53 protein-coding genes, 1 tRNA gene and 2 pseudogenes (2 of these 56 running past the window's edge) are annotated in these 56,816 nt (G+C 70.4%); 10 read left to right on the top strand and 46 right to left on the bottom strand.

Going from position 1 to position 56,816, the window contains the following annotated elements; translation table 11 throughout:
- The 9 genes from ACIP5M_RS18505 to ACIP5M_RS18465 form a co-directional block, all read right to left on the bottom strand.
- Positions 1-575, bottom strand: the 5' portion of a protein-coding gene (locus ACIP5M_RS18505; RefSeq protein ID WP_401198233.1) for an AAA family ATPase. The gene continues 25 nt to the left of window position 1, outside the view; only the first 575 of its 600 coding nucleotides appear in the window; its start codon is at positions 573-575; its stop codon lies off the left edge, out of view.
- Positions 572-1,315 carry an HAD family hydrolase gene (locus tag ACIP5M_RS18500; protein WP_401198231.1) on the bottom strand — a complete coding sequence of 248 codons (744 nt, stop codon included), beginning with the start codon at positions 1,313-1,315 and terminating at the stop codon, positions 572-574. Before ACIP5M_RS18500 ends, ACIP5M_RS18505 begins: the two co-directional genes overlap by 4 nt.
- Before the next feature lie 101 nt (positions 1,316-1,416).
- Positions 1,417-1,689: an acyl carrier protein gene (locus ACIP5M_RS18495; RefSeq protein ID WP_401198229.1), complete on the bottom strand. Its 273-nt coding sequence runs from the start codon at positions 1,687-1,689 to the stop codon at positions 1,417-1,419.
- Positions 1,690-1,739: 50 nt separating this feature from the next.
- A complete protein-coding gene (locus tag ACIP5M_RS18490) occupies positions 1,740-2,750 on the bottom strand; it encodes a beta-ketoacyl-ACP synthase III (protein WP_401198227.1) in 1,011 nt (336 codons plus the stop codon).
- A gap of 138 nt (positions 2,751-2,888) precedes the next feature.
- Positions 2,889-3,584 (bottom strand): AAA family ATPase, encoded by a 696-nt coding sequence (locus ACIP5M_RS18485; protein ID WP_401198225.1) that lies wholly within the window; start codon positions 3,582-3,584, stop codon positions 2,889-2,891.
- 87 nt (positions 3,585-3,671) lie between these two features.
- Complete coding sequence (locus ACIP5M_RS18480) at positions 3,672-4,712, bottom strand: AvrD family protein (protein WP_401198223.1); 1,041 nt, start codon at positions 4,710-4,712, stop codon at positions 3,672-3,674.
- A gap of 58 nt (positions 4,713-4,770) precedes the next feature.
- A complete protein-coding gene (locus ACIP5M_RS18475; RefSeq protein WP_401198221.1) occupies positions 4,771-6,270 on the bottom strand; it encodes an MFS transporter in 1,500 nt (499 codons plus the stop codon).
- 188 nt (positions 6,271-6,458) lie between these two features.
- Entirely contained in the window at positions 6,459-7,319 is an 861-nt protein-coding gene (locus ACIP5M_RS18470; RefSeq protein WP_401198219.1) for an MBL fold metallo-hydrolase, read from the bottom strand.
- A gap of 17 nt (positions 7,320-7,336) precedes the next feature.
- Positions 7,337-8,185 (bottom strand): helix-turn-helix domain-containing protein, encoded by an 849-nt coding sequence (locus tag ACIP5M_RS18465; RefSeq protein ID WP_401198216.1) that lies wholly within the window; start codon positions 8,183-8,185, stop codon positions 7,337-7,339.
- Between the two features lie 196 nt (positions 8,186-8,381).
- Between ACIP5M_RS18465 and ACIP5M_RS18460 the strand changes: the two genes are divergently transcribed.
- Positions 8,382-10,295, top strand: a complete 1,914-nt coding sequence (locus ACIP5M_RS18460) for a glycosyl hydrolase family 18 protein (RefSeq protein WP_401198537.1) — start codon at positions 8,382-8,384, stop codon at positions 10,293-10,295.
- A 62-nt stretch (positions 10,296-10,357) separates the two neighbouring features.
- Here the strand turns inward: ACIP5M_RS18460 and ACIP5M_RS18455 are convergent, their stop codons facing one another.
- From ACIP5M_RS18455 to ACIP5M_RS18335, 25 genes are all read right to left on the bottom strand, one after another.
- Complete coding sequence (locus tag ACIP5M_RS18455; protein ID WP_401198213.1) at positions 10,358-10,804, bottom strand: DUF2550 domain-containing protein; 447 nt, start codon at positions 10,802-10,804, stop codon at positions 10,358-10,360.
- A gap of 124 nt (positions 10,805-10,928) precedes the next feature.
- Positions 10,929-11,303, bottom strand: a complete 375-nt coding sequence (locus ACIP5M_RS18450) for a F0F1 ATP synthase subunit epsilon (protein ID WP_401198211.1) — start codon at positions 11,301-11,303, stop codon at positions 10,929-10,931.
- A gap of 164 nt (positions 11,304-11,467) precedes the next feature.
- Positions 11,468-12,910, bottom strand: coding sequence for a F0F1 ATP synthase subunit beta (gene atpD, locus ACIP5M_RS18445; RefSeq protein WP_136224964.1), 1,443 nt, complete (start codon positions 12,908-12,910; stop codon positions 11,468-11,470).
- Positions 12,910-13,827, bottom strand: coding sequence for a F0F1 ATP synthase subunit gamma (locus tag ACIP5M_RS18440; protein ID WP_401198208.1), 918 nt, complete (start codon positions 13,825-13,827; stop codon positions 12,910-12,912). The genes atpD and ACIP5M_RS18440 overlap by 1 nt, the downstream gene beginning before the upstream one ends.
- Before the next feature lie 20 nt (positions 13,828-13,847).
- Positions 13,848-15,443 (bottom strand): F0F1 ATP synthase subunit alpha, encoded by a 1,596-nt coding sequence (gene atpA, locus ACIP5M_RS18435; protein ID WP_401198205.1) that lies wholly within the window; start codon positions 15,441-15,443, stop codon positions 13,848-13,850.
- A 129-nt stretch (positions 15,444-15,572) separates the two neighbouring features.
- Positions 15,573-16,388 carry a F0F1 ATP synthase subunit delta gene (locus ACIP5M_RS18430; protein ID WP_401198203.1) on the bottom strand — a complete coding sequence of 272 codons (816 nt, stop codon included), beginning with the start codon at positions 16,386-16,388 and terminating at the stop codon, positions 15,573-15,575.
- Positions 16,385-16,930: a F0F1 ATP synthase subunit B gene (locus ACIP5M_RS18425; RefSeq protein ID WP_401198200.1), complete on the bottom strand. Its 546-nt coding sequence runs from the start codon at positions 16,928-16,930 to the stop codon at positions 16,385-16,387. The genes ACIP5M_RS18430 and ACIP5M_RS18425 overlap by 4 nt, the downstream gene beginning before the upstream one ends.
- A 36-nt stretch (positions 16,931-16,966) precedes the next feature.
- A complete protein-coding gene (gene atpE, locus ACIP5M_RS18420; protein ID WP_328968503.1) occupies positions 16,967-17,197 on the bottom strand; it encodes an ATP synthase F0 subunit C in 231 nt (76 codons plus the stop codon).
- Positions 17,198-17,275: 78 nt separating this feature from the next.
- Positions 17,276-18,046, bottom strand: a complete 771-nt coding sequence (gene atpB / locus ACIP5M_RS18415) for a F0F1 ATP synthase subunit A (protein WP_401198535.1) — start codon at positions 18,044-18,046, stop codon at positions 17,276-17,278.
- 270 nt (positions 18,047-18,316) lie between these two features.
- The gene (locus ACIP5M_RS18410) at positions 18,317-18,754 is read right to left on the bottom strand and encodes a hypothetical protein (RefSeq protein ID WP_401198198.1); all 438 of its coding nucleotides are present in this window, start codon (positions 18,752-18,754) and stop codon (positions 18,317-18,319) included.
- Positions 18,755-19,028: 274 nt separating this feature from the next.
- The gene (locus ACIP5M_RS18405; protein ID WP_401198533.1) at positions 19,029-20,375 is read right to left on the bottom strand and encodes an MraY family glycosyltransferase; all 1,347 of its coding nucleotides are present in this window, start codon (positions 20,373-20,375) and stop codon (positions 19,029-19,031) included.
- A 104-nt stretch (positions 20,376-20,479) separates the two neighbouring features.
- On the bottom strand, positions 20,480-21,709 hold the full coding sequence (gene glyA / locus ACIP5M_RS18400; protein WP_401198196.1) for a serine hydroxymethyltransferase: 1,230 nt from the start codon (positions 21,707-21,709) through the stop codon (positions 20,480-20,482).
- 283 nt (positions 21,710-21,992) lie between these two features.
- The gene (locus tag ACIP5M_RS18395) at positions 21,993-22,625 is read right to left on the bottom strand and encodes a protein-tyrosine-phosphatase (protein WP_401198193.1); all 633 of its coding nucleotides are present in this window, start codon (positions 22,623-22,625) and stop codon (positions 21,993-21,995) included.
- Entirely contained in the window at positions 22,622-23,269 is a 648-nt protein-coding gene (locus ACIP5M_RS18390; protein WP_401198190.1) for an L-threonylcarbamoyladenylate synthase, read from the bottom strand. Before ACIP5M_RS18390 ends, ACIP5M_RS18395 begins: the two co-directional genes overlap by 4 nt.
- Before the next feature lie 49 nt (positions 23,270-23,318).
- Entirely contained in the window at positions 23,319-24,164 is an 846-nt protein-coding gene (gene prmC / locus ACIP5M_RS18385) for a peptide chain release factor N(5)-glutamine methyltransferase (RefSeq protein ID WP_401198187.1), read from the bottom strand.
- Positions 24,165-24,216: 52 nt separating this feature from the next.
- Positions 24,217-25,296, bottom strand: a complete 1,080-nt coding sequence (prfA, locus tag ACIP5M_RS18380; protein ID WP_401198184.1) for a peptide chain release factor 1 — start codon at positions 25,294-25,296, stop codon at positions 24,217-24,219.
- A gap of 126 nt (positions 25,297-25,422) precedes the next feature.
- A complete protein-coding gene (gene rpmE / locus ACIP5M_RS18375; RefSeq protein ID WP_362584353.1) occupies positions 25,423-25,641 on the bottom strand; it encodes a 50S ribosomal protein L31 in 219 nt (72 codons plus the stop codon).
- Between the two features lie 161 nt (positions 25,642-25,802).
- Positions 25,803-26,903 carry an LCP family protein gene (locus ACIP5M_RS18370; RefSeq protein ID WP_401198181.1) on the bottom strand — a complete coding sequence of 367 codons (1,101 nt, stop codon included), beginning with the start codon at positions 26,901-26,903 and terminating at the stop codon, positions 25,803-25,805.
- Positions 26,904-27,213: 310 nt separating this feature from the next.
- Entirely contained in the window at positions 27,214-29,328 is a 2,115-nt protein-coding gene (rho, locus tag ACIP5M_RS18365) for a transcription termination factor Rho (RefSeq protein WP_401198178.1), read from the bottom strand.
- Positions 29,329-29,753: 425 nt separating this feature from the next.
- Entirely contained in the window at positions 29,754-30,680 is a 927-nt protein-coding gene (thrB, locus tag ACIP5M_RS18360; RefSeq protein ID WP_401198176.1) for a homoserine kinase, read from the bottom strand.
- A 309-nt stretch (positions 30,681-30,989) separates the two neighbouring features.
- Entirely contained in the window at positions 30,990-32,060 is a 1,071-nt protein-coding gene (gene thrC / locus ACIP5M_RS18355) for a threonine synthase (protein WP_401198174.1), read from the bottom strand.
- Between the two features lie 6 nt (positions 32,061-32,066).
- The gene (locus tag ACIP5M_RS18350) at positions 32,067-33,356 is read right to left on the bottom strand and encodes a homoserine dehydrogenase (RefSeq protein WP_401198531.1); all 1,290 of its coding nucleotides are present in this window, start codon (positions 33,354-33,356) and stop codon (positions 32,067-32,069) included.
- Positions 33,357-33,515: 159 nt separating this feature from the next.
- Positions 33,516-34,907, bottom strand: a complete 1,392-nt coding sequence (gene lysA / locus ACIP5M_RS18345) for a diaminopimelate decarboxylase (protein WP_401198172.1) — start codon at positions 34,905-34,907, stop codon at positions 33,516-33,518.
- Between the two features lie 19 nt (positions 34,908-34,926).
- Positions 34,927-35,925, bottom strand: coding sequence for an ArgS-related anticodon-binding protein NrtL (gene nrtL / locus ACIP5M_RS18340; protein ID WP_401198170.1), 999 nt, complete (start codon positions 35,923-35,925; stop codon positions 34,927-34,929).
- Positions 35,926-36,108: 183 nt separating this feature from the next.
- On the bottom strand, positions 36,109-36,588 hold the full coding sequence (locus ACIP5M_RS18335; RefSeq protein WP_401198529.1) for a response regulator: 480 nt from the start codon (positions 36,586-36,588) through the stop codon (positions 36,109-36,111).
- Positions 36,589-36,688: 100 nt separating this feature from the next.
- Between ACIP5M_RS18335 and ACIP5M_RS18330 the strand changes: the two genes are divergently transcribed.
- Positions 36,689-36,760 (top strand) — tRNA-Arg (locus ACIP5M_RS18330).
- A gap of 166 nt (positions 36,761-36,926) precedes the next feature.
- Here the strand turns inward: ACIP5M_RS18330 and ACIP5M_RS18325 are convergent.
- From ACIP5M_RS18325 to ACIP5M_RS18315, 3 genes and pseudogenes are all read right to left on the bottom strand, one after another.
- Positions 36,927-37,682 (bottom strand): annotated as a pseudogene (locus tag ACIP5M_RS18325) (tyrosine-type recombinase/integrase); the annotation flags it as partial.
- Positions 37,683-37,821: 139 nt separating this feature from the next.
- Positions 37,822-39,507, bottom strand: coding sequence for a hypothetical protein (locus ACIP5M_RS18320; protein WP_401198167.1), 1,686 nt, complete (start codon positions 39,505-39,507; stop codon positions 37,822-37,824).
- A gap of 1,084 nt (positions 39,508-40,591) precedes the next feature.
- Positions 40,592-40,804 (bottom strand): annotated as a pseudogene (locus ACIP5M_RS18315) (site-specific integrase); the annotation flags it as partial.
- A gap of 310 nt (positions 40,805-41,114) precedes the next feature.
- Between ACIP5M_RS18315 and ACIP5M_RS18310 the strand changes: the two are divergent.
- The 3 genes from ACIP5M_RS18310 (at position 41,115) to ACIP5M_RS18300 (ending at position 43,966) form a co-directional block, all read left to right on the top strand.
- Complete coding sequence (locus ACIP5M_RS18310) at positions 41,115-42,137, top strand: XdhC family protein (protein WP_401198164.1); 1,023 nt, start codon at positions 41,115-41,117, stop codon at positions 42,135-42,137.
- A gap of 126 nt (positions 42,138-42,263) precedes the next feature.
- The gene (locus ACIP5M_RS18305; RefSeq protein ID WP_401198161.1) at positions 42,264-43,430 is read left to right on the top strand and encodes a DUF6745 domain-containing protein; all 1,167 of its coding nucleotides are present in this window, start codon (positions 42,264-42,266) and stop codon (positions 43,428-43,430) included.
- A 20-nt stretch (positions 43,431-43,450) separates the two neighbouring features.
- Complete coding sequence (locus tag ACIP5M_RS18300; protein ID WP_401198159.1) at positions 43,451-43,966, top strand: hypothetical protein; 516 nt, start codon at positions 43,451-43,453, stop codon at positions 43,964-43,966.
- A 13-nt stretch (positions 43,967-43,979) separates the two neighbouring features.
- Here the strand turns inward: ACIP5M_RS18300 and ACIP5M_RS18295 are convergent, their stop codons facing one another.
- Positions 43,980-44,315 (bottom strand): plasmid stabilization protein, encoded by a 336-nt coding sequence (locus ACIP5M_RS18295; protein ID WP_401198157.1) that lies wholly within the window; start codon positions 44,313-44,315, stop codon positions 43,980-43,982.
- 121 nt (positions 44,316-44,436) lie between these two features.
- Between ACIP5M_RS18295 and ACIP5M_RS18290 the strand changes: the two genes are divergently transcribed.
- A complete protein-coding gene (locus ACIP5M_RS18290) occupies positions 44,437-44,832 on the top strand; it encodes a DUF6479 family protein (RefSeq protein WP_401198155.1) in 396 nt (131 codons plus the stop codon).
- Positions 44,833-44,946: 114 nt separating this feature from the next.
- On the opposite strand, the gene ACIP5M_RS18285 is transcribed toward ACIP5M_RS18290, so the two are convergent.
- On the bottom strand, positions 44,947-45,852 hold the full coding sequence (locus ACIP5M_RS18285) for an ATP-dependent DNA ligase (protein ID WP_401198527.1): 906 nt from the start codon (positions 45,850-45,852) through the stop codon (positions 44,947-44,949).
- Positions 45,852-46,757: a non-homologous end-joining DNA ligase gene (gene ligD / locus ACIP5M_RS18280; protein WP_401198152.1), complete on the bottom strand. Its 906-nt coding sequence runs from the start codon at positions 46,755-46,757 to the stop codon at positions 45,852-45,854. Before ligD ends, ACIP5M_RS18285 begins: the two co-directional genes overlap by 1 nt.
- A 31-nt stretch (positions 46,758-46,788) precedes the next feature.
- Between ligD and ACIP5M_RS18275 the strand changes: the two genes are divergently transcribed.
- A complete protein-coding gene (locus ACIP5M_RS18275) occupies positions 46,789-47,898 on the top strand; it encodes a Ku protein (protein ID WP_401198149.1) in 1,110 nt (369 codons plus the stop codon).
- A 153-nt stretch (positions 47,899-48,051) separates the two neighbouring features.
- Here the strand turns inward: ACIP5M_RS18275 and ACIP5M_RS18270 are convergent, their stop codons facing one another.
- A complete protein-coding gene (locus ACIP5M_RS18270) occupies positions 48,052-48,852 on the bottom strand; it encodes a nuclease-related domain-containing protein (RefSeq protein WP_401198147.1) in 801 nt (266 codons plus the stop codon).
- Positions 48,853-49,040: 188 nt separating this feature from the next.
- Between ACIP5M_RS18270 and ACIP5M_RS18265 the strand changes: the two genes are divergently transcribed.
- Entirely contained in the window at positions 49,041-49,679 is a 639-nt protein-coding gene (locus tag ACIP5M_RS18265; RefSeq protein ID WP_401198145.1) for a hypothetical protein, read from the top strand.
- Between the two features lie 32 nt (positions 49,680-49,711).
- Here ACIP5M_RS18265 and ACIP5M_RS18260 read toward each other — a convergent pair whose 3' ends face one another.
- The 3 genes from ACIP5M_RS18260 to ACIP5M_RS18250 form a co-directional block, all read right to left on the bottom strand.
- A complete protein-coding gene (locus ACIP5M_RS18260) occupies positions 49,712-49,981 on the bottom strand; it encodes a hypothetical protein (protein WP_401198143.1) in 270 nt (89 codons plus the stop codon).
- A gap of 10 nt (positions 49,982-49,991) precedes the next feature.
- Positions 49,992-50,705 (bottom strand): TetR/AcrR family transcriptional regulator, encoded by a 714-nt coding sequence (locus ACIP5M_RS18255; protein WP_401198140.1) that lies wholly within the window; start codon positions 50,703-50,705, stop codon positions 49,992-49,994.
- A gap of 86 nt (positions 50,706-50,791) precedes the next feature.
- Complete coding sequence (locus ACIP5M_RS18250) at positions 50,792-51,721, bottom strand: diiron oxygenase (RefSeq protein WP_401198138.1); 930 nt, start codon at positions 51,719-51,721, stop codon at positions 50,792-50,794.
- 177 nt (positions 51,722-51,898) lie between these two features.
- Between ACIP5M_RS18250 and ACIP5M_RS18245 the strand changes: the two genes are divergently transcribed.
- Positions 51,899-53,005 carry a ferritin-like domain-containing protein gene (locus tag ACIP5M_RS18245; RefSeq protein WP_401198135.1) on the top strand — a complete coding sequence of 369 codons (1,107 nt, stop codon included), beginning with the start codon at positions 51,899-51,901 and terminating at the stop codon, positions 53,003-53,005.
- Positions 53,006-53,568: 563 nt separating this feature from the next.
- Here ACIP5M_RS18245 and ACIP5M_RS18240 read toward each other — a convergent pair.
- Positions 53,569-55,029: a penicillin-binding transpeptidase domain-containing protein gene (locus tag ACIP5M_RS18240; RefSeq protein ID WP_401198133.1), complete on the bottom strand. Its 1,461-nt coding sequence runs from the start codon at positions 55,027-55,029 to the stop codon at positions 53,569-53,571.
- Entirely contained in the window at positions 55,026-56,399 is a 1,374-nt protein-coding gene (locus ACIP5M_RS18235; RefSeq protein WP_401198131.1) for an FtsW/RodA/SpoVE family cell cycle protein, read from the bottom strand. The genes ACIP5M_RS18240 and ACIP5M_RS18235 overlap by 4 nt, the downstream gene beginning before the upstream one ends.
- 96 nt (positions 56,400-56,495) lie before the next feature.
- On the opposite strand from ACIP5M_RS18235, the gene ACIP5M_RS18230 reads away from it, so the two are divergent.
- Positions 56,496-56,816, top strand: the 5' portion of a protein-coding gene (locus tag ACIP5M_RS18230) for a DUF6325 family protein (RefSeq protein WP_401198128.1). It continues 87 nt past the right edge of the window; 321 of the gene's 408 nt are visible here — the first part of the coding sequence; it begins with the start codon at positions 56,496-56,498; its stop codon lies off the right edge, out of view.

The following is a 56,816-nucleotide window of genomic DNA, read 5'->3' as shown; positions in this document are numbered from 1 at the left end:
GCGGCGAGCCGCTCGTCCAGGGGGCCGGTGACCGTGTGGACGGTGACTCCGGCCTGCTCCAGGGTGTCCAGCAGCAGCCGGTCGGACAGCCGGCGGAAGGTCTCGCTGATGGGCGGGACCGCGTCGCCGAGCGGGAACTCGACGGGCAGGTGCACGAAGGTGTCGTAGCCGGCCAGCGCGCGGAGCAGGATCTCCCGGCCCAGGTGCGCGAGTACCTCCTGGTACGGGCCTTCGGCCGCGCCGACGGCCTCGTACGGGACCTCCGGGCCCGGGTGCAGGCCGACCGCGAGCCGGACGGTGGCGTAGACCCACTCGTGCAGCAGGGAGCCGTCGGAGAGGAACGAGCCGGGCTTGGCGGCCTCGGCCAGCACCCGCTCGGTGAGGCGGCGGACGACGAGCTGGACGAGTTCGGGTTCGGTGGCTTCCTCGAGGGGCTTCGGCACGCTGCCCGCGGGGTCCCGCATCGGCGTGCCGTGGGCTGACGGCAGCCCGGTGGCGGTGCCGGCCGCGCGGATCAGGGTCGTCTTGCCCGCGCCGTAGGCGCCGACGACGGCGATTCTCAGGGGACGCGTCACGGGACGAGCCTTTCGGGAGTACGGACGCCGCCGGCCGGGACGGGCAGCGGCAGCGGGTGCGGATCGGGGGCGCCCGGCAGGTAGCCCCAGCCGGAGCGGGCGCCGAGCTGACGCAGGGTCGGGTCGCAGCCGACCCGCACGGCCCGGCCGGTGGTTTCCAGCAGCGGGACGTCGGAGATGTGGTCGCCGTACGCGGTGGAGGCCGCCAGGTCGACGCGGTGGGCGGCGGCGAACAGGCGTACCGCGTCGGCCTTGGCCCGGCCGATCATCGGCTGGTGGGGGCTGCGGACCAGTCGGCCGGTGTAGGTGTCCGTCACGGGGTCGGTCTCCGGCTCGGAGCACAGGATGTGGTGGGCTCCGAGGTGGTCGGCCAGCGGTTCGAGCAGCGCCGGGAACGAGCCGGAGACCAGGACGATCAGGTCCCCCGCGGCCCGGTGCTCCCGCAGGGCGGCCAGGACCGGCTCGTTGAAGTGGCCGCCGGCCGTCAGCTCGGCGCGGAACCAGTCCCGCGCGAGCCGGTCGATCTCGAGCCGGTCGGCTCCGGTGTAGAGGCCGAAGTAGGCGCGGTTGGTCTCTTCCCTGCGGATGCCCGCGGCCGTCATGGCCTTGAACCGCTGCCGTTCGCGCACGTAGTGGTGGGGCGGGCGGCCGGTGGCGGCGTACCAGTACGAGAGGAACCGGAAGAGGCCCACCGAGGTGGTGAGGGTGTGGTCGACGTCGAAGAACGCGGCGCGGGTCATGTGGACCTCCCGGGGGTGGTGGGTGGTGCGGCTGCGGGGCCACGGCGGGGGACGTCACGGTCCCGCGGCCGCACCGGTCGGAGGGGTTGCCGGGGTGGCGCTCAGGCGCGTACGCCCCGGGCGGCCAGCACCCGGGCGGCTTCCGCGACGGATCCGGCCTGGTGGAGCTCGTCGTCCGTGATCTCGGTGCCGAAGCGGCGGGAGAGGTCCACGGCGACCTCGACCAGGACGAGGGAGTCGTAGCCGAGCCGCTCGAAGTTGGTGTCGGGGGTGGTACCGGCGGGCGCCTCGTACTTGGTGACCAGCACGTCGAGGATGACCTCGGTGAGGGCGGTGACCGGGTGGGCGGCGGTGAGGGTGGCGGTGGGGGTCATGAGAGGTCTCCTTGGTGGGACTCGGATGGGTGTCAGAGGGGCCTGGGCGGTCAGCAGGCGGTGATGTCCGGCCAGGTGAGGGCTGCGGAGCCCCAGGTGAGGCCGCCTCCGAAGGCGGTGAGCAGCACCCGGTCGCCGGCGGCGACGGTGCCCGCGGTCGAGGCCTCGGCGAGGGCGAGCGGGATGGAGGCGGCGGAGGTGTTGCCGACCCGGTCGATGTTGATCACCGCGCGGTCGGCCTCGATGCCGATCTGGTCGGCGACGGCCCGCAGGATGCGCACGTTGGCCTGGTGGCCGACCAGGTGGTCGACGCTTTCGACGGGCCAGCCGACGCGGTCCAGCAGTGCGGCGGAGGACTCGCTCATCCGGCGGACGGCGCTGGCGAACACCTTCTTGCCCTGCATGGTGAAGTAGCGGCCGTCGTCGTCATCGGGTTCCTGATGGGTGGCCCGCTGGCGGGAGCCGCCGTCGGGGATGCAGATCAGGTCCTTGTCCGCACCGTCGGAACCGAGGTCGAATCCGGCGAACGCACCGGGCTCGTCCGCTTCTCCTCGTCTCAGTACGGCGGCCCCCGCGCCGTCGCCGAAGATGACGGAGGTGGAACGGTCCCTCGGGTTCAGGATGGTGGAGTAGGTCTCGGCGCCGATGACCAGAGCGGTCTGGACCCGCCCGGCCAGCAGGGCGTTGGACGCCACTTCGAGGGCGTAGACGAAGCCGGAGCACACCGCGGAGATGTCGTAGGCGGCGGCCCGGGTGAGCCCGAGCCGGGCGGCCACGTCGGGCGCGGTGGCGGGGCACGGGTGGTCGGGCGTGGTGGTGGCCAGCACGACCAGACCGATGTCGGCTCCGATGTCCAGGCCGGCCGACTTCAGTGCGCGGTGGCCCGCCTCGGTGGCGAGGTCTCCGGTGGACTGGCCGGTGTCGGCCCATCGCCGCTGCCGGATCCCGGTCCGGGTGCGGATCCACTCGTCGGACGTGTCGAAGCGGTCGGCGAGCTCTTCGTTGGACACCCGACGAGGCGGAAGGTAGCTGCCAAGTCCTCCGAGAACGGCCGCAGGCATGGGGATCCTCCAGTAGGTGTGGGTGGGAGCGGACGGGGCCGGGCGGCCGAGCGGCCGGGCATCCGGCCCCGTCCGCCGCTCGTGTGTGCTCCGGGGGTGTCCGGCCGGGCGGCCGGGCACCCCCTGCGGGCCGCCGGCTCAGGCCGCGATGCGGTCCACTTCGTTGGTGGTGTCGAGCTGGGCGTATTCCTCCTGGGCCCGCTCGATGGCCTCGTCGATGCTGATGACGGGGCGGATGCCGTAGATGTCGATGATCTTCTGGAGGCGCTCCGGGATGGTCCCGCCGACGCTGTGGTACGGGATGTGCAGCTCGTCGAGGGTCTTGAGCATCAGCTCGTCGGCGAGCGAGCGGAACCGCTCGTTGACGGGCCGGTGGCCGTCCGCGACCAGCGGGAACTCGATGGGCAGGTGCACGAAGGAGTCGTACGCCGCCTTGGCGTGCTGCTTGGCCGGTACGGCCATCTGCTCCAGCACCTTGCCGTAGAACCGCACCTCTTCGCTGACCTCGACCGTCTCCAGGTTCACGGACTCGTTCGGGTTGATGCCGACCAGGACGCGGACGGTGCCGTAGGCCCACTCGTGCAGCGAGGAGCCGTCGGAGACGAAACCGTGCGGCAGGTGCGACTCGTTGACCGCGCGCTCCTGGTTGCGGCGCATGATCAGCATGATCAGCTCGGCGGGGGTGCACTCCTCCAGCGTCTTGCCGGGGATGGAGATGGGCAGCAGCTCCCGCATGGTCTTCGCGGAGGACCGCGGCAGGCCCGTCAGGTGGGCGACGGCCATCGTGGTGAGGGTCTTGCCGACGGAGTAGGTGCCGGCGATGGCGAGCTTCATGAGTGTTCCTCGTATGTGTAGGGGTGCGCGGTGATGCGGTGAACGGATGAGCGAAGAAAGGGGGTGCCGCGGGCCGGGTCGGGCCGGTCAGGCGGGCAGGCGGTGCGCCACCGAGCAGATGACGCTGACACCCGCGAGTTCCGCGGCGATGTCGGCCCGGCGCCAGGTGTCGCCGTGGCGGGTGGTGAGCCGGGTGGCGTCCCGCAGTTCCGCGGTGACCGGGTGGCGTCCGCCGTCCGGCGCGGTCAGCGGGCGCTGCGGGGAGGAGGCCTCCAGCAGGGTGGAGCGCATCCAGAGGGTGTCGGAGTCGGCCCGGCTGACCCCGTCCAGCTCGTAGAGCAGGACCTGGCCGAGCTGGAGGGCGACGACGAAGGCGTCGATCAGACCGGCGGACGGCTGGTAACCGCCCTCGGTCCCGGAGCCCGGCGCCGCGGCCGGCTCCCACGCGGTCAGCCGTACCAGCGCCGTGGCGCGGTCCCGGCCGGGAGCGACGTACACGTCCTCGACGCTCTGCCGGCGCTGCCGGTAGGCGTCGCCGAAGGGGCGGTCGGGCCCGGTGGTGGCGTGCGGGCGTCCGGGGGTGCGGCGTACGTCCGGGTGATCGAGCTCCACCCGGATCGTCAGCGCGCCGACGGTGGCGTCCACGACGGAGACGGTGCGTCCCGCGTCGGGTGAGGGCTCCTCGGTGCCGAGCCTGGCCGCCACGGGGACGGCCGCGAGGTCGTCCTCGACCGGGGTGGCGCCGGCCTTGATGCGGACGCGGCGCAGCCAGGAGCCGCGGAAGTCCTCTTCGGTGAGGCCCCGGTGCCGGGAGAGCAGCGCTTCGGTGAGCTGCACTCCCAGCAGCAGGACGTCGATCGTGGAGAGGTGGGGCTTCTGGTCGACGGTGCCCTTGCGGGACCAGTCGGCCGGATAGGTGACGGCTGCGGTGCCGGTCACGGTGGGGGTGGCGGCGGTGTCCCCGATGGCGGCCTCCTGACCGGAGGTGATGCCGGACAGGCGGTGCCCGGCGCGCTTGTAGCCTTCGCCGAAGAACCGGCGCTCGGGAGCACCGAGGTAGTCCGAAACGTTCTCGAGGTGCAGGGGGTCACGGGTCGCACGGCTCTCGACTGCGGCCAGGATCGCCATCGGGGTCCTTCCTTCCTGTGTGCGGTGTGGTGTGCGTCTGTCGCGGGGGCTGCTCGGGTTACTTGGCGTCGACGAGCACGCGCTCCCCGGCCGGCGCCGTGGCCGCCTCGGCCGGCTGCCGGGAGCTCTGGGCCGCCGCGGGCTTGTCGGCGCGCAGGAAGAGGGCGACGAGCAGGGCTCCGCCGAGGACGATCAGGCCGTCGACGAACATTCCGAAGGTGGTGCCCGTCAGGACGCCGGCCACCGACGCGACTCCGTCGGTGAGTTCGCCGTACTGCGAGGCGGCGATGGCGGACATGACCGGGATGCCGAGGGTGAAGCCGATCTGCTGGGTCATGGTGGCCAGACCGGTGGCCAGGCCCTGCTCGCTGTCGTCGATGCCGGAGGTGGCGGTGACGGAGTAGGCGACGATGGCGATGACGTGGCCGAAGCCGCCGATGAAGGTGGTGACCAGGATGGCGACGATGCCGGCGGTCTTGTTGTCACCGAGCCAGAAGAGGACACCGGTCATGACGGCCTGGATGACCAGGCCCAGGACCAGGCCGCCCTTGGCGCCGGTACGGGCCAGGATCTTGGACGCGAAGGTGCCGCCGAGGAAGGCGCCGAGACCGAGGAAGCCGAACATCAAGCCGGTCTGGAAGGCGGTGAGTTCGAGGACCTGCTGCATGTAGAGGGTGAGCAGGAAGGAGAGGGCGGACTCCATGGAGAAGGTCAGCAGGCCGCCCAGGTTGCCCCACTTGACGGAGTTGGACTTGAGGATGGCCACCGGGGCCAGCGGCGCGGCGGACTTCAGCTCGATGAGGTAGAAGGCGACCAGCAGGACGGCGGCGAGCAGCAGGGTGCCCCAGGTCTGCGGCGCGGCCCAGCCGTTGCGCTCGATGCCGGTGATTCCGAAGACGAAGGCGAGCAGGCCGGCGGTCACCGTGATCGCGCCGGGAACGTCGAGCTTGGGACGCGAGTCGGAAACCGACTCGGAGATCACCGCGATACCGGCGAAGAACAGCACGATGCCGACCGGGACGTTGATGAAGAAGTCCCAGCGCCAGGACAGCAGATCGGTGAGTACACCGCCGAGAATCGCTCCGGAGGCGAATCCGAGGGACAGCAGGGCGCCGTTGAGGCCGAGCGCCTTCGTGCGCAGCGGGCCTTCCTCGAAACTCGTGGTGATGAGCGCCATTCCGGACGGCGTGACGATCGCGGTGGCCAGACCCTGGGCGATTCGGGCGGCCAGCATGATCTCGGGGCTGGTGGCGAGTCCGCCGATCAGGGAGGAGACGGTCAGGAGTGCCATTCCGGCGAGGAAGAGCTTCTTCCGGCCGACGATGTCACCGATGCGGCCGAAGAGAAGCATGAAGCCGGCGGCTGTGAGTGCGAAAGCGGATACGACCCACTGGAGGCTGTCGATTCCGAATCCGAGGTCGTCGCCGATCTTCGGAAGGGCGACGGTCAGAATCGAGAAGTCGACCGCGAACATGAACTGGGCTCCGAGCAGAACGAGGAGGATCGTCTTCTGCTTGCCCGTCATACGGAGGGTTTCCGGGGAGGAGGTCTTGGACATGTGAAGAGCTTCGTGCGTTGCAAGAAGATCAACCAGTGCGCGAGCAACATAGTGCCAGGGCCAACAGGATGTCCCGGGCGAAGTGGGGCGACAGCGCCCGGAACCGCCGACGGCGGGCCTCCGGAAAGGCAGTTGGTGCCGTTCCGGAGGCCCGCCGTCGGGCGGGAGGGGCGCCTGGCGCCGCGGGGTCAGGGCAGCGGGTCCCAGAGGTGACCGCCCCCGTCCGCGCGGACGCGGCCGAAGACGACATCGGCGAAGTGGCCGGCGTAGACCACGGTGCCGGGGGTGGCGGCGTCCCGGAGGAACGCGGTGCGGGTGCGTACGGCGGTGTCCGCGTCGGAGTCGAAGAACACCGGCCACTCGGGGTGGGCGACCTGGAGCGGGGAGTGCATCACGTCTCCGGCGACGACCAGCCGGTCGCCGCCGTCGCCCGTGAGGACGTATGCGGCGTGCCCCCCGGTGTGCCCGGGGCTCTCCCGCAGGGTGACTCCGGGGAAGACCTCCTGCCCGTCGCCGGCCGGCCGGACCCGGTCGTGCAGCGCCGCGGGGATCTGCCCGTACCCGCCGCCCCGCCATTCGGCGGTGGACAGGACGAAGGAGGCCGCGGAGAACAGCGGCCCCCGCTCGCTGCCGAGGAAGGCCCAGCCGACGTGGTCGTCGTGGAGGTGGGTGAAGGCGACGGTGTCGATCTCCCCGGGCGCCACGCCCGCCTCGGCGAGCGAGTCGAGGAGCCCGCCGCCCCCCAGGGCGCCGAGTGCGGGATGCGTACGGTCGGCCGCGAGCCGGCGCGGCCCGTAGCCCGTGTCGATGAGCAGGGCCCGGTCCCGGTACCGGACGAGCAGCCCGCCGATGGCCGCGACCAGGCAGCCCTCGGCGTCGAGGTGGTCGGCGAACCCGGCCGCGTCCGCCGCGGTCAGGCCGGGGAACCAGCCGGTCGGGTTGAGCTGGACGAGACCGTCCGGAAGGTGGGTCAGGCGGTACTCGCCGAAGGTGTGGGTGCGCAGCGGGGAGGGCCGGGTGAGTCGCTGCGCGATGGGCGCCGGATGCATGGGGCGTGCTCCTACCTCTACGCGGCCGACCGGCGGCGCGCGCTCGATCGGGGTTCGGCGGCGAGCTTCTCGATCGACTCCTGGCCGCTCGTACCGGGGACGGGGAAGAAGACGGTCAGCCGCACCCCCATGCGCACGGTGAAGTCCAGCGTGGTGCGCTTGAGGGAGACCGGCCCGGTGAGGGGGTGCTGGAGGATGTCGACCCCGCAGGAGTCCTCCTGGACGTCCAGGGCCACCCAGTGGTCGGCGAATTCCGGGCTCTCGGCGCACAGCCGGTCGATTTCTGCGGCGAGCAGCGGATCCGCGGAGTAATTGGCCGCGTGGGAGCGGAATCTGGCGACCATGGCGGGCGCCTCCTGTTCCCAGGAGGGATAGGCGTTCCTGGTTTCCGGGCGGGTGAAGAAGTCCCGGAGGATATTGCCGGTACCGCCGTCCATCGCGAGGAGTTCACGGGCCGACCGGTTCGCGACCGTGATGTCCCAGACCCGGTCCGTGATGTACGCCGGATTGGGCAGCCAGTTGTCGACATAGGGCTGCAGGGCCGATGCGTCCGGTTTGCTCGGGGCCGCACTCTGGTCGGGCCGGAGACCTGCCAGCCGCCAGATGTACTGGCGTTGTGTGTAATCCAGATTGAGAACTCGGGAAATCGCGCCCAGCACCTCGGCGGAGACGTTCTCCGCGCGGCCCTGTTCGATCCACGTGTACCAGGAGACACCGACTCCGGCGAGCAGGGCGACCTCCTCCCGGCGCAGTCCCGGCGTCCTTCTGAAACCGACCACCGGGAGACCCACTTCGGCCGGTGTGATCTCGCCGCGGCGTGCGATGAGGAACTTGCCCAGTTCTTTCAGTTGCTGCGATTGGGTCATGATCGACGGAATTCCCCCAGGATTGAGATCGATGCGATCACGCTAACGACCCCGAGATCTCCTCCACCCGCCGCGCGGGTCACTCTGTCAGGTCTGAACCTCTTGACGGTTGGTCCAGACCTTTCTAACCTCACCGCAACACTGTGGTGAGCGTGCCATGACAAGCGTGCTCACGGGCGGCGCAGGTCCCACCCCCATGTGGCAGTCGGCCCCACGACTGCCGCGGACCTACGGAGGAGCACCCTTGAGCACAGCATCCCCACCCCGTACCGGGCGCACCCGGCGCGCCCGGTTCTTCACCCGGGTCGCGGCGATCGTGGCCTCCCTCGCCGTGCCCGTCACCGGGCTCGTCGCACTGGCCGGCCCCGCGCAGGCCGCGACCTCCGCGACCGCGACGTACACCAAGGTCTCCGACTGGGGCACCGGCTTCGAGGGCAAGTGGACGGTGAAGAACACCGGCACCACCACCCTCACCAGCTGGACCGTGGAGTGGGACTACCCGGCCGGCACCACCGTCACCTCGGCCTGGGACGCCACCGTCACCAGCTCCGGCACCCACTGGACCGGCAAGAACGTCGGCTGGAACGGCACCCTCTCCCCCGGCGCCACCATCAGCTTCGGCTTCAACGGCGCCGGCCCCGGCTCCCCCACCGGGTGCAAGGTCAACGGCGGCCCCTGCGACGGCACCTCCCAGCCCGGCGACAACCCGCCCTCCGCCCCCGGCACCCCCACGGCCAGTGGCGTCACGGACACCGGACTGACCCTGGGCTGGTCGGCGGCCACCGACGACAAGGGCGTCAAGAACTACGACGTGTACCGCGGCGGCGCCAAGATCGCGACGGTCACCGGCACCACCTACACGGACTCCGGCCTGACCAAGGGCACGACGTACGCCTACACCGTCACCGCGCGCGACACCATCGACCAGACCGGCCCCTCCTCCGGCACCCTGTCGGTGACCACCACGGGCGGCGGCACCATTCCCCCGGACCCGGGCGGCAAGGTCAAGCTGGGCTACTTCACCGAGTGGGGCGTCTACGGCCGCAACTACCACGTGAAGAACCTGGTCACCTCCGGCTCCGCCGCGAAGATCACCCACATCAACTACGCCTTCGGCAACGTCCAGAACGGCCAGTGCACGATCGGTGACGCCTACGCCGACTACGACAAGGCCTACACCGCCGACCAGAGCGTCGACGGCGTCGCCGACACCTGGGACCAGCCGCTGCGCGGCAACTTCAACCAGCTGCGCAAGCTGAAGGCCAAGTACCCGAACATCAAGATCCTGTGGTCCTTCGGCGGCTGGACCTGGTCCGGGGGCTTCGGCCAGGCCGCGGCCAACCCGGCCGCCTTCGCCCAGTCCTGCTACAACCTGGTCGAGGATCCGCGCTGGGCCGACGTCTTCGACGGCATCGACATCGACTGGGAGTACCCGAACGCCTGCGGTCTGTCCTGCGACACCAGCGGCGCGGCCGCCTTCAAGAACCTGATGTCGGCGCTGCGCACCAAGTTCGGCGGCTCCAACCTGGTCACCGCCGCGATCTCCGCCGACGGCTCCAACGGCGGCAAGCTCGACCTCGCCGACTACGCGGGCGCCGCGCAGTACGCCGACTTCTACAACGTCATGACCTACGACTTCTTCGGCGCCTGGGACGCCAAGGGCCCCACCGCCCCGCACTCCCCGCTCACCTCGTACACCGGCATCCCGATCGCCGGCTTCAACTCCGAGGCCGCCATCACCAAGCTCAAGGGCAAGGGCATCCCCGGCTCCAAGCTCAACCTCGGCATCGGCTTCTACGGCCGCGGCTGGACCGGAGTCACCCAGGCCGCCCCCGGCGGCACCGCCACGGGACCGGCGCAGGGCACCTACGAGCAGGGCATCGAGGACTACAAGGTCCTCAAGGGCAGCTGCCCGGCCACCGGCACCGTCGCCGGCACCGCCTACGCCAAGTGCGGCAGCAACTGGTGGAGCTACGACACCCCCGCCACCATCGCCGGGAAGATGACCTGGGCCAGGCAGCAGGGCCTCAAGGGAGCCTTCTTCTGGGAGTTCAGCGGCGACACCACGAACGGTGAGCTCGCGAACGCGATCCACACCGGGCTCCAGTAAAGACCGAAGCCGGGGAGACGGGTCCGCCCCCGTCTCCCCGGCTTCCTCATGTCAGGGACCGACTACGCCACGTTCACACGCTGCCCCGGAGGCGCCGCCTCCAGCCAGGCCAGGAACCCGGTCAGCGCGTCCTCGCTCATCGCCAGCTCCAGGCGCGTCCCCTGGTGAACGCAGCCGAGCACCACGGCGTCGGAGAGCAGGGCCAGCTCCTCCTCGCCCTCGGGGGCGCGGCGGGCGACGACCTCGATGGAGGACCGCTCCAGCAGCCGGCGCGGGCGGGGCGAGTAGCTGAAGACGCGGAACCAGTCGATGCGGTCACCGCTGTAGCGCGCGACCCCGTACACCCAGCCCTTGCCGGAGACGTCGGGCTCCTCGGCCACACCCCAGCGCATGCTGCAGTCGAAGGTGCCGCCGGAGCGCTGGATCAGTCTGCGGCGCAGCCCGAAGACAAACAGCCCGATCACCACCAGGGCTACGACCAGGCCGCTCACAAGCAGAGCGAGGAGCATCTTCACCGACCTCCTCGCTCATCGAATACAGACGAAAAACGGACCTGCATCGCCTCAGCCGCGACCCGCTCCGGAAAATTCCGGAACGGACCGCGGCTGAGGTCTCACACGTTTCGTACGGCGCTCAGCGCCCCGCGACCGCGCGCAGACGGACTTCGGCGCGACGCTCGGAGGCCGCGTCGGTCTCCGACTTGGCGCGCTCCAGTGCCCGCTCCGCACGCTGGACGTCAATCTCGTCGGCGAGCTCGGCGATCTCGGCCAGCAGGGACAGCTTGTTGTCCGCGAACGAGATGAAACCGCCGTGCACCGCGGCGACGACAGTGTTGCCCTCGCTGGTACGGATGGTCACAGGGCCCGATTCCAGCACACCGAGAAGCGGCTGGTGACCGGGCATGACGCCGATGTCGCCGGACGTGGTGCGGGCGACAACAAGGGTGGCCTCGCCGGACCAGACATTGCGGTCCGCCGCGACCAGCTCGACGTGCAGCTCAGCAGCCAAGGTGGCTCCTCGGGTCACCACCCGGCGGGTCAGCCGGGTGTTGGGTCAAATTCTAATGGGCGTGAGGAGAGGGACGGGACATACCCGCCCCTCTCCGTCGAGGCACCTGCCGGCGAAGCCGGGGGGCCTGCGAACCGGATGCGCTCCTCGCGGAGCGCGCCGGATCAGGAGACGCCCAGCTCCTTGGCGTTGGCCTTCAGGTCCTCGATGCCACCGCACATGAAGAACGCCTGCTCGGGGAAGTGGTCGTAGTCACCGTCGCAGATCGCGTTGAACGCGGTGATCGACTCGTCGAGCGGGACGTCCGAACCGTCCACGCCGGTGAACTGCTTCGCCACGTGGGTGTTCTGCGACAGGAAGCGCTCGACGCGACGGGCACGGTGGACAACGAGCTTGTCCTCCTCGCCCAGCTCGTCGATACCGAGGATCGCGATGATGTCCTGGAGGTCCTTGTACTTCTGCAGGATCCCCTTGACACGCATGGCGGCCGCGTAGTGGTCCGCCGCGATGTACCGCGGGTCGAGGATGCGGGACGTCGAGTCCAGCGGGTCCACGGCCGGGTAGATGCCCTTCTCGGAGATCGGACGGGAAAGAACCGTCGTCGCGTCGAGGTGGGCGAAGGTGGTCGCCGGCGCCGGGTCGGTCAGGTCGTCCGCGGGGACGTAGATCGCCTGCATCGAGGTGATCGAGTGACCACGGGTCGAGGTGATGCGCTCCTGGAGGAGACCCATCTCGTCGGCCAGGTTCGGCTGGTAACCCACCGCGGAGGGCATGCGGCCGAGCAGGGTCGACACCTCGGAACCCGCCTGGGTGTACCGGAAGATGTTGTCGATGAAGAACAGCACGTCCTGCTTCTGAACATCGCGGAAGTACTCCGCCATGGTCAGACCGGCGAGGGCGACGCGCAGACGGGTGCCCGGGGGCTCGTCCATCTGGCCGAAGACAAGGGCGGTCTTGTCGATGACGCCCGAGTCGCCCATCTCCTCGATGAGGTCGTTGCCCTCACGGGTACGCTCACCGACGCCCGCGAAGACCGACACACCGTCGTGGTTGTTGGCGACGCGGTAGATCATTTCCTGGATCAGAACGGTCTTGCCGACACCGGCACCACCGAACAGACCGATCTTTCCACCCTTGACGTACGGGGTGAGAAGGTCGATGACCTTGACGCCGGTCTCGAACATCTCCGTCTTGGACTCGAGCTCGTCGAAGCTCGGGGCCTTGCGGTGGATGGGCCAGCGCTCGGTGACCTCGGCGTTCGCCTCGGGGTAGTTGAGCACCTCACCCAGGGTGTTGAAGACCTTGCCCTTGGTGAAGTCACCGACGGGGACGGTGATGCCCTCGCCCGTGTCGGTCACCGGGGCCTGGCGGACCAGGCCGTCGGTCGGCTGCATCGAGATGGTACGGACGAGGCCGTCACCCAGGTGCTGCGCGACCTCGAGGGTCAGGGTCTTGAGCTTGCCGTCCTCGGCCGGGTCGGCGACCTGGACCTTGAGGGCGTTGTAGATCTCGGGCATGGCGTCGACGGGGAACTCCACGTCGACGACCGGGCCGATGACCCGGGCGACGCGGCCCGTGGCGGCGGCCGTCTCAACAGTGGTCGTCATTACTTGTCACTCCCCGCGGTCGCGTCAGCCATGGCGCTCGCGCCACCGACGATCTCGCTGATTTCCTGGGTGATTTCGGCCTGGCGGGCCGCGTTGGCAAGCCGGGAGAGGCTCTTGATGAGGTCCCCGGCGTTGTCGGTGGCCGACTTCATCGCGCGGCGGCGGGCGGCGTGCTCGGAAGCGGCCGACTGCAGCAGTGCGTTGTAGATACGGCTCTCGACGTAGCGCGGCAGCAGGGCGTCGAGGACGTCCTCCGCCGACGGCTCGAAGTCGAACAGCGGAAGGATCTCGCCCTTCGTACCGGTCTCCTCCGCGGCCTGGTCGAGGCTGAGCGGCAGCATCCGGCCGTCCACCGCGTTCTGCGTCATCATCGACACGAATTCCGTGTAGACGATGTGCAGCTCGTCGACGCCGCCCTCGGCCGTGTCCGTCTGGATGGCCTCGATCAGCGGCGCCGCGACGCGCTTGGCGTCGGCGTAGGCCGGGCTGTCGGTGAATCCGGTCCACGACTCCGCGACCTTGCGCTCACGGAAGCCGTAGTAGGCGACACCCTTGCGGCCGACGATGTAGCTGTCGACCTCCTTGCCCTCAGCGCGCAGCCGCTCGGTGAGCCGGTCCGCCTGCTTGATGGCGTTCGAGGAGTAGCCGCCGGCCAGACCGCGGTCGCTCGTGATGAGCAGGACCGCGGCGCGGGTCGGCGCCTCGACCTCGGTGGTCAGGGCGTGCTTCGTGTTCGAACCGGTCGCCACCGCGGTCACCGCACGGGTGAGCTCGGTCGCGTACGGCATCGATGCCGCCACCTTGCGCTGCGCCTTGACGATGCGCGAGGCGGCGATCATCTCCATCGCCTTGGTGATCTTCTTGGTCGCCGTGACGGCACGGATGCGACGCTTGTAGACCCGGAGCTGCGCTCCCATGAGTCAGGTCCCTTCCGTCGTCACTTGGAGACGTTGACGGCCGGCGCGTCCTCGCCCAGGAGCTTGCCGTCCGAGGTCTCGAACTGGCGCTTGAAGCCGGCGATGGCGTCAGCGATCGACGTCAGGGTGTCGTCCGACATCTTGCCGCCCTCGGCGATGGAGGTGAGGAGGTCCTTGCGCTCGCGGCGCAGGTGCTCCAGCAGCTCCGACTCGAAGCGACGGATGTCGTTGACCGGGACGTCGTCCATCTTGCCGGTGGTGCCGGCCCAGACGGAGACGACCTGCTCCTCGACGGGCATCGGCTGGTACTGGCCCTGCTTCAGCAGCTCGACCATGCGCTTGCCGCGCTCCAGCGAGGCCTTCGACGCGGCGTCCAGGTCGGAACCGAAGGCGGCGAACGCCTCCAGCTCGCGGTACTGGGCGAGGTCCACGCGCAGACGGCCGGAAACCTGCTTCATGGCCTTGTGCTGGGCGGAGCCACCGACGCGGGAGACCGAGATACCGACGTTCAGCGCCGGGCGCTGGCCCGCGTTGAACAGGTCGGACTCCAGGAAGCACTGGCCGTCGGTGATGGAGATGACGTTGGTCGGGATGAACGCCGAGACGTCGTTGGCCTTGGTCTCGACGATCGGCAGACCGGTCATCGAACCGGCACCCATCTCGTCGGAGAGCTTGGCGCAACGCTCCAGCAGACGCGAGTGCAGGTAGAAGACGTCACCCGGGTAGGCCTCACGGCCCGGCGGGCGGCGCAGCAGCAGCGACACGGCGCGGTAGGCGTCGGCCTGCTTCGACAGGTCGTCGAAGATGATCAGGACGTGCTTGCCGGCGTACATCCAGTGCTGGCCGATGGCGGAACCGGTGTACGGCGCCAGGTACTTGAAGCCGGCCGGGTCGGACGCCGGGGCGGCGACGATCGTCGTGTACTCGAGCGCGCCGGCCTCTTCCAGGGCGCCGCGAACGGACGCGATGGTCGAGCCCTTCTGGCCGATGGCGACGTAGATGCAGCGGACCTGCTTGTTCACGTCGCCGGAGCGCCAGTTGTCGCGCTGGTTGATGATCGTGTCGACGGCCAGAGCGGTCTTACCCGTCTGACGGTCGCCGATGATCAGCTGACGCTGGCCGCGGCCGATCGGCACCATCGCGTCGACGGCCTTGTAGCCGGTCTGCATGGGCTCGTGCACCGACTTGCGGACCATGACGCCCGGGGCCTGCAGCTCGAGGGCGCGGCGGCCCTCGGTCGCGATCTCGCCGAGGCCGTCGATCGGGTTGCCGAGCGGGTCGACAACGCGGCCGAGGTAGCCCTCGCCGACACCTACGGAGAGAACCTCACCGGTGCGCTGCACCGGCTGGCCCTCCTCGATACCGCTGAACTCGCCGAGGACGATCGCACCGATCTCGCGCTCCTCGAGGTTGAGGGCGAGACCGAGGGTGCCGTCCTCGAACTTCAGCAGCTCGTTCGCCATGGCGGAGGGCAGACCCTCCACCTTCGCGATGCCGTCGCCGGCAACGCTGACCGTTCCGACCTCCTCGCGCGAGGCCGCGTCCGGCTGGTACGACTGGACAAAGTTCTCCAGTGCGTCCCGGATCTCCTCCGGCCGGATCGTGAGCTCCGCCATCTGGGTTCCCTGCTCTCCTTGTTGGGCCTGAAGCTTCTTAGGGGTCTGGGGGCGACCCCCAGGAATCTTCTGCAAGTTCTGCACGGCCCAACCGGGCCGCTAGGAATGCGTTGTTCTATTGGTGGCTGGTCAGCCGGCCATGCGGCGGGACGCCTCGGCGAGGCGGTCCGCGATGGTGCCGTCGATGACCTCGTCGCCGACACGCACCGAGATCCCGCCGAGGACCTCGGGGTCCACGTCGAGGTTCAGGTGCATCTGGCGGCCGTACAGCTTGGCCAGCACAGCGCCGAGACGCGCCTTCTGCACGTCGCTGAGCGGAACCGCGCTGGTCACGTTGGCGACCATGCGGTCACGGCGCTCGGCGGCGAGCTTGGAGAGGGACTCGAGTCCCGCTTCCAGGCTACGTCCACGCGGGTGCGTGACAAGACGCGTCACCAGGCGCTCGGTGACGGCGTTCACCTTGCCGCCGAGCAGGCCGCGCAGCAGCTCGCTCTTGGCGGAGGTGGTGGCCGCCCGCTCGGTCAGCGCGGCGCGCAGCTCGGTGCTCGAGGACACGATCCGGCCGAACCGGAACACCTCGTCCTCGACGTTGTCGAGCGCGTCGCCCTGCTGGGCCGCCGTGAGGTCGGCGGTGGCCGCCAGCTCCTCCAGCGAGTCCACCAGGTCACGGGACTGCGACCAGCGGGACCGGGCCATGCCGGACACCAGGTCGAGGGTCTCCCCGCCCACCTGGCCGGACAGCAGCCGGCCCACCAGCTCGGCCTTGGCCTCACCGGACTGCGCCGGGTCCGTGATGACCCGACGCAGCGAGACCTCACGGTCGAGCAGCGCGGTGACGGCTGCCAGCTCACCGGCGAGCTTCGCCGCGTCGACGGACGTGTTGTCCGTCAGCGCGTCGAGACGCTCGCGCGCGGAGGCCAGCGCCTCGCGGCTCGCTCCGTTCATCGGGCGGCCTCGGCCTTCTCCTCGAGCTCGCTGAGGAAGCGGTCGATCGTGCGGCTCTGCCGGGCGTGGTCCTCAAGGGACTCGCCGACGAGCTTTCCGGCCAGGTCGGTGGCGAGCTTGCCCACGTCCTGACGCAGCGCCTGAGAGGCGGCCTTGCGGTCCGCCGCAATCTGGGCGTGGCCGGCAGCGATGATCTCCTCACGCTGCCGCTGGCCCTCTGCGCGCAGTTCTTCCTTGAGCGCAGTGCCCTGCTCCAGCGCTTCCTGGCGCAGGCGCGCGGCCTCGTGCCGGGCCTCGGCGAGCTGGGCCTTGTACTGCTCCAGCACGCTCTGAGCCTCGGTCTGAGCGGCTTCCGCCTTCTCGATACCGCCTTCGATGGCCTCGCGACGCTCGTCCAGAACCTTGTTGATGTTCGGGAGGAGCTTCTTCGCGAAGAAGAAGAAGACGATGGCGAAGGCGATGGCGCCGACAAGAAGTTCAGGGCCCGGCGGAATGAGCGGGTTCTGCTCTTCCGCGGCCGCCAGAACCAGGTTGGCGATCACATCAATGCCTTTCGTCGATGGTCAGGTAAGAAGTGATTACTTACCGAACACGAACGGCATAACGATGCCGATGAGGGCGAGCGCCTCACAGAAGGCGAAGCCGAGGATCTGGTTGGCGCGGATCAGGCCCGCAGCCTCGGGCTGACGCGCGAGGGCCTGGGTGCCGTTACCGAAGATGATGCCGACGCCGACGCCGGGGCCGATGGCGGCGAGACCGTAGCCGATGGAGCCGAGGGAACCGCTGACGGCTGCAAGGGTCTGAGACATGCCGGATCTTCCTTCTCTTTCACGGACCGGTGGGGGTTGGCCACCGGACGACTGTGTGGTTTGCGGGGCGGGAAAGGCTCAGTGGTGCTCTGCGAGAGCGCCCTGAATGTAGGAGCAGGCAAGGAGCACGAACACGTACGCCTGAACCGCCTGCACGAAAAGCTCGAAGAGGATCATGACCATGGTCATGACGAAGGAGACGCCGGCCGCGGGGATCAGCGCGCCGTTCAGCAGGTACCACGAGGCAACCGTGAACATGACCAGCATCAGGTGACCGGCGAACATGTTCGCGAACAGTCGCACCGCGTGGGTGAAGGGCCGCACGAGCAGGTTCGAGAAGAACTCGATGACCATCACGAGCGGGAGCACCGGGCCGAGCGACTTGTCGTATCCCGTGACGTTCTTGAAGAAGCCGACGAAACCGTGCTTCTTGAAGGTCAGGCCCACCCAGAGCACATAGACGAGCAGAGCGAGGACCATCGGGTACGCGATGATCGACGAGACCGGGAACTGCGCCAGCGGGATCACGGACCAGATGTTCATGATCCAGATGAAGAAGAACAGCGAGACCATGAGGGGGACGTACTTCTCGCCCTCACGCTTGCCGAGCGTCTCGTAGACGATGCCGCGGCGTACGAAGTCGTATCCGGCCTCGCCGACCATCTGGAGCTTTCCGGGGACCACCTTCGCCTTGCCGAACGCCGCCCAGAAGAAGGCGACGACGAGGACGGAAGTGATCAGGGCCAGCAGCATCACCTTGTTGAATTCGAACCCGCCGATCGTCCCGATCGGCTGGAACAGGAAGGAGTGCAGCCCCGGAGCGGGAAAGCCACAGCCGTTGTCGGACAGGATGCGGCAGCTCCAGTCAAAGGCCAGAGTCTGGTCAGCACTCACCGCGGGCTCCTTCAGCGTGGCGCATAGGTACGGCAACCTCGTTGTGTCGGCGCGGCGGACAGCCGCGGTTCGGCACTGGACTGGTGTTACGGATGATGGGGCGGCGATCAGGCATCGAGCCTCGCGATGGAACAGGCGTCAGCTCAGATGCCCGCGCCCGCAATGCCGCAGTTGGCATCGGACGATAGCAGCATCCCGAACGCGACCTTATCCCGCCCCTACCCTTCACGGCTTCGATCCCGGGTCGTGGGGCTTTTCGCCCTGCACCGAGTCCGGTTCGACGTAAAGGATTTTCGCCTTCATGTGAGCACGCGCCTGAGCGCCGATCCACACCAGGGTGGAAACGATCAGGGAGGCCGCGAAGGCCTTGGGGTTGAACAGCGTCGTGTCTTTGAACACGGCGACGAAGACAAGCAACAGCAGCAGCTGAGCGGTGTAGAGCATGAGCCCCATCGCCTGGAACAACTGCGGCAGGGACTTGGCGGTGCGCTGCAGGACGACGAGACCGATTCCCATGAAGAGGACCACGATCAGCGTTCCGACAACGGCTCCGAGCGCCCCCTTGCCGCCGGCGACCACAGCACTGATCGCGGCGACTACAGCGCCGGCGGCAGCGGTGGGTACGGCGGTTTGCAGGAGGGATCGGACGTCATCTGACCGCATGGCGGTTTGCTCCGCGTGGTGGTGGGGGCACTGGACTCGTACGGGACGAGCGTAAGCCCGGTCCGAGAGGGAACCTCGGGCCAAGGGACCGTCGCACTACGGTCCTTCGGCTCTGTCGCCGGGTTTAGTGAACGGTATCACAAACTATTTGATGAGAGCTTTACCTGCCGGGTGTGCTGACTGTCACACATGAGAGGGACCCTGCGCGTGTGTGCGCGACAGCGAGTCGACTTGTCTGGTAAAGGGCGTTCATTTCCGACATGGACCCCCGCCGTCAGCGGGTCGAACCGGCCTTACGCCGGTCGGGGAAGCGCGAACGGGGGCCTACGGCGGTCGCCCCGTTGACGCCGGACACACCCGCCGCGATCGGCCTGACGGGCTCCGGCTCGGTGCCCGAGGCGTCCCGGGCGGCCGCCTCCGCCGCGGCCTCGGCGGCCCGTACGGCGTGCCGGTAGCGCGGCGGCACCAGTCCGTGGGCCCAGCGCGGAGCGCGCGGGGTGAAGCGGGGCAGGAGCAGCAGGGTCAGGCCCACCGCGCTCAGCGCGGCGATCGCGAGCACGATCCACATCGAGGCGGAATGCACCGAATAGGCCACCGTGCCGAAGGCGATCAGCCCTGACCAGAAATACATGATGAGGACCGCGCGGCTGTGGGAATGCCCGAGTTCCAGCAGCCGGTGGTGCAGGTGTCCGCGGTCCGCGGCGAAGGGGGACTGACCCTTCCAGGTGCGCCGCACGATGGCGAGGATCAGGTCCGCCATCGGGATCGCGATGACCGTCAGCGGCAGGATCAGCGGGATGTAGGCGGGGAGCATCGCGTGCGTCGCGTTGCGCTCACCGCCCGCGAAGAGCGCCAGGGCGTCCGGGTCCACCTGTCCGGTGAGGGAGATGGCGGAGGCGGCCAGCACCAGGCCGATGAGCATCGAGCCGGAATCGCCCATGAAGATCCGGGCGGGGTGCATGTTGTGCGGCAGGAAGCCCAGGCACATGCCCATCAGGATCGCGGCGAAGAGGGTCGCGGGCGCGGCCGACTCGATGCCGTATCCGAACCAGATCCGGTACGCGTAGAGGAAGAGCGCGGTGGCGGCGATGCAGACCATGCCGGCGGCCAGGCCGTCCAGTCCGTCCACGAAGTTCACGGCGTTGATGGTGATCACGACGAGGGCCACGGTGAGCAGGTTGCCCTGCCACTGGGTAAGCGGGACCGTGCCGATGCCGGGGACGGGGATCCACAGGATGGTCAGACCCTGCATGACCATCACGCCGGCGGAGATCATCTGCGCGCCGAGCTTGATCAGGGCGTCGAGCTCGAACTTGTCGTCGAGTACGCCGACCAGCCAGATCAGGGCCGCACCGGAGAGCAGCGCGCGCGGTTCGTTCGACAGCTCGAAGACGCCGTTGAGGTTCCGCAGGTGGTCGGCGACCAGCAGGCCGGCGCACAGTCCGCCGAACATCGCGATGCCGCCGAGCCGCGGCGTGGGCTCGCGGTGCACGTCGCGGGCGCGGATCTCCGGCATGGCCCCGGCCGCGATCGCGAACTTCCGCACGGGCCCGGTCAGCAGGTAGGTCACCGCGACCGTGACGCAAAGCGTCAGCAGATATTCACGCACGGGCTGCCCCAGATGTATCGCCGGCCATCTCAGCCCCACACATTAGCTGCGATGTCCCCTCCTCCTAGGACGCGAGGGGGCCGGATACCGGTTGCAGTACGCCCCGCTTGTCCCGATTACTCCCCGTAAGGGGGAAATCCCTGCGTGAGCTCGTTGACCTCCGTACGTGTCTTCGCGGCGTCCCCCTGCAGTGCGGCGGCGAACAGCCCCGCGATGCGGTGCATCTCCGCCTCCCCCATCCCCTGGGTGGTCACGGCCGCGGTGCCCAGGCGGATGCCGCGCTGGTCCCCGTACGGCAGGGCGCAGGTGTCGAGGACGATCCCGGCGGCGGCGAGCCGGCCGCGGGCGGTCGGTCCGTCGACGCCGAGGGGCGCCGGATCGGCGGTGATCAGGTGCGTGTCGGTCCCGCCGGTGGTGATGGTGAAGCCGTACCCCTCCAGCGCCTCGGCGAGCGCCCGCGCGTGGGCGACGACCCGGTGGGCGTAGGTGGTGAAGGCCGGCCCGGCGGCCTCCCCGAAGGCCACGGCCTTGGCCGCGATGGTGTGCATCTGGGCGCCGCCCTGGGTGAAGGGGAACACCGCCCGGTCGATCCGCTCGGCGAACTCGGCGCCGCACAGGATCATCCCGCCGCGCGGTCCTCGCAGCACCTTGTGGGTGGTGGCGCAGACGACGTCGGCGTACGGGACGGGGCTGGGCGCGGCGCCGCCCGCGACCAGGCCGATCGGGTGCGCGGCGTCGGCGATGAGGTACGCCCCCACCTCGTCGGCGATCTCCCGGAAGGCCGAGTACTCGGGGTGCCGGGGATAGGAGATGGACCCGCAGACGATGGCCTTGGGCCGGTGCGTGCGGGCCAGTTGCTGCACCTGGTGGTAGTCGATGAGCCCCGTCCCGGGGTCGACCCCGTACCCGACGAAGTCGAACCACCGGCCGGAGAAGTTGGTGGGCGAGCCGTGCGTGAGGTGGCCGCCGTACGGGAGCCCCATCGCCAGGACGGTGTCCCCGGGCCGCAGCAGCGCCGCGTACGCGGCCAGTACGGCGGAGGACCCGGAGTGCGGCTGCACGTTGGCGTGCTCGGCCCCGAACAGTGCCTTCGCCCGCTCGACGGCGAGCTGCTCGGCCGCGTCCACGTACTCGCAGCCGCCGTGGTAGCGGGCGCCGGGGTATCCCTCGGCGTACTTGTTGGACAGGCAGGAGCCGAGCGCGGCGCGCACGGCGGGCGAGGTGAAGTTCTCGGCGGCGATCAGCTGCAGTGTGGCCGCCTGCCGCTGCCGCTCCCCTTCGAGGACGTCGGCCATCTGCGGGTCCTGCTGCCGCAGGGCATCCGCGGCCTGGGTGATGACGCTCATGGCGCGACTCCCGCCCTGGGGGTACCGGTAGCAGCCACTGTAGGCCGCCGAGCCCCATCCCGCCTCGCGGCTGCGCCGTGCCCCGCCAAGGATCCGGGGCTCCGCCCGCACCCGCGCCTGACGGACGGCAGTGGCCGAATCCAGCCTCGCCGGCGTTTGAGGCGCCGCCGGAGGCACAGCGAGCCGCGCCGGCGATTGAGGCGCGGGGTCCGGGGCGGCGCCCAGGGGAACGGCGGAAGGGCGGGGTGGGGGAAGCCCCGCGCAGCGGGAACGGCCCCGCGGGTCAGCGGTGGGAAGCGGTGACGCCCGTCAGGGCGGTGACCACCGGGTCCAGCGCCTGGTTGATCTCGTCGCCGATCGAGCGGAAGAAGGTGATCGGCGCCCCGTACGGGTCGTACACCTCGTCCGCGTCGGGCGACGGCGCCAGCAGCCACCCCCGCAGCGCAGCGGCGGCCCGCACCAGCGCCCGCGCCCGCTCCGCCATCCCGTCGTCCAGCGGCGGCAGCGTGGCCGGATCTATCGCCCGGACCAGCCGCGTGAACTCCTTCAGCGTGAAGGTCCGCAGCCCCGCCGAGTGACCCATCGAGATGACCTGCGCCCGGTGGTCCCGCGTGGCGGTCAGCACCAGGTCGGCCCGGATGACGTGCTCGTCCAGCAGTTCCCGCCCGGTGAACCCGGAGGCGTCCGCCCCGAAGTCCGCCAGTACGGCGGCCGCGTTGGCCTCCATCGGCGCGCCCTCGTGCCCCCACGTACCGGCGCTCTCCACGATGAGGTCGCCCGTCACCAGACCCCCCAGCCGGTGCGAGAGGGCGTGCCGCGTCAGCCGCTCGGTGATGGGCGAGCGGCACACGTTGCCGGTGCTGACGTGGAGTATGCGGAAAGAGTCCCTCGCTATGCCACGCCCCTCAGGGCTCACGGGGCGACCTCGAGGTCGGGTACGACCTCCCGCAGCTGGTCCGCGGTGAGCGCCCCCTCGCGCAGCAGGAGGGGAACCTTCCCGGTGACGTCGACGATCGACGACGGCTGGATGCCCGGCGTCGGGCCGCCGTCCAGGTACACGGACACGGAGTCCCCGAGCATCTCGCGCGCCGCGTCGCAGTCCTCGGGTGCCGGCTGCCCCGACAGGTTGGCCGAGGAGACCGCCATCGGGCCGACCTCGGTCAGCAGCTCGATCGCGACGGGGTGCAGGGGCATCCGTACGGCCACGGTCCCGTGGGTGTCGCCGAGGTCCCACGCGAGCGAGGGCTGGTGCTTGGCGACGAGCGTCAGCGCGCCCGGCCAGAAGGCGTCGACGAGCTCCCACGCCTGCTCGGAGAAGTCCGTGACCAGGCCGTGCAGGGTGTTCGGGGAACCGATGAGCACCGGGGTGGGCATGCCACGGCCCCGCCCCTTGGCGGCCAGCAGGTCGTGCACGGCCTCCGGGCTGAAGGCGTCCGCGCCGATCCCGTACAGGGTGTCGGTGGGCAGCACGACGAGCTCGCCGCGGCGCACGGCGGATGCGGCTTCGCGCAGGCCCGTCTTGCGGTCCGTCGCGTCGTTGCAGTCGTATCGCCGGGCCATCAGCGGGCCTCCTCAAGCAGCAGGGGGGTGACGGGAAGGGTCGCGCCGGTCACGGCAGTGCCTTGCGGGCGGTCGCGAAGCGGGGACGGTTGTTGAGGTCGGGGTGGTCGGCCGCGTCGGCCCAGCCCCTCTCCTCGGCGAAGATCCAGGGCACCTGTCCGCCCTGGGTGTCGGCGTGCTCGATGACGACGATGCCGCCCGGCCTCAGCAGCCGGTGGGCGGTGCGCTCCAGCCCGCGGATGGTGTCGAGACCGTCCTCGCCGGAGAAGAGCGCCATCTCCGGATCGTGGTCGCGGGCCTCGGGGGCGACGTACTCCCACTCGGTGAGCGGGATGTACGGCGGATTGGAAATCACCAGGTCCACCTGGCCGTCCAGCTCCGGCAGCGCGCTGAGCGCGTCGCCCTGGTGGACGGTGACCCGGGAGCCCTCGGCGTTCTTCCGGGTCCACCGCAGGGCGTCCTCTGACAGCTCGACCGCGTGCACGCGCGAGCGCGGCACCTCCTGCGCCATGGCCAGTGCGATGGCCCCGGAGCCGGCGCACAGGTCGACGATCAGCGGCTCGACGACGTCCATCGCCCGGACGGCGTGTATGGCCCAGTCCACGACCGACTCGGTCTCGGGCCGCGGCACGAACACCCCGGGCCCGACCTGGAGCTCCAGGTACCGGAAGAAGGCGCGGCCGGTGATGTGCTGGAGCGGCTCGCGCGCCTCGCGGCGGGCGATGGCCTCCCAGTACCGGGCGTCGAAGTCCGCGTCCTTGACGTGGTGCAGTTCCCCCCGCTTGACGCCGTGCACGAAGGCCGCGAGCTCCTCCGCGTCGAAGCGCGGTGAGGGCACGCCGGCGGCGGCCAGCCGCTGGGTGGCCTGGGCCACCTCGGCAAGCAGCAAGTTCACGCTGGTCCTCCGGGCTGCTGTCGTACGGGGGGTGGTACGGGTCGTTGCGGCTCTACTGCGCGGCGGCGAGCTTGGCCGCGGAGTCGGCGTCGACACAGGCCTGGATGACCGAGTCGAGGTCGCCGTCGAGCACCTGGTCCAAGTTGTACGCCTTGAAGCCGGTGCGGTGGTCCGAGATCCGGTTTTCCGGGAAGTTGTACGTGCGGATCTTCTCGGAGCGGTCCACGGAGCGCACCTGGCTGCGGCGCACGTCGGAGGCCTCCTGCTCGGCGGCTTCCTGGGCCGCGGCCAGCAGGCGCGAACGCAGGATGCGCATGGCCTGCTCCTTGTTCTGGAGCTGGCTCTTCTCGTTCTGGCAGGAGGCGACCACACCGGTCGGGATGTGCGTGATGCGCACGGCCGAGTCGGTGGTGTTGACGGACTGGCCGCCGGGACCGGAGGAGCGGTACACGTCGATGCGGAGGTCGTTCGCGTTGATCTCGACCTCGACCTCCTCGGCCTCCGGGGTGACGAGCACGCCGGCGGCGGAGGTGTGGATGCGGCCCTGCGACTCGGTGGCCGGAACCCGCTGGACGCGGTGCACGCCGCCCTCGTACTTCAGGCGGGCCCACACGCCCTGGCCGGGCTCGGTGGCGCCGTTGCCGCCCTTGGTGCGGACGGAGACCTGGACGTCCTTGTAGCCGCCGAGCTCGGACTCGGTGGCGTCGATGATCTCGGTCTTCCAGCCCACGCGCTCGGCGTAGCGCAGGTACATGCGCAGCAGGTCGCCGGCGAACAGCGCCGACTCGTCGCCGCCCGCGCCCGCCTTGACCTCGAGGAGCACGTCCTTGTCGTCGCTGGGGTCGCGCGGGACCAGCAGCAGGCGGAGCTTCTCGGTGAGCTCCTCGCGCTGCGCCGTCAGCTCCTTGACCTCGGCCGCGAAGTCGGGGTCGTCGGCCGCGAACTCCTTGGCCGTCTCGATGTCCTCGGCCGCCTGCTTCCACGCACGGAAGGTCGCGACGATCGGCGTCAGCTCCGCGTAGCGCTTGTTCAGCTTGCGCGCGTTGGCCTGATCCGAGTGGACCGAAGGGTCGGCGAGCTTCGTCTCAAGATCGGCGTGCTCGCCGATCAGTTCCTCGACCGCCTCGAACATCGGGGGCTCCTGTGGTGAAAGTAAGAAAGAACGGCACTGGGTGACGGGGCTGGACGACGACAAAGGCGCCGGTCCGGCCACCCCCGCATGGACAGGGAGCGGCCGGTGACCGGCGCCTGGGTCGCGCTACTTCTTGGCCGCACCCTTGCCGAAGCGAGCCTCGAAGCGGGCCACGCGGCCACCGGTGTCGAGGATCTTCTGCTTGCCCGTGTAGAACGGGTGGCACTCGGAGCAGACCTCGGCACGGATGGTGCCGCTGGTCAGCGTGGAGCGGGTGGTGAACGACGCGCCACAGGTGCAGCTGACCTGGGTCTCGACGTACTCGGGGTGGATCTCGCTCTTCAAGGTGTCTCCTAGATTCGGGAGGGCGCCGGGTCGCAGGAGCCGAATTGCGCGCTGCGTGAACCGGGGCCGACAGACCAGTCTGCCAGGACGGGGCTGCCTGTCAAAATTCTGAGGACGCCTCCCTCAACGGAAGGGGGCCGGCATCTATTCCGGGCGGGTCCTCACTGGACGATCGAGCCAGCGGTGCTCTTGTCCCCGCTCGAATTCACGGTGGCCTCGGCGGGGATCGTCTGGTCGGCCAGCAGGGCGTCCCAGACCATCTTGGACTCCTTGGTCAGCGGGGCGACGCGGTTGGTGTCCCGGGCGTCGGTGGTGACCGGGAGCGTGATCATCTGCATGTCGCCGGCGTCGATGCCCTGGAGGCCCTGCGCGAAGCCCATGAGGGACTTCACATCGCCGAGCGCCTTGTCGGTGGTGATCGCCTTGGTCGCGTTGTCGGCGAGGTCGAGCAGCCGCTTGGGGTTGTCGAACAGCCCGATGCTCTTGACCTGCTTGATCAGTGCCTTGATGAAGGCCTGCTGGAGCTGTATTCGGCCCAGGTCGCTGCCGTCGCCGACGCTCTTGCGGGTGCGGACGAGGCCGAGGGCCTGCTCGCCGTTGAGCTTGTTGGGGCCGGCGGCGAGGTCGAGGTGGCTGGCCCCGTCCTTGATCGGCTTGGTGGTGGTCACCTCGACGCCGCCGAGGGTGTCGATGATCTTCTTGAACCCGGTGAAGTCGACCTCGATGTAGTGGTCCATGCGGATCCCCGACATCTTCTCGACGGTCTTGACCGCGCAGGCCGCCCCGCCGGTGGAGAAGGCCTCGTTGAACTGCGTGCGCGTGCCGCCGGGGTCGGTCTTGCCGTTGGGGAGGGTGCAGGAGGGCCGCGGGACCATGGTGTCGCGGGGTATGGACACGACACTGGCCTTCTTGTGGCCCTCGTACAGGTGGATGATCATCGCGGTGTCGGAGCGCGCGGAACCGCCGTCGTCCTGGCCGTACTCGCCGTTGGCGCCGCCGCGGGAGTCGGAGCCGAGGACGAGGATGTCCATCGAGCCGTTGTCCACGTTCTGCGGGCGGTCGGTGCCGAGCGCCTGGTCGATGTCGACGGTCTTCAGGTTGCCGTTGAACTTGACGTAGAAGTAGCCGAGGCCCGCCCCGCCCAGCAGGACCACGCCCGCTGCGCTCCACGCGGCGATGGCGAGGGCTCTGCGGCGCGCCGGCGGTTTCCGTCGGCGCCGGCCCGCGGCGCGCCGGCCGCGGCCGTTGCTTTCCTCGCTCATGCTCTCCTCAGTCCTGGATCCGGTACCGGTGCACCGCGTCTGTGCGCTCTGCGTCCGTGCGTGCTCTGCGTCTGCTGACACAGACGGGGGAACGCGCTCCAGGGTTCCACGGCCGCCGTGGCACCCCGGCCCGGCCGGGAGGATCCGCCGTGCGCGGTGTGCGCTGTGCGAGGCCTCCCCCACCTGGGGTTTCGTCCGGGGACGCCGTGCGGCGGGCCAGGGGTCGTCCGGAGCCGTCCTGTGCCCAAAAGCACAGCCGCCCCCGCCGCGGGTGCGGCGGGGGCGGCTGTGGTGGGGCGCGGGACTACCGTCAGTCGTCGTTCTTGCCCGACGGGGTCGTCTTCGCGATCTGCATCAGGAACTCGGCGTTCGACTTCGTCTGCTTCATCTTGTCGAGAAGCAGCTCGATCGCCTGCTGCGAGTCGAGCGCGTGCAGCACCCGGCGCAGCTTCCAGACGATGGCGAGCTCCTCCGCGTTGAGGAGGATCTCCTCCTTGCGGGTGCCCGACGGGTCGACGTCGACGGCCGGGAAGATGCGCTTGTCGGCGAGCTTCCGGTCGAGCTTGAGCTCCATGTTGCCGGTGCCCTTGAACTCCTCGAAGATCACCTCGTCCATGCGCGAGCCGGTGTCGACCAGCGCGGTGGCCAGGATGGTCAGCGAGCCGCCGTCCTCGATGTTGCGCGCGGCACCGAAGAAGCGCTTCGGCGGGTACAGCGCGGTCGAGTCGACACCACCGGACAGGATGCGGCCGGAGGCGGGCGCCGCGAGGTTGTACGCGCGGCCCAGACGGGTGATGGAGTCCAGCAGGACGACCACGTCGTGACCCAGCTCGACGAGGCGCTTGGCGCGCTCGATGGCCAGCTCGGCGACGGTGGTGTGGTCCTCGGCCGGGCGGTCGAAGGTCGAGGAGATGACCTCGCCCTTGACCGACCGCTGCATGTCGGTGACCTCTTCCGGACGCTCGTCGACCAGGACGACCATCAGGTGGCACTCGGGGTTGTTCGTGGTGATCGCGTTGGCGATCGCCTGCATGATCATGGTCTTGCCGGTCTTCGGCGGGGCCACGATCAGGCCTCGCTGGCCCTTGCCGATCGGCGACACGAGGTCGATGATCCGGGTGGTCAGCACGCCCGGGTCGGTCTCCAGACGGAGCCGGTCCTGCGGGTAGAGCGGGGTCAGCTTCTGGAACTCCGGGCGGCCGCGGCCGGATTCGGGCGCCATGCCGTTCACCGAGTCCAGCCGCACGAGGGCGTTGAACTTCTCGCGGCGCTCGCCGTCCTTGGGCTGGCGCACGGCACCGGTGGTGTGGTCGCCCTTGCGCAGACCCGCCTTGCGGACCTGGGCGAGCGAGACGTACACGTCGTTGGGGCCGGGCAGGTAGCCCGAGGTCCGGATGAACGCGTAGTTGTCGAGGATGTCCAGGATGCCCGCGACGGGGATCAGGACGTCGTCGTCGGCGACCTGCGGCTCGCCCGGGGCGAACTCGTCGCGGCCGCGACGGCCACGGCGGTCGCGGTAGCGGCCGCGACGGCCACGGCGGCCGCCCTCGTCGTCGAAGTCGTCCTGCGGGCCGCTGTCCTGCCGGTCCTGGCGACCCTGCTGGCCCTGCTGGCGGTCCTGACGGCCGCCCTGCTGCTGACGGTCCTGACGGTCCTGACGACCGCCGCCGCCCTGGCCCTGGCCGCCCTGGCCCTGACCCTGGCCGGCCTGGCCCTGACCCTGACCGCCCTGGCCCTGGTCGTCGGCCTTGGCGCCGCGGTCACGGCGGTCGCGCCGGCCGTCGCCGCGCTCGGCACGGTCACCGCGGTCACGGCGGTCGCGCCGGCCGCGGCCCTCGCCGTCCTGCGCCGGGGCGGAGACGGCGGTGGCCGCTTCCGCCTTGGCGTCGGCCTGCGGGGCGACGGTGACGGTCTCGGTCTTCTGCTCGACCTGTACGGCGGCGGCGGGGGCCGAGGCCTCCGGGCTGCCGGTGGGGGCGGTGGCCCGACGGCGGCGGCGCTCACCGACCGGGGCGTCGTCGGAGGCCGGCTGACCCGGGATCTCGATCTGCGCCGGAGCGGCGGCGGGCTTCTCGGCGGGCGCCTCGGCGGCGGCCTCGCCCGTACGGGCCTTGCTGGTGGCGCGGCGCTTGGGCTTGGCCTCGGCGGTGGCGGCGCCCGCGGTGGAGGCCGCGGCCTTGGGGGCGCTCGCGCCACCCGCCTGCGCCTCCTTGATGACCTCGATCAGCTGGCTCTTGCGCATCCGCGCGGTGCCCCTGATCCCGAGGCCCGACGCGACCTGCTGCAGCTCGGCCAGGACCATGCCGTCGAGGCCGGTGCCGGTGCGGCGCCGCCGTCCGGCAGTGGCAGCGGCGGCGCCCGCGGCGGGAGCACTGGCGTCGACAGTGGTGTCGGCAGCGCCCATCAGATCGGTGGTGTCGCTCACGAAGGGTCCTTCCCTGGAGCGGACGTCGGCCTGTCTGGCTCGGCGACCGGTTGTGCTGTCCGACAACAGTCCGTGACCTGAGGGGTTGGACTGTGCCGGGGCGGTGGTCCGCCGATAGAGATACGGCGGAGAGAAACGTGCATGGGTGGTTCCGGCGAGAAGCCCCCGAGCTGAAAGCGTGGGAATGTCACGCCGATTCCGGAGCGTGCTCGAAACTGCTGGAAGTGATCAAAGCAGTCGGGGAGGCTCCCGGAAGAAATGTGGTCCCCGATGGGGACACTGAGCACCGAGCCATGGCGGCTTCGGATACGCACTTGAGGTTAACACTACCGGATCCAACAGACATTCCCCCTCTCGATCACCGGCAATCGCGCTCTTCCGCGCGGGCGGCCTGCCCTGGCCGCCCGCCCCGGACCGGCCCTGGCTCAGCCGCCCTGGGTGCCCAGCGGAAGTACGCTCGCGCCCGCGGCGTCAAGTGCGAGCCGGTTGGCCGCCCACCCCTCGCCCGCGAGCTGCGCGACCTTGTCGGCCGCGCCGTTGTCGACCAGCGCCAGGACCGTGGGGCCCGCGCCGGAGATGACCGCGGGGATGCCGTCCGCCCGCAGCCGGTTGACGAGTGCCACGCTCTCGGGCATCGCCGGGGACCGGTACTCCTGGTGGAGCCGGTCTTCGGTGGCCGGCAGCAGGAACTCGGGACGCCTGGTCAGGGCTTCCACGAGCAGGCCCGCGCGGCCCGCGTTGACGGCCGCGTCCACGTGCGGGACGCTGCGCGGCAGCAGGCCGCGCGCGGTCTCCGTCAGGACCGGCTTGGAGGGGACGAAGACCACCGGAACGATGGAATCGGCGGGCTCCATCCGGATCGCCTTGGCGCTGCCGCCGTCCATCCACGCCAGGGTGAAGCCGCCGAGCAGACAGGCGGCGACGTTGTCGGGGTGTCCCTCGATCTCGGTGGCGAGCTCGAGGAGGGCCGTGTCGTCGAGTTTGGCCTCTCCGCCTATGGTCACGGCGCGGGCGGCGACGATGCCGGCGCAGATGGCGGCGGAGGAGGAGCCGAGGCCGCGGCCGTGCGGGATGCGGTTGGCGCAGACGACCTCGAGGCCGCGCGGCTGACCGCCCAGCAGGTCGAAGGCAGTGCGCATGGAACGTACGAGCAGGTGGCTCTCGTCCCGCGGGAGGGTGTCGGCGCCCTCGCCCGCGATGTCGATGTTCAGGCCGGAGTCGGCCACCCGGACGACGACGTCGTCGTAGAGCCCCAGGGCCAGGCCGAAGGCATCGAAGCCCGGGCCGAGGTTGGCACTGCTGGCGGGGACGCGCACCCGTACGGCGGCGGCGCGGAACGCTGGACCGGCCATCGTCCGATGACACTCCTTGTTACTGTGCGAGATCTTCGCTCTTCGCTGGCTCGCTGCGAATGTACTGGAGAACGTACGACACCCGAAGGCCCTTGGGGCAGCACCGCGGTCATATGCGCGGAGGCGGATGTAAGTACAGCGTATCGAAGGAAGGTTCTCTCGCGACATAGGGCGCACAGGAGGCGCACGATGCGTGTCGCGGGTGCCGCGGCCTTCGGCCGCACTTTTGTCTTCGTACGGGGTGAGTTGCCGGGTTCCGGAGGATCTTGCGGCCTGCGGAACCCGGCTCTCGGGCGGTGCGGGTGTGCGTCAGACCAGGCCGAGGCGGACGGCGGCGGCTTCGGCGTCCACCGGAACGGTGACCGGCTGCGGAGCGCCGGCGATCGCCCAGTCGGGGTCCTTCAGGCCGTTGCCGGTGACGGTGCACACGATCTTCTGGCCGGGGTCGACCAGGCCCTGCTCGGCGGCCTTGAGCAGACCGGCCACGGAGGCGGCCGAGGCGGGCTCGACGAAGACGCCCTCCTGGGCGGCCAACAGCCGGTAGGCGGCCAGGATCTGGCGGTCCGTCACCTCGTCGATGAAGCCGCCCGATTCGTCGCGCGCGGCCAGCGCGTAGTCCCAGGAGGCCGGGTTGCCGATGCGGATCGCGGTGGCGATGGTGTGCGGCTCCTTGACGACCTCGCCGCGCACGATCGGGGCGGAACCGGAGGCCTGGAAACCCCACACGCGGGGCGTACGGGAGGCCAGGCCATCGGCCTTGTACTCCTTGAAGCCCCGCCAGTACGCGGTGATGTTGCCGGCGTTGCCGACGGGCAGCACGTGGATGTCGGGGGCGTCACCGAGCGCGTCGACGATCTCGAACGCGGCCGTCTTCTGACCCTCGATGCGGACCGGGTTGACCGAATTGACCAGCGCCACCGGGTAGTTGTCGGACAGGGCGCGGGCCAGGTTCAGGCAGTCGTCGAAGTTGCCGTCGACCTGCAGGATCTTGGCTCCGTGCACCAGGGCCTGGCCCATCTTGCCGAGCGCGATCTTCCCGCGGGGCACGAGCACCGCGGAGACCATCCCGGCGCGCACCGCGTACGCGGCGGCGGAGGCCGAGGTGTTGCCGGTGGAGGCGCAGATGACGGCCTTCGCGCCCTCCTCCTTGGCCCGGGTGATGGCCATGGTCATGCCGCGGTCCTTGAAGGACCCGGTGGGGTTGGCCCCCTCGACCTTGAGGTGCACCTCGCAGCCGGTGCGTTCGGAGAGCACCTGCGCGGGGACGAGGGGCGTACCGCCCTCGCGGAGTGTGACCACGGGAGTCGAATCCGTCACCGGCAGGCGGTCCCGGTACTCCTCGATGATGCCGCGCCACTGGTGGGTGCGATTGCTGCTCATGGGTCCTTACTCCCCTTCAACACGCATGATGCTGGCGACACCGCGCACGGTGTCCAGCTTCCGCAGCGCGTCGACGGTCCCGGAGAGGGCGGCGTCGGGCGCGCGGTGAGTGACGACGACGAGGGAGGCCTCGCCGTCCTTGCCCTGCTGGGTGACGGTGTCGATGGACACGCCGTGCTCCGCGAAGACCGTCGCCACCTGGGCGAGGACGCCCGGCTTGTCGGCCACATCGAGGCTGATGTGGTAGCGGGTGACGACCTCGCCCATGGCACTGACCGGCAGCTGGGTGTACGCCGACTCGCCCGGCCCCGTTGCCTCGGCGAGCTTGTTGCGGCAGACGGCGACGAGGTCGCCGAGGACCGCGGACGCGGTCGGCGAACCGCCCGCGCCGGGCCCGTAGAACATGAGCCGCCCGGCGGCCTCCGCCTCGACGAAGACCGCGTTGTACGCCTCGCGGACGGAGGCGAGCGGGTGGCTCAGCGGAATCATGGCGGGGTGCACGCGGGCGGTGACGGACTCGCCGTCGGCGGCGCGCTCCAGGATCGCCAGGAGCTTGATGGTGCAGCCCATCCGCTTGGCGGAGGCGAAGTCGGACGCGCTGACCTCGGTCATGCCCTCGCGGTAGACGTCGTCGAGGCGGACCCGGGTGTGGAAGGCGATGCCGGCCAGGATCGCGGCCTTGGCGGCGGCGTCGTAGCCCTCGACGTCGGCAGTGGGGTCGGCTTCGGCGTAGCCGAGGGCGGTGGCCTCGTCGAGCGCCTCCTGGTAGCCGGCGCCGGTGGAGTCCATCTTGTCGAGGATGAAGTTCGTCGTGCCGTTGACGATGCCCATGACGCGGTTGATCTTGTCGCCCGCGAGGGACTCGCGCATAGGGCGGACCAGCGGGATGGCGCCGGCGACGGCGGCCTCGTAGTACAGGTCCCGCCCGTGCTTCTCGGCGGCGGCGTGCAGCGCGGCGCCGTCCTGGGCGAGGAGGGCCTTGTTCGCGGAGACGACGGAGATGCCGTTCTCGAAGGCGGTGGTGATGAGCGTGCGGGCCGGCTCGATGCCGCCGATGACCTCGATGGCCACGTCGATGTCGCCGCGTTTGAGGAGGGCGGTCGCATCGGTGGTGACGAGCGCGGGGTCGATGCCCTCGCGCACCTTGGAGGGGCGCCGTACGGCCACTCCGGCGAGCTCCACGGGCGCGCCGATCCTCTGGGCGAGGTCGTCGGCGTGCGTCGTCATGATGCGCGCCACCTCTGAGCCGACCACTCCACAGCCCAGCAGCGCCACCTTCAGCGGACGCGTACGCATCATTCGACCTACGCCTTTCGTCTTCCTTCAGTACCCCGCGCGCGGTTTGCGCGAGGGGTGAGAACCAGTCTCACTCAATGGACAGCAGTTTCCACCCTCGGTCCATTGAGTGAGACACCTATTTTGGAGGTCCGGGGGCTTCTCCCAGAAACATGCGGATCATCCGAGGTCGAGACGCAGGAGATCTTCCTCCGTCTCGCGCCGGACGATCACACGGGCCTGTCCGTCGCGCACGGCGACGACGGGCGGGCGCAGCGCGTGGTTGTAGTTGCTGGCCATGGAGCGGCAGTACGCGCCGGTGGCGGGCACGGCGAGGAGGTCGCCGGGGGCGAGGTCGGCCGGCAGGAACGCGTCCTTGACGACGATGTCGCCGCTCTCGCAGTGCTTGCCGACGACGCGGGAGAGCATCGGCTCGGCGTCGGAGGTGCGGGAGACGAGCGTGACGGAGTACTCGGCGTCGTAGAGGGCGGTCCGGATGTTGTCGGACATCCCGCCGTCGACGGAGACGTACGTCCGCAGGCCCTCCAGCGGCTTGATCGTCCCGACCTCGTAGAGGGTGAAGGCGGTGGGCCCGACGATGGCGCGGCCGGGCTCGACGGAGATGCGGGGCGCGCGCAGGCCCGCGCCCTCGCACTCGCGCGCGACGATCTCGGTGAGCGCCTTGGCGATCTCGTGGGGCTCGCGCGGGTCGTCGTCGGAGGTGTAGGCGATGCCGAGGCCGCCTCCGAGGTCGATCTCGGGAAGCTCGACCCCGTGCTCGTCGCGCACGGCGGCCAGCAGCTGCACGACCCGCTTGGCGGAGACCTCGAAGCCGGCCATGTCGAAGATCTGCGAGCCGATGTGGGAGTGGACGCCGAGCAGCTCGAGGCTGTCGTGGCCGAGCGCGCGGCGTACGGCCTCGGCGGCGGAGCCGTCGGCCACGGCGATGCCGAACTTCTGGTCCTCGTGGGCGGTGGCGATGAACTCGTGCGTGTGCGCCTCGACCCCGACGGTCACGCGGATCTGGACGGGCTGGCGTACGCCCAGCTCACGGGCGATGTGCGCGACGCGGGCGATCTCCTGGAAGGAGTCGAGCACGATCCGCCCGACGCCGGCCTCGATGGCGCGCCGGATCTCGCCCTCGGACTTGTTGTTGCCGTGGAAGGCGATGCGCGAGGCGGGCATCTCGGCGGCGAGGGCGGTGGCCAGCTCCCCGCCGGAGCACACGTCGAGGTTCAGCCCTTCCTCCTTGAGCCACTTCACGACGGCCTTGGAGAGGAACGCCTTCCCCGCGTAGAAGACGTCGGCGTCCTTTCCGAAGGCGTGCGCCCAGGCCCGGCACCGGGCGCGGAAGTCCTCTTCGTCGAGGAAGAAGGCGGGGGTCCCGAACTCCTCGGCGAGCCTGGTCACTTCGATCCCGCCGACGGCGACGACGCCGTCGGCGCTGCGCTGCACGGTCCGCGCCCAGACCTTCTCGTCGAGGGCGTTCAGGTCGGCGGGCGGCGGGGAGTAGTGCCCCTCGGGCAGGACGTCGGCGTGGCGGGGCCCGGCGGGGTGCGCGGAGCGGCTCATCGGTATCTCTTTTCGCAGGTCACAGGCGTTCAGGTGCGTCTATGCCGAGAAGGGCCAGGCCGCCGGCGAGCACCGTCCCGGCGGCTTCGGCAAGAGCCAGCCGGGCGCGGTGGGCGGCCGAGGGTTTCTCGTCCCCCTGGGGCAGTACGCGGTACTGGAAGTCGAGGAGCGCGTCCGCCAGCTCGACGAGGTGCCTGGTGAGCCGCTCGGGCGCGCGATGGTGCGCGGCGGCCTCGCACACGAGGGGGTGGTCGGCGAGCAGGCGCAGCAGCTCCGGGGCGTCGTGCACGTCCCCGACGGCGGGCCGGAACCCCAGCTGCTCGGCGTTCCTGAGCAGTGCCCGGCTGCGCGCGTGGGCGTACCGCACCCGGAAGAACTCGCTCCCCTCGCCCTGGAGCAGCAGCGCGTCGGTGAAGACGGGCGTCTCCCGGGCGGGCACGGCGAGCATCCCCCAGCGGGCGGCGTCGTTCCCGTAGCGCGCGAAGACGTCCCCGTCCTTGCGGGCGAGGGGCGCGACGAAAAGCCCCTCGGGCGGCACGTCGCCCTCACTGCCGCCCTCACTGCCGCCCTGACTGCGCACGAGCCGCAGCACGGTCTCCCGTACGACGCGCTCACGCGCGCCGAGGCGGGGGTCGGTGGCGCCGGGGGGCAGGAACGCGGCCCCTCCCCGCACGTCCCGGATGACCACGTCCCACACGAGCGCATCGCTGATGAGGCGGCGGGCGGAGGGGGCCTCCAAGGCGAAATTCAAAAAACCGGCGCCAGTGACCTCGACACGCTCGATCCCGGGCTCCTCGCCCAGCCGGCGTGCCAGTACCGAGGCCACGTCGCGGGGCGCACGTCCGGCCCTCTTGGCGACCTGAAAGGCAACGGGAGTGGCGTACTCCCCCACCCCACCGGGCCGGGTCCGTTCCACGACGACCCGCTCGGGGACGGCCACGCCGGCGCCCAGCTCCCCGTCCTCGACGGCGCAGCGCACGGCGCGCACGACGGTACGGGGAAGATCGGCGGGGTTCACAAGACCCAGCCTAGGACAGACGCCCACCTACCCCGCGAAGAGTTTCGCCATGTGAAATGGCTACGTCCAGGAGCCCGGGCCCGGGGGGCCGGGGGCCCCGCCGCAAGAGGACCGGCCGGGGGCCCGTCCAAGGGGACCCGACCAGGGGCCCATCCAAAGGGGCTCACCCAGGAAACCGGGGGCTCAGCCCCGGCCCCTCCCGGCGGGGGCTCCCTTCCTCCCGTCGCGCCGGTCCTTCCCCTCGACCAGCCGCCGTACGACCCGTACCAGCTCGGCGGGCTCGAAGGGCTTGGCGACGAAGGCGTCCACCCCGGCCGCGATCCCGGTGTCCACCTCGTGCTGCGTACAGGCACTCACGATCGCGACGGGCACGTCCCGGGTCCGCGGATCGGCCCGCAACTGGGTGGCGGCCCCGAACCCGTTCAGCCGGGGCATGACCACATCAAGGGTGATCACATCGGGACAGACGTGATGCACGACGTCCAGACACTCGGCACCATCGTTCGCGGTCACGACCTCGAAGCCCTCCAGCTCGAGATTGACCTTGATCAGCTGCCGGATGACCTTGTTGTCGTCGACAACAAGCACCCGGCCTGAGGCGCCTGGCACAACTCGAGAGTAGGTCGACCCGAGCCCCCGCGTCCGGGTTTTTGCCACTTCCACCCCGTCCGAGCGACGCACCCCCGCCTCCCCGCAAAAGGGGTTCCTGATCACCCCACGGAAGCTGGTAGTGTTCAACCCGTCGCCGCACCGCGAACGACACGCCCCCGTAGCTCAGGGGATAGAGCAACGGCCTCCGGAGCCGTGTGCGCAGGTTCGAATCCTGCCGGGGGCACTTCTGATGAAGTGCCCAAAGACCCCGCCACCAGCGCGAATGCTGGAGACGGGGTCTTCGCGTATGTGCAACCAACTGCCGCCCTGTGCACCCGTATGTCAGCGCCTGTGGACTATTCGTGGACAGGCGTCCAGGGGCCTCGCAGCGTATCGCCACTCACTTACGATCACTCGTACTCGCGCAGCAGATCTTCGATCCGACGGTTGGCCACCTCCTGACGGCCGTCGAGGTGCTTCGCGTACCGACTCAGCAGCACCTCCACACTGTTGCCGGCGCGCTCGGCGACCTCAGTCGGGTCGACCCCGGCATTGAGCCACGTCGAGAGTGCCGAGTGCCGAAGGTCATAGGGCCGCTGGGCGAGCGGCGAGGCAGCCGCGGTCGGCGGCAAGGCCAGGACGCGCGCCTCCTGCCAGGCCCGGTAGTACGTGGACGAGGACACCACTCCCCCGCCCTCACTGAAAAACAGCCGCCCGTCGTCGGCGGTCCCGAAGGTGTCCACGTGCTCGCGGAGGATCGTCACGAGCTGCGGGGGAATCGGCACCCGCCGCACGTCTTCCGTGGGTCGGTTCTTCAGCCCGCGGTCATCATGGCTCGCCCCTGAATCAGTCCACCGCTTCCCGACACTCGGCCGGGTCCGATGAAGCAAGGCAGTTCCCCACCCGGAATCGGGCAGCGTCAGATCTCCCGCAGCGAGCCCCACGACCTCCGCCGGCCGGAAGCCCCCGAAGTACATCCCGGCGAAGAGTCCCACCAGCCGCCGACCCCGAGCGCGGCGGTAACCACCGACGCACGAGACTGCGTGCAGCAGCGACCGAGCCCGCTCCGGGTTGGCCAACACCCGGGGATCCACCTCATTCGAGACCTTTGGTTTCTGCCAGCGCACTGAGGTGAGCGGGTGCTCTCGGAATCCCCCAAGGTCGGGCGTCCAGGTCGTTCGTACAGTGGCGCGCTCCACCTGGACGCCCGGCACCGCGCCTGCTCCACGGTGTGTGGGTCGACGGCAGACGGGATGGGAGTAGGGGACCCCGCGTGTTCATGGGCCCCCTGTGTCACCGGAGGGATCAGCTGGGCGCTGCAAACAATCGAGACTCCAGCCTAGGAATTACGCCCTTTGCCTTTTCTAGATTCTGTTCTCGCGTGACCTGCAAATTACGGTTAACGATATCGTGAACGTGGTCGACTATCTCTCCGAACCTTGCACCGTCAACATCGCTCTTGAAATTTGGGGGCGTCAATTTCATCTGAAGGGTTGAAACCCCATCTACCACTACCGGCTGCTTCACAGTCAGCCTGTCTCGCAGCATCCGAAGGGCTCGATCTCCCGAGACCAGTGCGGCGACTTCAGGAATGTCCCAATGGATCCCTTGGAGTGCTAGATCGGCTCGCCTCATATGCGTGATATCCCATGCGGCGCCCCAACTATTCTCCAGAACTCGTTTCTCGTTCCCTGGCTTCAGGAGCAGTTCCACGTACCCGCTCGCGTTGCCGCCGGAGAATAGAAAGTCGCAGGCAATTTGAAATTCATACATGCCCACAAAGCCGAGATCTCTGTCCAATGTGTGTACATATTCAGACAGAAGCTTTAGCTTGCGCTGCATATTAGCTCCACGGGACTGTCGATACAGCAGCTGAAGATTTAGCGCGAGCACGTATGACAGAGTCTGAAGTTGGGACTCTTTCTCGGGCATGCCGACGGAGAAGGCGTCCGTGGCTCGAACCGCCTGCGCTGGCACTCCGTCGTGGTTCATAAGGTCCATGAGCGCTTCTGAATCCAGGCTAAGCACGGTATTGACCGCCCGGATTATCTTCCTTGCCCTGTGGTGGTCCACCGGAGCGGTAAACCGCCCCCAGCAATTCTCTGCGACCCCAAGAGTGAAGTCGACATACATCGGTCCGATTAGGGTGCGGAGCGTCAACAACCCTTCTAGCTGTCTCCGCCTCGTTGAGTTATGTGGTCTACCTGCGCCGTAGAACCAACGCTCGATACTGACGATCACGTCTGAGTCGAGCATGAAGACCGTTGGGTCCATTCCCGGGGCGATCTGCAGCACCTTGTAGACCGCTTCGTCCGGGTTCGCAAGCGGTGCGATTGCACTGGCCTCGTCAAGTGTTGTGGCGCGAACTCGCCCGTGTGCGAGCGCCGAGTATTTTTCTCCAAAATCCGGAGGGTCGAACCTCAGCAAGCCGACTCCTGCAATGAATTCAACAATGCCAGTTCTGGCAACTGCCTCTTTCCAGTGCGAGTTAGCTGACGACAAATCCACCTCGTCAACAATTCCGAGCCCGCTGCGAGAGATGAATGCCCGATCGCCGATTACCGTCACTCTCGCATCCTGACGATGAGAAATCAGAAGATGCGACGGAGTGGAGTTTTTTGCGAGTTCGAATCCATGCGCTTCTGCGTACAGCTTAGTGGCCGATTCGGCGCGCCTGTGGCGTGGGGGGACGCTGTGCACGAACGCGGCAATATCAATCAGCATTACTGGTTCGCCGGAGGGTCTTAATCCGGTCAGGTGGTGAATCTGACCCGTATTTGCACCTTGTGCGAAGGGTACGTCGGCCGGGTCGAATCTCACACGCGGGGCGGCGCATGTTGGGTGCGTGAGGAATATCCCCAATCCGTCATCTTGTTTAACCAATTGCACTGCGAGAAGGACATCATGATGGATCTCGATGTCGCTTTCGCAGCCTGCGCACTTTAGGTCGACGCCCTCAAATTTCTTTAGAGTCGACTTGAGGGACTTCAAGACCTCTTTACTCAAGCCGTCGGGAAGCCACCATCTAATCCGAATGGAACCATCTGGATTCAACGAATTCTTCCCCCCTGGCTTCCAGCGCCAGCCCTAGGCCCCGAACGGAATCGAGGACTTCAGGTTCGATGGTAATACCAGAATCGGTGCGCCCGCAGAGAATTTCCGACAAGATGGGGTGTTTCTAGCCGGGTTGTAGCGCCCGGGATGACGGGCATGCCCGCCCGAGGCCCGGGTGGGGGTGATGTGGTCATGACCATCGACCAGAAGGCAGCACAGGAGTTGGCCGGCCGGGCTCACGAGGTAGGGCGGGCGTCTGAGCGGAAGCATTGGCGGGACGTGCTGCAGCGCGTGAGCCGCGGGCGGTTCGGGCGGCGGCGTGGATGGGGCCGGCGAGCCGGAGACACGCATTGGCGGGTCACCGTCTCTGGGGAACGTCACAGCTGGCGTGAACGTGCAGCCAATCTGGATGGCGAGGCCGCGTTCAGCGTCGATTACCAGGTCTGCCAGGACTGTCAGCTTGGATGGGTCGAGCAGCCTTACACGCTGCCGGAGTACCAGCGATGCGGTCTGGCCCTCCGCTGGCCTCGCGGCGCTGCGGATCGAGTACCCAGGCCTGTAGTGGCACACCCTGGGTGGGCACCTCCGCGCCAAGGGATTCTGGGCGGCGGTAGGAGCCGACGTGCCCGGCGCGTATCAACAGCGCAGCCTCTGCGCCCACATCACTGCCTGGTTCAGCGGCGCCTTCGCGAGATGCGGCCTATTCGTGGACCGGCGAGGGGTGCCAGCAGTTCGTAGGCCGCTGACCCGCGCAGATTCTTCGGATGCACGGGGCCTCCGGAGCCGTGTGCGCAGGTTCGAATCCTGCCGGGGGCACTTCGCAGGAAGTGCCCAAAGACCCCGCCATCATCGCTTTAGCTGAGACAGGGTCTTCGCGTATGCGCAGCCAAATGCCGCCGCGTGCAGCGGCTGCGGACTCTTCGTGGCCAGGTTCTTGGTTCATCGCCCAGCTCAGCCCGGGGAACACCGAGGCCCCAGGACGGGTCCAGGGGCCTCGCAGGCTATCGCCCCTCACTCGCCATCACTCGTACTCGCGCAGCAGATCTTCGATCCGACGGTTGGCCTGGCGGCCGTCGAGGTGCTTCGCGGACCGACTCAGCAGCAGCTCCACGCTGTTGCCGGCGCGCTCGGCTACCTCGGTCGGATCGACTCCGGCATGGAGCCAGGCAGAGAGCGCCGAGTGCCGGAGGTCGTGGGGCCGACTCGCGAGCGGTAACGCAGCGGCGGCCGGCGGACCACTCCTCCAGCCTCGCTGGAAACAGCCTGCCGTCTTCGGCGGCGCTGAAGACGGCACGCGCCCGCGTGGACAGCCCCCGGTCACCGGGCGGCGGCCCCGGGCCCGGAGATGGTGCTTCGTGTAGCGGGAGGCGTCGCCCCGCATGCTTTCCGGGTTCCGGTGGTCTGTACGAGGGAGGTGGGGCGGGGTCTGTGGGTTTGGGGGGTGGGTTCCGGTCGGGGGGCTGCATAGGTTCGGGGGGTGGCCACCTTGTGCCGTTGACCTGGTGCTTCGTGGCGGGCTCTGACGTTGAGGATGGGCGGCGCGGATGCGTGAGCTGGTGGAGACGGCGCGGCGGTGGGTGGCCGAGGGGCGGGTGGCCTTTCTGGCGCGGCCCGTGTTCGAGCAGGGGTTCGGGCCGCGGGATCCCGCCGCGGCCGTGCTCGTCGATGCGCGGGGTGAGTGTGCCGGGGCGCTGTACAACGGGGTCTTCGACGCGCAGCTCGTCGCCGAGGCGGGGGCCATGGCCGCCGGGGACACCGCGCGGGTGTGCCGGGTGTCGGTCGGGGCGGGCGAGGCCGCGGAGGCGCGGTTGACCTGTGGCGGGCAGGCCGAGGTGCTGGTGCAGCCGCTGGCGGCGGTTCCCGACGAGTGGTGGCGGTTGCTCGGGGAGGGGGCCGGGGTGGCGCTCGTGACCCGGCTGAACGAGGGCGCCGATCAGGCCGTGAGTGAGGTCGTACGGGCCGGCGAAGCCGGATCGGGCGAGGCCGGCGAGGCCGGGTCGGGCGAAGCGGGGTCGGGCGAGGCCGGGCGGCGGGCCGCGGAGTTGCTGGCGACCCGGCGGCCCGGGCGGGACGCGCTGTACGGGGAGTCCGGCCTGGTGCTCGTGGAGGCGTATCCGTCGGCGCCGTACGTGGTGATCGGCGGGGGCGGCGAGCTCGCGGAGGTCATCGAGCGGCAGGCCGCCCTGCTCGGCTGGGGCGCGCGGACCGTGCAGTCGGCGGCGGACGCGCTGAAGGTGCTCACCGAGCAGCGCCACGGGGCCTGCCTGGTGGTGCTCAGCCACGATCCGGAGTTTGACGTACCGGCGCTGCGGGGCGCACTGGAGCTCGGGATCCCGTACGTGGGAGCGCTCGGGTCGCGGCGCACCACGGCACGCCGCCGTGAGGGGCTGGTCGCCGCCGGGGTGAGCGAGGCCCAACTGGCCCTGGTGCACGGACCGATCGGCCTCGATCTCGGCGCACGGACCCCGGCGGAAACGGCGCTGGCCATCTGCGCCGAGATCCTGGGCGTGCTCGGCGGCCGCGAGGCCCGGGCCCTGCGCGACTCGGACGGGCCGCTGAAGGGGTAGGTCCCGCGGAAAAAGGGGTTGGGGCCGGGGTGCGGCTTCCGGCACTCTTCCCCCTATGACCTTCATAGATGGAAAGGCGGGCTCCGCCGGGCGCCTGTGAGCGCCCGGGAGTTCGCACAGGAGCGCGTGCGCGAGGCGTGCGCGCTGCGGGACGAGTGGCTGGCGTACGGGCTGAGGGCCCGGCCGGCCGAACGGGCGGATGCCGAGGACGCGGTCCGGGAGATCCACCGGCTGCTCGGGGAGGCTTCGCCCCGGCGGTTCGAATGGGTGGAGTCGCCCGCCGCCGGCATGGAGCGGGTACGGGAAGAAGCCGGCTTCCGGGCCCCCGTCCGCACGCCCGCCCACGGACGGCGGGCGCAGCCCCTCGCGGCGCGCCTCGCCGGCCTGGAGTCGGGTCTGCGCGAGCGGCTGGGCGAGGCGGTGGGTGAGCCGTGGGCTCCGCCCTGGTCATCCGTCGGGACACTGCCGCCCGGCGTGCCGGTCGAGCAGGGCCTGGCCTCCGGAGTCTCCGCGCACCGGCTGGTACGGGTGGCCGTGGGGGATGCGCTCAAGGCCTCGGTCTCCGATGCGGTGAGGGCCTCCGTGCGGAGTTCCGCGGGAAGCCCGCCTCCCGGACTGATGACCTTCTACGGGCAGCACGCCGCGCACTGGGTCGGCTACTACGACATCTGCGCGCGCGTCGGCCTCGCCCGCTACTCCTCCTCGGACGCCGCCGAACTGCGACTGTGGGCGCGGCTCGCGCGGAGTACCGGGTGGTGGTGGTCGGCGCCGGGGCGGTGCGTCCTGGCCGAACGGCCCGTGGAGGTCCGTACGGAGCCGGCTCCCGGCGCGGTGCACGGGGAGATCCGGCTGCACGGTGAGAACGGGCCGGCCGTGCGCTTCGCGGACGGCACCGCGGTGCACGTCCTGCACGGGGCGGTGGTGCCGGAGTGGGTGGTCACCGCGCCGACCGTCGAGCGCATCCACGCCGAGCCCAACATCGAGGTCCGGCGCAGCGCCATCGAGCGCATCGGCTGGGATTCCTACGTCGACCAGGCCGGGCTGAAACTCGTCGCAACGGCCGATGATCCCGGCAATCCGGGGTTTCGGCTGGCCCTCTACGACGTACCGGCGGGGGTGTGGGGGCGGCCCGGGCGGCTGCTGCTCACGGTGAACGGCTCGGTCGAGCCGGACGGGCGGCGCCGCCGCTACGGGCTCGGGGTCCCGGCCCACATCGACGATCCGCTCGACGCGGCCGGCTGGTCGTACGGGGTGAGCGGCGACCAGTACGCGCAGCTCGTGCGCAGGACATGAACGGGGAGGACAAGAACAGGATGGCGACCGTGGGAGTGGTGGGGCGTGTGGCGGTGACGCTCGGGGAGCTGACCGAGCGGACCGGGCTCGATGTGCTGGAGCACCTCGCGCGCGAGGTGGCGGTGCCGGTGGTCGACGGGATGCAGGCGCAGGGCGACCTGCTGGTGGTGCCGATGGGGATGCTGCGGCACGTGAGCCTCGGCTCGCGCTGGTCCCCCGGGGTGCTGTGGCAGACGGTGCCGCCGGGCGGGATCGAGCTGCTGCGCAGCACCGCGGGCGGGAACCCGCACACGTTGGTCGCCGATCCCGGGCGGTGCCGGTGGACGCCGGAGGTGCAGGATCCGACGGAGCTGGCGCTCGGGGTGCTGGAGGCGACCGAGGTCGCGTACCTCATCCACCCCGAGCACGGGGCCACCGGCATCGCCCCCGGGCGCTACGTGGTGCGGCGCCAGCGCGAGCGGGCGCTGGGGGCGGCGCCGGGGGCGCTGCGGTCCCGGATGTTCCGGGGCGCGGGCAATCAGTTCGTCTGCGACTGAGTCCGGACACCCCCTAGCCGCCGTCCTTGCCCAGGGCTCGTTCGAGCTGGGCCTTGTTCATGTCCGAGCGGCCGTGGATGTTGCGGCGGCGGGCCTCCGCGTAGAGCTGGTCGTACGTGGGGCCCTGCGCGCCGGAGTGGGAGTGCAGGCCGCCGCGCCGGGACGAGGACATGTCCTCCAGGGACTCCTTGCTCGCGGTCTTGGACTCGCCCGCCCGGGCACGTTCCTTGTTGACCGTCCGGGCGGCGATCTCCTTGGCCCGCTCCTCGGACTCGCCGCGCTGCTCGGCGCTCTCCTTGATGTGCTCGTATTGGCGTTCACGCTTCGGGGAAGATCCGCGGGGCGTCATGGCCGGCCTCCTTGACCGTTCGGGTACCCGGTGCCTGTGCCTCTGGGCGCGTACCCCGGTTGGTGCAACGTATCCGGCCTGAAATGCGCATATCGCACCGTAGTGCGGGAAAATGGTGTGTATGGACATGATCCTGAGCGTGGACCCCATCCTCACTGACATCGTGTGGTTCGTGGTCGTCGGATTCGCCGTCGTCGGCATCCTGCTCGGCGGCTTCAAGCTGGGCCAGCGGGTCCGGGCCAAGGAGCCCCCGCCCCCCGACCCCGAGAGCCAGCCGCACCTGCCGAACGGTGGGGCGGTCCACGAGGTCCGCGAGGAGCGGGACCCGGTGGAGATCCCCGAGAGCGGCCTGCGGCCGCACGAGATGCAGGGCTACGGAAACTTCGGCTCCACCACCTCCAGCCACCCGGACGAGGTCCGGGCGGAGCGGGAGGCGGGCTACAAGCCCGTGGAGGGGCCGGGTCCGCACCCGCAGCCCGGGGCTCCTCCGGACGCGGGGCGGGGTGCGCACGCCTGACACCGCGCCGCGCCGTACCGCACCGCGCCGCACCACACCGCGAAAGCTTGACACCGGTCTTCTGTGGCCCGCGCCTCCCGCGCGGGCCACAGACACGTTCAGCGGCCGGCCCCTTCACAGGTCCGTGCGCAGCCGGAGCACTTCCGGCGGTGGATGGCGGGCCGAGGTGTGCCGGACCTCCGCCGTGAGCGGCGGGTCCAGGGGCCGGTAGGCGACCTCCCCGAGGCCGATCGCGGTGGCCGTGGCGGTGGCCGGAACCGTGGCCGCGGCCTCCTGGCCGGCCGCCGCCCGGGAGGCCGCGATCTGCGCCACCTCCGTGCGCAGCGCCGCCGTCAGCGGGCTCGACACCAGCGGCGTCTCGTCCCCGACCGGCAGGACGAGGACCAGGGCCAGCGGCCGGCGCGCGGTGCCGGTGTAGCCGACCACCGCCGCGTCGCGCACGTCCGTGTGCCGCAGCTTCTGCCAGCCGCGCCGCCCGGCCGGGTAGGCCTGGTCCAGCCGCTTGACGACGAGCCCCTCGATGCCGCTGGCGGGCAGGGTCTCGTACCAGGTGGCGGCCAGCTCCGGGTCCGTCGTCATCGGCACCGGCTGGAGGGGCGGCCCCAGCGGCAGCAGCAGGTCCACGAGGAGCGCCCGGCGGCGTTCGTACGGGCGCCCGCGCACGTCGAGCCCGGCCAGTTCCAGTACGTCGAAGGCGGCGTACGAGGCCGGCAGGCTCTGCGCCAGCACGGCGGCCCGCGCGGCCGTGGCGGCCGCCCGCCGCTGTACGAGGGCGAAGTCCGTACGGCCCTCGTGCCAGACCACCACCTCCCCGTCGAGGACCGTCCCCGCCGGCAAGTGCAGTGCGGCCGTCGCCAGATCGGGGAAGGCGCTGGTGACGATCCGGCCGGAGCGGGCCTGGAGCACCACGTCGGTCTCCGAGCGCACCACGACCATCCGGTGGCCGTCGAACTTCGGCTCGTACGCCAGTCCGGCCCCCCGCGGCAGGGTCCGTACGGCGGCGGCCAGTGCGACGCGGATCACGGCCGGGCCCCGCGCAGTCCGGGCAGCCTCCCGGCCCCGTCGAGGTCGGTCAGCGGGCCGAAGAGGTCTCCGTCGCGGGCCAGCCGCGGCCCGATGTCGTCGGCGAGGAAGACCAGGTCGTCGGGGTGGCGGCAGGCCTCGACCTCCTCCCAGGACACCGGCGCGGACACGGTCGGCCGGGCCCGCGCGCGCAGGGTGTAGGGGGCGGCGGTGGTCTTGGCGGCGGCGTTCTGGCTGTGGTCCACGAAGACCTTGCCGGGGCGCAGGGCCTTGGCCATGCGGTGCACGACCAGGTCGGGGAGCTCGCGCTCGGCCTCCTGGGCGAGCTGTTTCGCGTACGCCGACACCTGCCGGGAGGGGACGGGCTCGAGCGCCACGGCCAGGTGCAAGCCCTTGGAGCCGGAGGTCTTCGCGTAGGCGCGCAGGCCGTCCGCGGCGAGCCGGTCACGCAGCCAGAGCGCGGCGGCGCAGCACTCGACGATGGTGGCGGGCGGGCCGGGGTCGAGGTCGAGGACCATCCGGTCGGCGACGGCCGGGCTGCCGGCGGGCCACTGGTGGGTGTGGAACTCCACGACGAGGTTGGCGGCCCACATGAGGGAGGGCATGTCCGCGACGACCACCTGCTCGGCGGAGGGGTCCTCGGAGCGGGGCACGGGGGCGGTCTTCACCCATGCGGGTGTGCCGGGCGGCGGATTCTTGGTGAAGAAGAGCTGGCCGTCCGGGCCGTCGGGGTAGCGCAGGAAGGACAACGGCCGGTTGTGGATGTGGGCGAGGAACGGCTCCGCGACGGTGGCGTAGTAGTGGAGCACCTCGCCCTTGGTGAAGCCGGTCTCCGGGTACAGGACCTTGTCGAGATTGCTGAGCGCGATGCGACGGCCCTCCACCAATGTGATCGGCGTCATACGATGAGACTGCCACGAATCGGGAGGAACCGTGCGATCCATTTGGAACGGGGCGATCTCGTTCGGCTTGGTCAGCATTCCGATCAAGCTCGTGAACGCCACCGAGAGCCACTCGATCTCTTTCCGCCAGATCCACCTCGCCGACGGCGGGCGGGTCCGCTACCGCAAGGTGTGCGAGATGGACGGCGAGGAGTTGTCGGCCGCCGAGATCGGCAAGGGGTACGAGGAGGCCGACGGGTCGATCATCCCGATCACGGACGAGGACCTGGCGCAGCTGCCGATCGCGACCGCGAAGACGATCGAGATCGTCTCGTTCGTGCCGGCGGAGGAGATCGATCCGCTGCAGATGGACGCGGCGTACTACCTGGCGTCGAACGGGGCGACGGCGGCGAAGCCGTACACGTTGCTGCGGGAGGCGCTGAAGCGGAGCCGGAAGGTGGCGATCGCGAAGTACGCCCTGCGCGGGCGGGAGCGGCTGGGCATGCTGCGGGTGGTCGACGACGTGATCGCGATGCACGGGCTGTTGTGGCCGGACGAGATCCGGGCGCCGGAGGGGGTGGCGCCGGAGGGGTCGGTGTCCGTACGGGACGCCGAACTCGACCTGGCCGATGCGCTGATGGCCACCTTGGGGGAGGTGGAGATGGCCTCGCTGCACGACGACTACCGGGATGCGGTGGAGGCGATGATCGCGGCGAAGGCGGGTGGGGCGTTCGAGCCGACGGAGGCCGAGGTGGAACCGGGTGGGGGGCAGGTGATCGACCTGATGGCGGCGCTGGAGAAGAGCGTGCGGGCGGCGAAGGCGTCGCGGGGGGAGGCGGGGGCCGACGTGGCCGGCTCCGAGCAGGAGGAGGAGACGGCTGCGGTGACGCCGATGCGGCGCCGCAAGAGCGGTGCCGGTGCGGGGGCCGTCCCCAAGACGGTGGGCGGGAAGAAGTCGACGGCGGCGGCCACGAAGAAGTCGGCTTCGGCGGCCGCTGCGAAGAAGACGGGGTCGGCCGCGGCCAAGAAGACTGCTGCGGCGGGCGCGAAGTCGACCAAGTCGACGGCGAAGAAGTCCACTTCGGCGGGGGCCGCGAAGAAGTCGGCTTCGGCGGCGGCGAAGAAGGCTGCTGCTCCGGCACGGAAGCGGGCCTCCGCCTGACGGGGTGCGCGTTTTGGGCTGGGGCGCGCGGGAGCCTGCGGCGCCGTCTCCTGGGGCTCCGCCCCAGACCCCGCGCCTCAAACGCCGGCGGGGCTGGAGTTCGCCCGGCCCTGAGTTTGCCCCGCGGGGCTTGAGCGTGCCCGGCGGGCATCCCTACTGTCGGAGCCAGGTGCGTGCGTCGCGGGCCGTCGTGAACAGGGCTTCCACGTCCGGGGGTTTGAGGGTGGTCGGGGTCGTCGTCAGGTCGCGGGCGGCTGTCAGGGGCTGGAGGATGCGGATGTCGCGGACCGTGGGGGCGACGTCCAGGCGGGAGGGTTCGACCAGGGCCAGGGCCGGGGTGACGGGTGTGGTCAGGGCCGAGGTGGCGCGGGCCGCCGCGCGGCGGGTCCAGCGCGGGTCCGGGCGGGGTGCGGCGCGGCCGACGGTGAGTTGGAGGTCGCCGACCACGGCGCGCTGGCGGCGGCCCGGGACCGTACGGACGCAGAAGACTCCCGGGGGGCCGATCAGCAGGTGGTCGATGCGGCCCGTCCCCGGGAGCGGGACGCAGTGCAGGACCCGCCAGCCGTCCGCCTCCAGGGCGTCGAAGGCGTCTCCCATCCGCTGCTGGGCTGCCAGGTCCTGGCGGAGCCGGTGCCGGGCGCGGGTGCCCGCGGGGCCGTGTTCCAGTTCGCCCAGCAGGGTCTCGCCCGGGCGGTTCGGGGCGAGGTCCGCGTCCGGCGGCATGGCGAGGGCGAGCAGCTCGGCCGCCGTGGGGACGGGCGGCGGGCCGATGGCGACCGTGCCGCTCAGGTACGGGCGCAGCACCCTCAGGATCGCCTCGCGGTGATCGTCCGCGAGGACGCTGATCCGGTTCGCCTGCCGGTCGTACCACGCCACCGCCTGCCCGTCGGGCAGGTTCACGTACAGCCGGCCACGGCCGGGCCGGCCGCTCGGCAGCACCCTGAGTCCCCTCATGGCCCTCACCCCCGCCGTCCATGGGAGCAGCCCGGGCGCCCCACGGCAATCCCCCGGGTGTGTAACGACTCCGACGGCACCCTGCGACACCGCTGTTACATGAACGGGGCTCTGCCGCAACGGCAGGCGCATAGGTTTGACCCGCCCGGACCGCCCGGGCCCGGACGAAACGCACCGAAGGACTTTCCGTGAGCACCGTCAGCCGCCGCACTCTCGTTCGCGCCGCCGCCGTGACCGCATGCGCCGGAAGCCTGCTGGCGCTGCCCACCGCCGCCGCTCTGGCCGAGGGGGTGCCGGCGGCCTCGTCGGCGCACTCCGCCGCCGCCCCGCAGCGGACTCTGGTCAAGAGCCTCGCCCTCGCCGACGGCGTCTCCACCGCGAAGGTCTACCGGGTCGCGAAGGACGCGTACCAGGCCGACATCCTCACCCCGGACGGCCGTACGGCGACCACCCTGACCAGCCGTGACGGCGCCCCAGCCGTCGGCGCCGCCGGGGAGCTGCACGCCGTGCTCGACTCCGACGGGCGGCTGACGACCTGGGTCGGGGACACCTCCGCGCCGGGAGCCGCCCACGGTGTCGCGGGCGACGGCCACAAGACGGGCACCCGCAGCGGCGGCCACGTCGTGCCCGCCTCGGCGCCGAAGGGGCCGAGCGGTGAGCGGACGGGCACGGTCACCGACGGCTCTGCCGACGTGCAGCGCCTGCACACCCTGGCCGACCGGCCCGGCGACGGCGTCCTGCTGCTCGCCGCGGGCGGCGGCATCGCGGCCGTCGGCGCTGCCGGGCTCGGCTTCGCGATGCTGCGCCGGGGCCGTACCGACGGCTGACCTGACGGCTGACGGCTGACGGCTGACGGCGGTCAGGGGCGGGGCGGCTTCGTCCAGGGCCAGCGGGGCTTCGTTTTGAGGCCCGACGGGACGTGGCGGTACTTCCACCCCTTCTGGAGGCCGAGCCGCTTCGTGTAGCCCGACGGGACGCGCTCATAGAGCAGCACCGTGGGAGCTCCTCCGTCGGGCGCCGGGACCGGGATCTCGTACCACTTCGGCGGGTGGCCGGTCGGGCCGAGGAGGATCGGGAGGACCCGGCCGTCCATCGGGCCGCCCTCGAAGGGGGTGGGTTGGCTTCTCACCCCACCAGTGTCACAGCAGGTGGGCCGCCTCGGAGACCACCGGCATCACGCGCCGGGCCAGGACCCCGACCGGGCCGTCCGCCGATTCGAGGGCGAGGGCGGCGCGGGCGGCCGCGGCGGTCTCGGGGTCCGTGGCGGCGGTGGCGGTCAGCAGCGCGACGAACTGGTCCACCAGCCAGTCCCGGAGGGAGTCGACCTCGGGGTTCTTGCCCTCGTCGATCCAGATGAGGGACGCCGCCTCGACCGCGGTGATCCACGTACGGACCATCATGCGCAGCCGGGGGCCCGGTTCGGGAACGCCCAGGTGGACGAGGATCTGTGCGGCCGCGGCCCGGCGGATGCCGTCGACCGTGGCCGTGGTGCGGGAGGTTTCGACGACGCTGCCGCCCTGGAGGAGGGCGGCGAAGCCGGCGTCGTGCTCGTCGACGAAGGCCAGGTAGCGGTCGAGGGCGCGGGTCAGGCGCTGGGTCAGGGGGCCCTGCTGCGGTTCGGCGAAGCACAGTTCGAGGAGGTCGGCCGCCGAGCGCAGGGCGGCCTCGTAGAGCTGCTGCTTGCCGCCCGGGAAGTAGCGGTAGACGAGCGGGCGCGAGACCCCGGCGGCCTCGGCGACGTCGTCGAGGGAGACCTCCTCCGGCGCCCGGTGCGCGAACAGCGAGAGGGCGGCGTCGAGGAGTTGGGCTCGGCGCTCCTCGACGCTCAGTCTGCGGTAGGCGCGTACGGTCATGCCCGCAGCGTAGACGACACCCCTAGGGGGTGTCCGGCGGATCATGCCGAGCCCGGGGTCCGCCGCAGGACGCCCCTGGACATGACCTAGGCGAGGAGCCCCGAGCTCTTCCACAGCCTGCGGCCGACTCCGCGCAGTACGCCGATGTCGTCGAGGAAGTCGGTGAGCCGCTTGGCGCCGGTCTGCATGACCTCGCGCCGGTGCCCGCTCGCCTTGACCTGGGCGACGGCCTCGCGCCGGTCGAGGCCGATGTTCTCGTAGACGGCGGGGTTGACGAAGGCGAGGGAGAAGACGCGCGCGGCCTCGCCGCAGCTGACGCGGGTGAGTTCCTGCTCCCAGCGCGGGGCCGTCAGCATCTGGCGGCGCAGTTCCTCGCGGGCGTACCGGACGTGGCGGGCCTCCTCGATGACGTGGATCCGGGTCACGCCGCGGACGAGGGGCTGGACGCGCTCGTCCGGGAAGGTCAGGCGCTGCATCCAGTCGAGGATCTCCTCGCCGAGGAGGGTGCAGGCGAAGGAACCGGGGGTGGTGGAGATGGTCTTGAGGACGCGGGCGAGGTTGTGGTTGACGCGGGAGACCGGGTAGGCGGGGGCGCCGGCCTTCTGGATCATGCGGGCGAACATCATCGAGTGGCGGCACTCGTCGGCTATCTCGGTGAGCGCGTACCGGACGTGGTTGCTCGTCAGGGACTTGTCGTAGATGTGCCGGACCAGGAGCTGCATGAGGATGATCTCGAACCAGATGCCGAGCGAGCCGAGCGCCGCCGCCTCGTGGCGGGAGAGGTCGATGCGCTGCTCCTCCCCCATCTTCTTCCACAGCGGGGTGTCGTAGAGGGAGAGCAGTTCGGGGGGCCAGTAGTACTTGCCCTCGACCGTCGGGGCGTCCCAGTCGAGTTCCTTGTCGGGGTCGAAGGAGTGCTTGGCGGAGGATTCGAGCAGCCGTTCGGCGATCTGCTCGCGGTCCTTGAGCAGGCCGAGTGCGTCCCTCAGCGCGTTTCGATCGGTCACGGTCGTCATGGCTTCGGATACCTCGCTCGTTGGGTTACCGGCGGTCACTGCTTATGAGACTGCCTGTCAGCAAGGTCGTCAATCCCCCGCGCACGACTTGTTGACCGCGCGTCTACCAACGTGTGACGCTGCCAACTGTCCAGTCCGGTACGGCAGTACGTCAGTACGTGAGACGAGGAGGCGTCAGTGTCGACGCACGAGCTCTACACCAAGGACCCGGGCGAGGGCGTCTGGCAGATTCCCGCCTCCGGTTCGGCCCGCTTCAGCTGGGAGTACGACGGGGGCCGTGAGCGGCTCCTGGCGCTCTACCAGAAGGGCAAGGACAAGCAGTGGGACGGCGCCAAGCGCATCGACTGGGACCTGGAGGTGGACCCGTACGATCCGCTGGGCACCCCGGACGAGGTGCTGACGCTGTACGGGACGCGGCACTGGTCCAAACTCACCGAGAAGGACAAGGGCGAACTGCGCCGGCACTACAGCGCCTGGCAGTTCAGCCAGTTCCTGCACGGCGAGCAGGGCGCGATGGTGTGTGCGGCCCGCATCGTGGAGTCGGTGCCGGACCTGGACGCGAAGTTCTACTCCGCCACCCAGACCATGGACGAGGCCCGGCACGCGGAAATCTTCGGGCGTTTCCTGCACGAGAAGGTCGGGATGCTCTACCCGATCAACGACAGCCTGCAGGAACTGCTGGGCGACACCCTGCGCGACTCCCGCTGGGACATGCCGTACCTGGGCATGCAGGTGCTGATCGAGGGGCTGGCGCTGGCCGCCTTCGGCATGATCCGCGACACGACGGACAAGCCGCTGCCGAAACAGATCCTGGCGTACGTGATGCAGGACGAGGCGCGGCACGTGGCGTTCGGGCGGATGGCGCTGCGGGACTACTACAAGCAGCTGACGGACGCGGAGCTGCGCGAGCGCGAGGAGTTCGTGATCGAGGGCTGCCACCTGATGCGGGACCGGCTGCGCGGGGTGGAGGTGCTGGAGAACTTCGGGATCCCGAAGAAGGAGGCCGAGCAGTTCAGCGAGCAGTCGGAGTTCCTGCACCTGTTCCGGAGGCTGCTGTTCAGCCGGATCGTTCCGTGTGTGAAGGACATCGGGCTGTGGGGGGAGCGGCTGCAGAAGGCGTACCTGGAGATGGGGGTCTTCGAGATGGGGGACTCGAACCTGGATCTGCTGATGACCCAGGACGAGGAGATCGCGGAGGCGCTGGACCGGGAGCGGTTCGCCTCCGAGGAGGCGGAGCGGGTGGCGGAGGTCCGCGCCGCCATCGCGGAGGGCGGCGCGGCCTGAGACACCGGGGCTCCGCCCGTAGCCCGCGCCTCTGGCTCCGCCGGGCGGGGCCGGCGGGGCCGGGCCGGGGTCGGCCGGGCCGGCACCGACGGGGCCGGCGCCGACGGGGCCGGGCGCACGCCGGGGCACCTCCTCGGGCACCGAACGTGGCAACGGGCCGGACAGTTCTGCGGGACAGTGTTCGGCGCCCTGCGGGGGCGCCCCGCCGCACACCCGGCCCCGCCGGCGCCGGCAGGCACGTCCAGCCGCGCAGGCGCCCGCCACGCACCCGGCGCCGCAGAAACCACGGGCGGCGGCAGCCGAATTCAGCCTCGCCGGCGTTTGAGGCGCGGGGTCCGGGGCGGAGCCCCGGGGCGGCCGCCAGGCCGCTGCATGCGGCCCGGCCCACCCGTGCCGGCAGGCACGTCCAGCCGCGCAGGCGCCCGCCACGCAGCCCGGCGCCGCAGAAACCACGGGCGGCGGCAGCCGAATTCAGCCTCGCCGGCGTCTGAGGCGCGGAGCCTCGGGGCGGCCGGCAGGGCCTCGGCGGCGATTGGGGGGTGCGGGGTGGCGTCCCGGTGGGGTTAGCGGGGGGACAGGGCCGCTTCCATTACCGCGCGGGCGATCGGGGCGGCCGCCAGGTTTCCGGTGATGTCGCCGCGGTTGGCCGCCGCGTCCTCGACCACCACCGCCACCGCGACCGCCGGCAGCGGGGCGCCTTCCGCCCTCGCCCAGGAGATGAACCACGCGTAAGGGGTCCCCGCGTTGCCGACCCCGTGCTGCGCCGTGCCGGTCTTGCCGCCGACCCGCGCGCCCGGGATGGCCGCGTTCTTCCCCGTCCCGTTCTCCACCACCTGCTCCATCAGCTCCTGGAGCCGCAGGGCGGTTGCCGGGCTCATGGCCCGGCCCAGGCTGCGCTGGTCGCCGCGGCGGACCGGGGAGCCGTCGTCCTGGGTGGTGCGGTCCACCAGGTAGGGGGCCTTCAGCTCCCCGCCGTTGGCGACGGCCGCCGCGACCATCGCCATCTGCAGCGGCGTGGCCTTGGTGTTGAACTGCCCGATCGAGGACAGCGCCAGCTGGTCCTGGCTCATGTCGGTGTCGAAGTTCGACCGGGACACCCACGCCGGCACCCGCAGCCCGTCGTCGTTGAAGCCGAACCGCCCCGCCGCCTCCACCATCCCCCGCAGCCCCACCCGTACCCCGATCTTCGCCATCACCGTGTTGCAGGACCACTGCACCGCTTCCGCCATCGAGGCGTCCTGGCAGCCCGTGGCCGCGTTCGGCAGCAGGGTGCTGGTGCCGGGCAGGGGGTAGGGGTCGGGGGTCTCGGTCGGCGCGTCGACGTCGGTGACGACACCGGCGTCGAGGGCGGCCGCGGCGGTCACGATCTTGAAGGTGGATCCGGGCGGGTACGTCTCGCGCAGCGCCCGGTTGAGCATCGGCTTGGCCGGGTCCGCGTTCAGCCGCGCCCAGGCCTCCTTGACGCGCTTGCCCGTACCGGAGAGCTCCCCCGGATCGTACGAGGGGCTGCTGACCAGCGCGAGGATCTTCCCGGTGGCCGGCTCGACGGCGGCCACCGCGCCCCGCTTGCCCGCGAGCCCGCTGTACGCGGCCCGCTGCACGCCCGCCCGGATGGTGGTGACGGCGTTCCCGCCGGCGGGGCGGCCGCGGGCGAGGTCGTACCAGAGCGGGAAGGCGGAGAGGCCGGGGTCCGTGCCGGACAGGATCCGGTCCTCGGCGCGCTCGATGAAGCTGGTCCCGTACGTCTGCGAGGAGAAGCCGGTGACGGGCGCGTAGAGCGGGCCGTTCTTGTACGTGCGCTCGTAGCGCAGGAGTTGGCCGCTGTCGCGGGAGCCCGTGACGGGTCGGCCCTCGACCAGGATGTCGCCGCGCGGCTCGGCGTAGCGCTCGATGGCAGGGCGTTTGTTGGCCGGGTTCGCACCGTAGGCGGCCGATTCCCAGACTTGCACGCGGGCGAGGTTGACGAGCAGGGCGACGAGGAGGACGGCGCAGAAGTACGCGCACCAGCGGATGTAGCGGATCACGCGGGGGCCTCCTGCGGCGCCGGTTCGGGCCTGCGGGCGCTGTCGCTGAGCCGGACCAGCAGCGCGACGATGATCCAGTTGGTGACGACGGAGGAGCCGCCCTGGGCGAGGAAGGGCATGGCCATGCCGGTGAGCGGGATCAGCCCGGTGACACCGCCGGCGATGACGAAGACCTGGAGCGCGACGATCGAGGCGAGGCCGGTGGCGAGCAGCCGGCCGAAGGGGTCGCGCAGCGCGAGCCCGGCGCGGAAGCCGCGGGCGACGAGGAGCCCGTAGAGGAGCAGGATCGCGGCGAGGCCGGTGAGGCCGAGCTCCTCGCCTGCGGTGGCGAGGATGAAGTCCGATTTGGCGGCGAAGCCGATGAGGAAGGACTGGCCGTGACCGAGGCCGGCACCGAGCAGGCCGCCGGCGCCGAAGGCGAAGAGGGACTGGGCGAGCTGGCCGGGGCCCTCGCCCCGCTCGATGGAGGCGAAAGGATTCAGCCAGTCGTCCACGCGGCTGTGGACGTGCGGTTCGAAGGTCCCGACCGCATACGCGCCGACCCCGGCCAGGAGCAGGCCGATCGCGATCCATCCGATCCGCCCGGTGGCGGTGAACAGCATGATCACGAACAGCCCGAAGAACAGCAGCGAGGTGCCCAGGTCACGCTCCAGGACCAGCACCCCGACGCTGAGCAGCCAGATCGTGAGGATCGGGCCGAGGACGCGGCCCGGGAGCAGGCGCAGCTTCCAGAAGAGCCGGCGTCCGGTGAGGGCGAGGGCGGTGCGGTTCGCGGCGAGGTAGGCGGCGAAGAAGACGGCCAGCAGGATCTTGGCGAACTCTCCCGGCTGGAAGGACAGTCCGGCGTACCGGATCCAGATGTGGGCGCCGTTGACCGCCGGAAAGAACACGGGGACGAGCATCAGCAGCAGGGCGGCGGCGACCGAGAGGTAGGCGTAGCGCTGGAGTGTGCGGTGGTCGCGCAGCACGGCGACGACGAGCACGAAGAGGGCCGTCCCGAGGGCGGACCAGAGGAGTTGGCCACCGGCGGTGAGGTGGCCGGGGGTGGTCGCGTCGAGGCGCTGGATGAGGACGAGGCCGAGGCCGTTGAGGAGGACGGCGATGGGCAGCACGAGCGGGTCGGCGTACGGGGCCGCCAGGCGGACGGCGAGGTGCGCGAGCAGCGCGGCGAGCGCGAGGCCGGCGGCGTAGTGGCTGGCGGAGGGCGGGATGCGGCCGGTGGTCGCGAGGCCGACGCAGAGGTGGCCGAGGACGGAGATCAGGACGGCGCCGGCGAGGAGCGTCAGCTCGACCCCGCGCTGCTTGGGGGCGCGGGCGTCGGGGGGCGGGGGCGGGGCGGGCTCCGCCACCTTCGCCGTCAGAGCGCTCATGGAGGGAAACGTAGCAAGCAGACGGATGATATGTCCGCTTATGCCATAGTGTGCCGAAGAGTCGTCACAAACGGTCGGAATCAGGAGCCGAACCATATGGGACCTGTGGAGTTCATCGTCCTCGCCTTCCCGGAAGAGCAGCTGCGGGTGCCGGCGGTCGAGGCCGTGATGGGGCTGCGGAAGACCGGGGTGGTCCGCCTCATCGACGGGCTGGTGGTGACGCGGACGGCGGCCGGGGAGGTGCTGGCGGCGGAGTTCGACGAGTTCCTGGAGCTGCGGGGCCTGCTGACGGGCCGGGACGCGGTGCGGCTGATCGGGCCGGAGGACGTGACCGAGTCGGCGGGGCTGCTGGAGCGCGGCAGCTGCGCGCTGCTGCTGGTCGTCGAGCACGTGTGGGCCGAGGACGCGGCGATCGTC

Origin of the sequence: Streptomyces sp. NPDC088762, assembly GCF_044750905.1 — a bacterium.
In the GTDB taxonomy this organism is placed as follows: Bacteria; Actinomycetota; Actinomycetes; order Streptomycetales; family Streptomycetaceae; genus Streptomyces.
Note: the sequence above shows the minus strand (reverse complement) of the source record. Positions and strands in the feature narration are given on the sequence as shown.

Bases quoted from the DNA above. Each gene is read 5' to 3' on its own strand.
- ACIP5M_RS18500 (WP_401198231.1), bottom strand. From the start codon at position 1,315: ATGACCCGCGCCGCGTTCTTCGACGTCGACCACACCCTCACCACCTCG.
- ACIP5M_RS18495 (WP_401198229.1), bottom strand. From the start codon at position 1,689: ATGACCCCCACCGCCACCCTCACCGCCGCCCACCCGGTCACCGCCCTC.
- ACIP5M_RS18490 (WP_401198227.1), bottom strand. From the start codon at position 2,750: ATGCCTGCGGCCGTTCTCGGAGGACTTGGCAGCTACCTTCCGCCTCGT.
- ACIP5M_RS18485 (WP_401198225.1), bottom strand. From the start codon at position 3,584: ATGAAGCTCGCCATCGCCGGCACCTACTCCGTCGGCAAGACCCTCACC.
- ACIP5M_RS18480 (WP_401198223.1), bottom strand. From the start codon at position 4,712: ATGGCGATCCTGGCCGCAGTCGAGAGCCGTGCGACCCGTGACCCCCTG.
- ACIP5M_RS18475 (WP_401198221.1), bottom strand. From the start codon at position 6,270: ATGTCCAAGACCTCCTCCCCGGAAACCCTCCGTATGACGGGCAAGCAG.
- ACIP5M_RS18470 (WP_401198219.1), bottom strand. From the start codon at position 7,319: ATGCATCCGGCGCCCATCGCGCAGCGACTCACCCGGCCCTCCCCGCTG.
- ACIP5M_RS18465 (WP_401198216.1), bottom strand. From the start codon at position 8,185: ATGACCCAATCGCAGCAACTGAAAGAACTGGGCAAGTTCCTCATCGCA.
- ACIP5M_RS18460 (WP_401198537.1), top strand. From the start codon at position 8,382: ATGTGGCAGTCGGCCCCACGACTGCCGCGGACCTACGGAGGAGCACCC.
- ACIP5M_RS18455 (WP_401198213.1), bottom strand. From the start codon at position 10,804: ATGCTCCTCGCTCTGCTTGTGAGCGGCCTGGTCGTAGCCCTGGTGGTG.
- atpD (WP_136224964.1), bottom strand. From the start codon at position 12,910: ATGACGACCACTGTTGAGACGGCCGCCGCCACGGGCCGCGTCGCCCGG.
- ACIP5M_RS18440 (WP_401198208.1), bottom strand. From the start codon at position 13,827: ATGGGAGCGCAGCTCCGGGTCTACAAGCGTCGCATCCGTGCCGTCACG.
- atpA (WP_401198205.1), bottom strand. From the start codon at position 15,443: ATGGCGGAGCTCACGATCCGGCCGGAGGAGATCCGGGACGCACTGGAG.
- ACIP5M_RS18430 (WP_401198203.1), bottom strand. From the start codon at position 16,388: ATGAACGGAGCGAGCCGCGAGGCGCTGGCCTCCGCGCGCGAGCGTCTC.
- atpE (WP_328968503.1), bottom strand. From the start codon at position 17,197: ATGTCTCAGACCCTTGCAGCCGTCAGCGGTTCCCTCGGCTCCATCGGC.
- ACIP5M_RS18410 (WP_401198198.1), bottom strand. From the start codon at position 18,754: ATGCGGTCAGATGACGTCCGATCCCTCCTGCAAACCGCCGTACCCACC.
- glyA (WP_401198196.1), bottom strand. From the start codon at position 21,709: ATGAGCGTCATCACCCAGGCCGCGGATGCCCTGCGGCAGCAGGACCCG.
- ACIP5M_RS18390 (WP_401198190.1), bottom strand. From the start codon at position 23,269: ATGGCCCGGCGATACGACTGCAACGACGCGACGGACCGCAAGACGGGC.
- prfA (WP_401198184.1), bottom strand. From the start codon at position 25,296: ATGTTCGAGGCGGTCGAGGAACTGATCGGCGAGCACGCCGATCTTGAG.
- ACIP5M_RS18370 (WP_401198181.1), bottom strand. From the start codon at position 26,903: ATGAGCGAGGAAAGCAACGGCCGCGGCCGGCGCGCCGCGGGCCGGCGC.
- thrB (WP_401198176.1), bottom strand. From the start codon at position 30,680: ATGGCCGGTCCAGCGTTCCGCGCCGCCGCCGTACGGGTGCGCGTCCCC.
- thrC (WP_401198174.1), bottom strand. From the start codon at position 32,060: ATGAGCAGCAATCGCACCCACCAGTGGCGCGGCATCATCGAGGAGTAC.
- ACIP5M_RS18350 (WP_401198531.1), bottom strand. From the start codon at position 33,356: ATGCGTACGCGTCCGCTGAAGGTGGCGCTGCTGGGCTGTGGAGTGGTC.
- lysA (WP_401198172.1), bottom strand. From the start codon at position 34,907: ATGAGCCGCTCCGCGCACCCCGCCGGGCCCCGCCACGCCGACGTCCTG.
- ACIP5M_RS18310 (WP_401198164.1), top strand. From the start codon at position 41,115: ATGCGTGAGCTGGTGGAGACGGCGCGGCGGTGGGTGGCCGAGGGGCGG.
- ACIP5M_RS18300 (WP_401198159.1), top strand. From the start codon at position 43,451: ATGGCGACCGTGGGAGTGGTGGGGCGTGTGGCGGTGACGCTCGGGGAG.
- ACIP5M_RS18295 (WP_401198157.1), bottom strand. From the start codon at position 44,315: ATGACGCCCCGCGGATCTTCCCCGAAGCGTGAACGCCAATACGAGCAC.
- ACIP5M_RS18290 (WP_401198155.1), top strand. From the start codon at position 44,437: ATGGACATGATCCTGAGCGTGGACCCCATCCTCACTGACATCGTGTGG.
- ligD (WP_401198152.1), bottom strand. From the start codon at position 46,757: ATGACGCCGATCACATTGGTGGAGGGCCGTCGCATCGCGCTCAGCAAT.
- ACIP5M_RS18270 (WP_401198147.1), bottom strand. From the start codon at position 48,852: ATGAGGGGACTCAGGGTGCTGCCGAGCGGCCGGCCCGGCCGTGGCCGG.
- ACIP5M_RS18255 (WP_401198140.1), bottom strand. From the start codon at position 50,705: ATGACCGTACGCGCCTACCGCAGACTGAGCGTCGAGGAGCGCCGAGCC.
- ACIP5M_RS18250 (WP_401198138.1), bottom strand. From the start codon at position 51,721: ATGACGACCGTGACCGATCGAAACGCGCTGAGGGACGCACTCGGCCTG.
- ACIP5M_RS18235 (WP_401198131.1), bottom strand. From the start codon at position 56,399: ATGAGCGCTCTGACGGCGAAGGTGGCGGAGCCCGCCCCGCCCCCGCCC.